Origin of the sequence: Thiomonas sp. FB-Cd (genome assembly GCF_000733775.1) — a bacterium.
Lineage (GTDB): Bacteria > Pseudomonadota > Gammaproteobacteria > Burkholderiales > Burkholderiaceae_C > Thiomonas_A.
Map to the genome: position 1 here is coordinate 1 of NZ_JPOE01000002.1, position 57,323 is coordinate 57,323.

Consider the following 57,323-nt stretch of genomic DNA (forward strand, 5'->3'; position numbering starts at 1 on the left):
TGTGCAGGTGCTGGTGCTCGCACGCGAGATGAAGCTGCTCAAACTCGGACACATTGCGCTGGACGGCACCAAGATCGACGCCAACGCCAGCAAGCACAAGGCGCTGTCGTGGGCGCATGCCAACAAGATTGAGGCGCAGTTGCGCGAGGAAGTCCAGGGCCTGCTGGCGCTGGCGGAGACGAGCGATCGCGCCAGCGCGCCCGACGGCATGGATGTGCCCGCCGAGATCGCCCGGCGGGAGGATCGCCTCAGAGCCATTGCGCAGGCCAAGGCCAAGATCGCGCAGCGCGCAGCCGAACGCTTCAAGACGGAGCAGCAGGAGTTCGAGGCCAAGCAGGCCAAGCGCCAGGCCCAGCGCGACGCGGGCAAGAAACCCCGCGGCAAGGACCCCGAGCCGCCCCAGGCGGGTCCCATGGACAGCGACCAAGTCAACCTCACGGATGAGGAGTCACGCATCATGCCCGTGTCGGGCGGGAGCTTCGAGCAGAGTTACAACGCCCAAGCCGGCGTGGACACCCAGACGATGATGGTGATCACCCGGCATGTGAGCCAGGCGCCCAACGACAAGCGCGAAGTCGTGCCCACGCTGGAGCAGATTGTGGCGTTGCCTGCGGTGCTGGGCGAGGTGCAGTCCCTGATTGCGGACAACGGCTACTGCAGCCAGGCCAACGTGATCGCCTGCGGCGATGCCGGGGTCGAGCCGCTGCTGGCGCTCAAGAGGCAGTCGCATCACACGCCCGTGATGGAGCGCTTCGCATCCGATGCGCCCGACCCTCAGACGACGGATGCGGTGGAGCGGATGGCGCACCGGCTGCGCACACAGGCTGGGCGAGCCCTCTACAGCTTGCGCAAGCAGACGGTGGAGCCGGTGTTCGGCATCATCAAGCGGGTGATGGGCTGGCGCCAGATGAGCCTGCGTGGGCTGGCCAAAGCGCAAGGCGAGTGGAGCTTGGTGACCATGGCCTGGAACATCAAGCGCATGTACGTGCTGCGCGCGGCGTGAGGGAAAATGCGCCCCAATCACGCTAAAACCGAGTCCTCAGGCGGCCTCATGCCCCCTCACTGCGCCGCCTGAACCCTCCAGAACACTCGATCAGCGCGCCGCCGTCCAAAAAAACGCGCCGCACTGATTATCCGGGTTCGCTCGAACTCAAGTCCGACAGACTCCTAGGGCCGCGCCAACAGAGCCGTACTCGGGAGCAGCAACGGATTCAAGCAATTTGAGATGTCAGGGGAAGGACCCTCGCGCATGGGACGATTGCGTTGGTACAGTGCATTACGTCAACGGTAACGTCTACGATGGAGAGTTTCGTCACGGGCTTCGTTCGGGGTACGGTGTTCTGGTAATCAATGCGATTGGCGCCTCTGATAGGGCAAACATCATGGCGCGAGTTCCGTCGATTTATATTGGGGAGTTCGAGCGTAATCGCTTGAATGGTGCGGGAATTATTTTTGAGAAGGCAACTCATATTGCGTATAGTGGTACTTTTGTAGACAATTTTCCGTTTGGCCCGTATGGGAAAATAAATTGTGACTCAACGGCGGCGCCGTCGACATGGAATGGTTGCTTCGGTGTTGTGCGTTATCCCAATGGAAATATTTATTTTGGCGAATTTAGAAACGGTGAGCGCTCGGGATTGGGACTGATAAAAATCATGGCGCGTGGCGTCACAACTGCGCAGAACATCGCTACACCGACGCCCGGCCTTTACGTTGGGCAGTTTCGCGGTGGCCTCATGAATGGGCAGGGCGTGTTGCTCACCCAAGACAGCGGAGTCTTTGGGCGTTTTGTGGATAATCGCTACGTAAGACAATGACGTCCGCCTAGCCTGCAGGCTGTCGTAAGCGGGGACAGCAAGGATGGAGCGCGTGACGTTCCAGGGGCGGGTCGACTAGGGATGGGAATCCTGGGTCGCCTTCACGAAGAAACGAACAGTCTTCGCTGGACGCGACGCCGTCCGCCCGCGGGCTCGTCTAGGTGATGGCCAATGGTGCCGTCGGGCCTGGTGTCCGAAATGGCGCGCTGGTCGATGGCGAAAGTGCCGCCCGTTGCCCGGCACGGTCGTCACAGTGATGCCACCTAGCGTGCACGCGTGGTGCTCGCATCGGTGCCACCCCGGGCATCCCGGCGATGCACAGGGAGCGCTAAGTCATGGCCTTCGAGGGAGCGCGAGGGCTGTTGCGCTCGTGCCAAGCCGCCACCGCGGGACGCATCCTCCAGCAGCCGACACAGGTTTGATGCACGAGCCTCCTGTATGAGTTCGCGGACCTGGTCTGCGGACATGCCACTGATGGCCGTGGCTACGCCGGGGCTCTCTTGGTCGCAGTAGCAGTAGGACTCGCTCATGTCTTTGCTCTCACTCGCAGGGGCTCCACCGTGGGCAAGGAGACGCCAGCAGGTCGGCGCATCCTCCGCAGCTGGCCTTGCGCATGAAGGCTCTTCGCGGTGGCAAGCATGCGGCCAAGCTCGCCTGCTTCATTGCGAGCAGGTCAGGGACGTCGCTCTCGCGGTCGCTTGAGGTCATTGCGCGCTCCATTGGCTTCGAGTGTGGGGTTGCGCATTTGACCGGTTCGAGGCCGAGATAGTGGCGAGTGAGTTGCCCAAGTGCCTGTGCATTCTTGGCGCGCTTGGCACAGGTCCGGCCGTCCAACTCGGTGACCTTGACACCATCATCGCTGGCGCCTTGAATCAAAAAATAGGTTTTTGGGATTCGGGTGCGTTCCTTGCGGAAGTCTTTCCAATACGAGAGCGCCAATACGACGACCGCGATGACGCTTTCCTCAGCGACCAGGACGTCGTAGATGTGGTGATTGAGGCTCTCAAACTCGCGCTTGGAGCGCTCGATATAGGGCTCTGGAAGCAAGTCCGCTTCGACTGCTCGGGTGAGGAGCGACTGAACTGCATTGCTCTCGTCAGCGGAAAGACAGGTTTGGAATTGAAGTCCGCCGTACTCGTTTCGGGTAACCGGTCGGGAGTTGGTGGTGAGGGAGTTGAGCAGGGTCATCGTGTCGTCCTTTCGTGAAGTGGGACGACGTGTAGACACGGGCTTTATTCCTTCGACAACTAAGGCACCGGCACGGGTATCAACGGCTGCATAACAGACGGTTGCAGCACTGCTTCCGGGCCTTCAGGCAAAATAGCACAACAAAACTCACTAGGCGCTGAAAAAGCGCAGGGCAGTCGCTCAAAAAATTGCGTCAAGGGTGGTGAGTCAGTCCGATTGGGTGACAAACTGTTGGCAACGACACCATATTGAGTCAGTTCAGGGCAATGGGTCGACTAGGTCATGAACCACCAGAATCGGCAGGAGTACTCCTAGTCACTTACCAGGCTTGGGTTGCAATCGATTTAGCACAAGGCTGGCAACGTAGCTCACGCCAGGCTCGGCACCAACACACAACTCCGGCCATTGTAAGAGACTACGAGTTCACTCAATGTTATAACAGTTGGCATAATTTATAACAACAAATTCAAAAAAATTATTCCAATAGCATTGTAGTTACGGAGCCAGAGGAATCGTTCAAAAGACGAATCTGCTAATTGAGCCGCAAATGGAAAACTTCAGATTGCTATTTTCATTGATTGCTGCGATTACAGCGCTCACTCTTTCGTCATGCGCAACGCGCCCTGCGAGAGACACGAGCGACCAAAATCAAGCACTTAACAATCCTTGCGACCAACCACCGAATTGGGCTGCGATTTCCGCCGCTTTTGCGGCGAGCCCCCCAGGTGGAGATTTCTTTACCGAACTCGGTGCGGCCAATCGAGAATTAGGTCGAGAGAGAGACGAGCGAGCGCAATGCCAAGTCGCTTTAGCGGAAGAGAGGAAGGCTGTCGCCGAGCGGTCCATTCAGGAGAGCGTTGACAAATCATACAAGGCAATGCAAACCACGCCTCAAGCGGCAAATGTACAAACAGGACCCGATAGAAAAAACTCGGATGTTCCAATGCAACAAAATCTGCCTAATCTACGCTGCCGAGGTGAAGCCCCAGGCACTTGGGACAACTGTGTGGGCACTGTGCGATACCACAACGGAAACGTCTACGATGGAGAGTTTCATCAGGGAGAGCGCTCAGGTTATGGCGTGTTAGTGATAAATGCCATAGGAAAGTCTAACGAGGACAATATTATGGCTGATGAGCCATCGGTTTACATTGGTCAGTTTAAAGACGGGAGATTGAACGGCCAAGGAATAGTATTCAACAAAGTCACACATCGAGCAATCGGCGGCCCCTTCAGAAATAATATATTTGAGGGTACATCGAATTCAGTAAGCTGCAAATCGCGCAGTCCCGCAGACTGGGATGGATGTTTTGGCGTTCAGAGTTACCCTAATGGCAATATCTATTTCGGCGAATTCAGCGGCGGACTTCGCTCGGGCTTGGGTCTTATAAAAATAATGGCGCGAGGACTTTCAAATCCGCAGAACATCGCAACATCATCGCCCGGTCTTTACGTCGGGCATTTCCTTCGCGGAAAAATTAATGGCCGCGGAATGTTACTCACATCCACAGGCGGTTATTTCGGATTTTTCATTAACAATGCATATGTTGGTCAAGATGCAATTCAGTATCGACGACTTGTTCATTAGGCCGTACTTGTAGACCCCATGGAAGGCCCCTTGAATAGAGGCCCGAGGGTAGCTGCATTCGATTGCTTGGCAAATTCAAGAAGCCGACGCACCCTCAAAAGGGACATTGGGACTGGTGACTACACAAGACATCACCTGTCACCAATGTCGTCACCATGCACCTCAAATTCCGCCGCAACCAGGCGCTTCTCTACCGCTCAACCTGGGTTCCAAAGGGAGCCCAGGGCAACACCCACGGCTACTCGCGCCAGTCATATCTCGGCAGCATCCCCCTCACCGCTGCAGCCATCCCGGACGCCCTGCAGTCAAAGCTAACTGCAGACGAACTCGCCTTTGTTGAATCCAAAATCTGCGGTCCCGCCAGGCAGCGTGCGGCGGAAGAACAACGGGCTGCCGAGCTATGTGAGCGTGACCCAGGGTGGCGGATAGAAGAAGCGCAGCGGCTGTTGGGTGAGGCAGCCGACCGCAGTGCTGGGCAACCCATTTGTGCCGCCATCCTGGACCGTGTGCACCGGAGTTCGACATCGGAACCCCCGAAAACCGGCTTTTTCGGGTGTGCCGTCTATAAGGATCAAGGACTTGCAAGCGTCTTTCGCGGGTCGCGTGTAATGGCAACGATGTAACCTTAATGTACGGGCAGCACTTGCTCCGCTGTGGTGTACACTTGTGCTGCGATGTTCCTCAAGTTCACCCAGTCCAAGGGGCGCCGATACGTGCAGCTCGTCGAGGCTTTCCGCGACGAGACCGGTCACCCGCGCCAACGCACGGTGGCCACGCTGGGGCGGCTCGACGAGGAAGGGGGCACGGTCGACGCCATGCTCAACCGCCTGGCGCAAGCCAAGGGTCGCCGGCTCGATGGGGCCGAGTCGGCCGCGCCGCAGGTGCAGTTCGAGTCGGCGCTGGCCCTGGGTGATGTCTGGGCACTGGATCAGCTCTGGCGCGAACTCGGCTTCACCGAGCTGGCCGCCGTGTTCCGACGCGCGCGCTTCACCGCGCCGGTGGAGGCGGCGATCCGCGCCATGGTGTTCAACCGGCTGTGCGATGCGGATTCGAAGCTCGGGGTGCTGCGGTGGCTGAAGACGGTGAGCATGCCCGGCCTCAGCGCCGATGACCTGAGCCACCAGCAACTGCTGCGCGCGATGGACGCCCTGATGGACCACCGTGACGCCGTCGACACCTGCGTGGCAGGTCTCTTGCGCCCACTGATTGACCAGGAGCTCTCCCTGGTGTTCTACGACCTCACCACCATCCGCACCGAGGGTCTGAGCGAGCAGGAGGGGGACGTGCGCCGGTTCGGCATGGCCAAGGAGGGCATCGTCGCGCGCCAGTTCATGCTGGGCGTGGTGCAGACGGCCGACGGCATGCCCATCCACCACGAGGTGTTCGAGGGCAACCAGGCCGAGGCGCCCACGCTGCTGCCCACACTCAAGAAGGTGCTGGCGCGCTACGGCTACATCCGCCGCCTGGTGGTCGTGGCCGACCGCGGCCTGCTGTCTCTGGACAACGTCGAGGAGCTGCGCCGCATCACCCTGCCCGACGGCCAGTCGCTGGAGTTCATCCTGGCCGTGCCGGGGCGTCGCTACGGAGAGTTCACCGAAATTCTGCAGGCATTCCAGGGCAAGGCCCGGGAGGCCAGCAGCGAGATCATCGACGAAGCCCGCTGGCACGACCTGCGCTTGGTCGTGGCGCATAACCCAGCCCAAGCCGCGGAGCAGACGCAGCGGAGGCGCGAGCGCGTCAAGGAACTGGAGACGCGCGCCATCCAACTGTCCGGCAAGCTCGACGGCCAGGACACCGGCGTCAAGAGCCGTGGGCGCCCCCTGTCCGACGGCGGCGCCACGGCGCGGTTCTATCACGAGGTCAGCGAGTCGCACCTGCTGCGCATCGTGCGCGTCGACCTCAAGAGCCCGCAGTTCGCCTACAGCCTCGACGAAGAGGCGCTGGCGCGCGCCGAGCTGATGGACGGCAAGCTGCTGCTGGTGACCAACGTGGCCGACCTCGCGCCCAAGGAGGTCGTGGCCAGCTACAAGGCCCTGGCCGACATCGAGCGCGGCTTCCGGGTCCTCAAATCCGAAATCGAGATCGCGCCGGTGTTCCACCGGCTGCCCGATCGTATCCGCGCCCACGCGATGCTGTGTTTCATCGCCCTGATCCTGTACCGGGTCATGCGCAGCCGTCTCAAGCTCGCAGGCGCCGAGGTCTCCCCGGAGCGCGCGCTCGAACAACTGCGCGCCATCCAGCGTCACCGCGTTCGCATCAACGACGCCGAGCCCATCGACGGCATCTCCACCATCGACGCCAACCAAGCGCATCTCTTTCAGGCCCTCAAACTGCCCAAGCCGACCCGCGACGCCCAGATGACCCTGCTGTAGTGGCAATTTTTTAGCTGCCATCAACAAAAACAACGGCTTGGCGCGGTTGGTGTTGAACTCGTGTAAAGATTCGGTGATGACGTCGGCAGCCGTTACCGAGTCGGCCCTGAAGAACCCCCGCAACCCGCATGAATACGGGGTTTCTGGGGTGATTGCCGATGGTGTGAACTCCCAGTCTGATTTCCAATAGGGGCTGTTTTCTGGGAGTTTTGCCGTGATGTTTGCCTGCCCTGCCACCGACGATTTTTTCCGCGCACGCATCGACCACATGATCGATCTGCGCCATCCGCTGGCCGTGCTGGCCTCGCGCATGCCCTGGCAGGAGATCGAAGCAAGGGTGGCGCAGACTTTTTCGCGCAAAGGTCGTGCAGGCGTGGCCATGCCCGACCTCGATCTCTTCGGCGAACAGGTGCAGCGCGCGGCTGTGCCCAGCAACGCCGGGCGGCCTCGCGTGGCGCTGCGCATCATGATTGCGCTGCTGTACCTCAAGCACGCTTTCAACGAGTCCGACGAGGGCGTCGTCGAGCGCTGGGGCGAAACGCCGACCTGGCAGTTCTTCTCGGGTCAGGCGTACTTTGAACACCACCAGCCTTGCGACGCCACCACCCTGATCAAGTTTCGCAAGCTGCTGGGTGAGGACGGCGTGGAAGAGCTGCTGGCGCAGACCCTCAACGTGGCTGTGGACCTCAAGCTGATCAAGCCGCAGGAATTCGCGCGGGTGATTGTGGACAGCACGGTGCAGCACAAGGCGATCGCCCACCCCACCGACAGCCGCCTGCTGGAGACGGCGCGCACCAAACTGGTCGAGGCGGCCAGGGATGCGGGGATTGCGCTCAAGCAGACCTTTGCCAAGGAAGGCAAGGAGCTCAGCCGCAAGGCCGGGCGCTATGCGCATGCCCGCCAGTTCAAACGCATGCGTCGGACCATCAAGCGCCAGCGCACCATCGTGGGCCGCTTGCAGCGCGAGATCGAGCGCAAGGGCAGCGCCATTGGCCAGGCGGTGCGAGAGGCACTGGGTGAGACCTTGCACAAGGCCCAGCGCATCAACGCCCAGAGCGGCCAGCGCAAGGCGGCGGATGGGCAACCCAAGCTTTACGCCTGGCATGCGCCGGAAGTGGCCTGCATCAGCAAAGGCAAGGCCCGAACGCCCTATGAGTTCGGGGTCAAGGTGGGCATCGCCAGCACGCTCAGGGGCAATCTGATCGTGGGCGCCCGGGCCTTCCACGGCAACCCGTACGACGGCCACACCCTGAGCGAGCAACTGGAGCAGGCCACGATCCTGATGCAGGACAGCAGGTCAAAGCCGGCAACCGCGTTCGTTGACCTGGGCTATCGGGGCGTGGATGCTGACAACCCGGATGTGCATATCGTGCACCGGGGCAAATCCAAACGCATCAGCAGCAAGGACAGAAAACAACTCAAGCGGCGCCAGGCCATCGAGCCCATCATCGGCCACCTCAAGAGCGATCACCGCATGGACCGTTGCCCCCTCAAGGGTGAGCAGGGCGACCGGTTGCACGCCGTGCTGTGCGCGGCAGGCTACAACATCAAATGGCTGCTGCGCATGATCGCCAGGAAGGGGGTGCCCTTTGTGCGTCGGCTTTATTTGCGCCTGTGTCAGGCTGCGTACTTACGCCCGAACTGGCATCAGATGCTGCGCGAACTCGCCTGCTATGCGCTCAACGGCCCAGCGCTGCGACTGGCCGCCGCTTGAAAATGAATAAATCAGGGCCGACTACCGACGCAGGATGGCTGCGTAGTCGGGACGCAGCGGGTACAGCCAGATGTCCTTGATGGGCAGCGCCTGTTGGTGCGAGAGGCTCTTTTTGCCGCGGCCGGTTGTTTTGCCCACGAGGACCCAGTTGGCGGCCTTGTAGCAGGTGCCTTTGTGCCTGGGGCTTTCGACGAAGGTCTCCAGCATCACGGGCGAGTAGCCGTAGCGCTGCTGCCAGTCTTTGGGCAGGCGACGCGCGGCGAGGGCCAGGATCTTCGAGGCAAGCCCTTTGGACTGCACCCACGGCAGGATCAGGAAGCGCGTGTTGTTGACGACGCGCTGCAGGTTGTTCTGCCGCTGCTCGTGATTCCAGCCGATGAATCGTTCGCGATCGGCCAGCTTCCAGGCGCTGGCGCCGAAGCTCAGCAAGGCAACGAGCCGGTCGCCAGCGTAGACGTTGTAACGGATCTGGCTGCCCGACATGGGCGTGTAGCCCAGGTAGTGGTAGCGGGCCACGTATTCGTTCCACAGCTTGGAGGCCGCGCCGACACCGGCGACGACCTCCAGGCGCAAGGCATCCAGAGCATGCACGGGCATGTCGATCGCACCTTGCGCATCGGTGGCTGGGGTGGGGTCGAACTGCGCCCGGCGCCGCGGGTGAGGCATCTGTGAGGGTGGCAGCGTGATCAAGCCGTCAGTCTGCATGCGCAGCATCGCCACGCGGCAACTCATGTCGCTGAGGCGTCCATCAGGGCGGCGCCAGTCCAGCATCTCGCACACCCTGCGCGACAGCGGCGCGCGCTTGAGCTGGGGGTTTTGCGCCATCAGCCAGGCGATGGCGTCAAGCTCCTCCTGCGTGAACACGCGCCCGCAGTACCGTTTGTTCATGAGCTGTCGATTGTTGCGCAGGCCACGCCGCGCATCGCGCTCAGCCGGGTTTCATCCATCCGCCAGGGCAGGAAGCGGTCGAGGTCCGCCGGCATGCAGCCGCCCGCGTGTGCGCAGGCATGCAGATACGCGCTCAGCCAGGTGCGCGGATTGAGCCCCCACAACTCCAGCGTGCCGAGCACACTGCGCATCGTGGCGGCCAGCTGCCCCGACCACTGGCTGCCCGAACCATAGAAGTTCTTGCGCCCGACCACCGCGGGCCGCAGCGCGCGTTCGGCGGCGTTATTGTCCAGGTCGATGGCGGGATGATCCAGGAACAGGATCAGTCCCGCCCAGTACGTGCGCAGGGTACGCAGCACCTTGTGCGCCGCGCCTGCCAGTGCCGTGTCGGCCAACTCATCCAGGCAGCGCTGCTCCATCGAGGCCACCAGCGCGCGCGTCTCGGCATCGCTGTCCTTGAAGGCAGCGTCGCCATCCGCCCATTGTTGCCGCCGCCGGGCGTGCAAGGCGTACAGCTCGCCGATGAGCCCGACCCAACCCATGGCCCAGTCCCACAGCGCCGGATGCTCGTTGGCCGCGCGCAGGAAGTCGCGCCGCTGGTGCGCCCAGCAGATCGACAGCTTCACCCCCGGGTTCAACCGGGCGAACTTGCGGTACGAGGCGTAGCGGTCGACACTGAGAATCCCCTCGTCCACATGGTTGAGTGCGGCCGCCGGCACCGAGGCCGAGCGTGAAGGATCGAGCACAAAGCACACCGCAGTGGCCGACTGAAACACCCACAGGTACCAGCGATGCCCGACCTTGCCGGGCTCCTCCTCGAACACCTCCCAGCGTGTCTCGTCGGCATGCCAGTGCGAGCCACGTCGCAGCTCATCCAGGCCAGCCTCGGCCACCGGCCCCAGCAACGGCCACAGCATGCGCAGGCCCTCGGTGAGCGTGCCCTGCGCGATGTGCAGCCCATGATCGTCCCAGTCCTGCAGCAGCCTGTGGCTGGGCTGCCCATAGAGAAACTTCGACAGCAGTGCCTCCACCCAGACCGACACGCCCAGCTTGCCCCGTGGGATGAGTTGCGCCGGCGGCGGCGCCGTCACGATGCCGGGAAGTGCGCCGCAGCAGCACAGCGGCCGGTAGCGGTGCCGACGGACGATGCGGCGGTACGCCTTGACCTCGATCTCCAGAATCTCGGCATCCTGCGTGCCGGGAAACGCGCTCAGCCCCAGGCCGCAGCGTGGGCACGTCGTCTGCAGCGTCACCTCCTCAACCCTGGCCGGCAATCCGCCCAGGCGCGTGCGGCCGTGACCACGCCGCCCACGTTGCTGGCCCCGCGGCCGTGGAGGGCCAGCGCTGACCTGGCACACCGCATTGATCGAGCGCGACTGTTCCGTCTTGGCGCCAAACACACGCAGGCGAAGGTCACGGATCTGCGCCTGCGCGGCCTCCAGCGCCGCCTTCAACTCGGCTTCACGCTGCGCAAATCGCGCCTTCTCGGCCTGATGCCGACGTTCCACGAACTCGATGCGTGCCACGGCTCGCGCATGCAGGGATCGGTATGCGTTTGCCCGCTGCACCAACTCGATGTGCTCGCGCCTGGTCAGCGTGACCAACTCCTGGTCATAGGGTTTCGGCGTCGGCCGTCTTGCGTCGGGCACCGTCCCGATCGCCGAGTCCAGGTCTGCGGCTGTGTCGTTCACAGCAAACAGGGTACGGCGAAAAAACTTCTGTGTCCAGCACGTTCTGCTCGCGACTCGGTCAGCCTACGTCATCACCGAATCTTTACGAACTCGTGTGTGCAGCAGGCAGTCAGCAGGCTGCAAGTGAAGGGCTCGGCCGTAACTGCGGTAACCACCAAACCCACCGACCCGCTGACCGACGCGCTCACGGCCATCCGCGCCGGGGCCCAGGCCGTCAGTGCAGGCCGATACGGCAAAGCACCTGCCGAAGGGGTGCGCAACACCCGCGCGTACAAGCTTTGGGCGCAGCTCTTTGACGCCATGCAGGGCGAAGCCGAGGGCTCGCTGTTGCGCGCCCTGCAGGCCAGTGGCTTCGTGAAAAAGCGGGGCGGATAGTGCCACCCCGCCGAGACCCGCCTATGCGGCCTTACGCAGAGTTGCCCGGTGGCGACGGATGGCGTGCAGCACAGCCAGCCGCACTTCGACCTGTGGGCGCCCCTGGAAGGCCGTGAGGATGTCGGCAAGAGGCGCTTCGCCCTCGTCATAGTCGAGGCCAACCGCTTCGCACCAGGAGCGGATGCCGTACTCGCAACTGCCGCTCTCGCGCGCGTCGTCAAGGTCAACCGTTACGTCATAGCGTCGGTAGCGCTGCACGAACGCGCCAATGTCAATGTCCAACGGCGACACACGCTGCCGCGGCGGCCGGCCGGCGGCTGTGACCTTGCGACGAATGCCCGCCACAGCTTGCTCCGCCGAGTCCGCATGGAAGGACAGCCCACCCGAGACGGCAATGAAACCGCGGTGGGTGGTCACGCTGTAACCGCGTGACTGCGCAGCCCACGTGGCCGCATAGAGCATGATTCCATCAGGACTCATCAGCCGGTGCGCGTCCAGCGTCATCATGCCGTCCAGGTCCGCGAGGCCATGGGCGAGTACACGTGCAGCCCAGTCGCGGGGCACCCAAATGCGGTGATGGTCCTCCGTGGCGCTCCAGCCCTTGAAGCTGCCGCGATAGGTGTCGCGGTTGGAGCCGATATCAACCTTGTAGCTGACCTCAGAGCTCCTTTCCACAAACCAAAGCTTGAAGGTCCCGCCACCGGCCGCGCCGTGGCGGAACAGTGACTTCGCAACCGGAAAAATTTTGGAGGCCTTGTATGTGCGCAGGCGCTGCGCCAAAGCGGGTTGCGTGCTGGGTTGGCGCCGAGCGGCCCTGGAGCGTCGCACATTGTCAATCGTGGCGCGGCGCTCAAGCAAAGTCTGCGCGGTCTCCCGGCGCGGCGCCACCCCGAGGGCGCGTATCGATTCGGTAGCCTCGCTGAGGGTTTGCTGCTGTAGCGCCAACGCCAGCTTCGTCCGCTCAATGGGCGTGAGCGGGCGAAAGCGCAAGCGCTGCTTGGCCGATTCTCCCACCTTCTCGGGGGCGGTGGCGTGGGAAGAAACGGTTGCGAAAGGTTGTGGTGAGTTCATCAGAGGCTCCTAGGGTTGATGGGAGCCTCGTGTAGTCAACGTATTTATTCGTGCCGCCATCTCCTGCCGTCTTTCGCCCCCTTCGTGCGGATTGATGGGCGCTCGCTATACGAAGTGCACGGTTTTCGTGCACTTCCAAGGACACCTATGACGACAGATATCGACGAAGCGCTTGCTGCGTTCGACCAGGCTGCAGAGCAATCCGAGTCCCCCGCGCAGCGCTTGCTCAGACTGCACCGACACCCCGCAGGGCCACTCGTGGCTTGGCTACTGGATGATGCCAAGCTACGGCTGCACGGCGGAGACAAGCTTGCCGAAGAGCTGGGTGTAACGGCCGAAGAACTGCAGCTGCTTTCGCATGGCCAGGCGCCGGAACTGCTCCGCGACCATTCGTTCGTCGCAAAGGCAGCTCGATACCTGGGCATCCCGCCCATCACCGTCCGCTTGCTCACGGGCGACATCACCATCAGGGATTTCGCAACCTGCGCGGAGCCAGAAGACGTGGTCGTCGAGAGAGAGTTCGCCCGCTTTTGCGCGAACCCGCAGCTGCGTGCACTCATCCCAGAAGCGTGTGACGAGCCGTCGCTTGACTTCAAGCGCTTCCTGCTCGACGTCCACGCTACCCACCGCGGACTCGACTGGCCAGAGCTCCCGCGCCTTCCGGAAATCCTTCGCTGGTTGCAGCGCGCCGCGGTCGTGCACAACGCCAATGAAGTCGTTGCGGCTGCCGGGGAGAGCGGTGAGACAGGCGGCGGAGGTGGTGATGACAGGTAGCGTGATGGCGTGGTGACGTGAGCGGGGCCATTGGCTTCACTCGCCGATGGTTGATTGATTGTTGATTGACGACGGGCCTGCGGGCCCGTCTTTCTTGCTTGGTGTGTCGGTGCCTACACGTGGAACCTATTGCTCCGGCCCTGTGAAGTATTAAGCTGCGTAGCGAACGCGCCGGTCCTGGAAGTAGCTCATCACACGCTGCGGGTTTTGTTCCAGCATCGCCATATGGTCGTTCGCAGCTTCGCGTAATTTGGCCTTGGTTCGCACCGGCACGCGTTTGCCCATTTCCTGTTTGAGATCGGCGTTGAGCCTCTCCTCAGGGTTGAGTTGGGGGCTGTAACTGGGCAGGTAAAACAGCTCGATCTGCGCGTTGTGCAAGGCGACCCACGCCTTCACCAACTTGCTGTGATGCACCCTCAGGTTGTCCAGAATCAGGAACACCTTCTTGCCTGCATCCTTGATCAACGCCTGCAAGAACTCGATCAGCTTGTCGGCGTCAAACGCCTCGTCGATGATCATCCAGCGGGTCTTGCCCTGGTTGGTGACCGTGGCGATCATCGAGAGCTTCTGGCGCGTCCCGCCCACCGCCATCGCCACGGGGGTTTTGCCCGCAGGGGCAAAGCTTCTGCCGCGCACGTCCGTGTTGACCAGCGCGGTTTCGTCTCCCCAGTGAATTTCCGCGCCCTCAACCCTGGCGCGCTGCTCGATGGCGGGGTATTCCCCCTCCAGCCAAGCCTGCACCGCCGCGGGGCTTTGCTCATAGGCTCGCTTGATGGGCTTTTGCGGCGTAAAGCCCCAGCGGGTGAGGTACTTTCCAACGCTGCGCACCTGCAGTTTGATGTCGAACTCTTGTTCAATGAGTTGCATCACCGCAGCGCGGCTCCACAGATGGAAGTCCATCTTGAGTTGCTCGGGACGTGTGTCAATGATCAGGCGCTGGATCGTCTCTTCTTGCGCTTGACTGAGCACCCGACCGTCGCCTCTGGCGCGTCCCCGCCGAGTCGGCCGGATGGCGCTCCAGCCGCCAGCCTCGTACAAGTCGATGGCCGCTCGAACCGGCGGGTAACTCAGCCCCGTCATGTCCACGATCTGCATGATCTTGACGCCCCGCTTGTGCAACCTCACGACTTGCTTGCGCCGCTCGTGAAGTTGCTCGAGTGTTTGCTTTCTTGCGTTTTCTTTTTCCATCATCAATGGATCAAAAAACTTGCTGAAAGTTCATATTTTATTGGGCCTTATCTATAGGTCACATCCACGTGGAGAAATTTGACATGACCAATGACGTTACGACGCACCGAGGGTTCGGTGTAGTTCTGGACCCGCTCCAATTTGCGGCAGAGCTCGCCTCGCTCAAGCAGCGTCCGCAGTACCAGGGGAGGGCGCTCTACGTGCAGCTGCCCGATGCTATCGCGCGTATTTTCGAGAGCCCGCTTGTTCCCATCCATCACTCACTGGCCATCTCAGGCGGGGCGGCGCTCCCAGTCGCGGTGGCGACCTTCCAGGCCGCAGGGACGCAGGTCGTCTGTCTGGTCCCTCTCGCGACCGAAGAGGCGCGCGATTGGCTGGTCGAGTCCGTTGACGAACAACGGCGCATCTACCTCGCAGCGACTGTCGATGAGCGCAAGCAGGTCGTCGTCATGCGGGCTGAGACGCCGGTACGCGATGTCCGCGACCCGACGTGGTTGGCGTTGAAGAAGCACCTTGGCGAGTGGCGCAGCCACGACCGGGCCGCGGAGGTGATGGACATGCTGGAGGTCTTGCGTTTCGTCGAGCATGCTGCGGAATCGGAGGTGGCGGGCTTCACGGTACAGGAGCGGTGGATTTTTGTCTGCGTGCCCCACCATCAGGATGGTGTCGGGGTGTGTGGCTCGGAGGGGGCTGGGGCTGCACAGGCCACGAGTAAGGGAGTGCCCGTCGTGCACTGAGGTGGGAAAGGGCGCCCTTGAAGCGTCCTTTGCAAGTTGTTCTTGGGCGACCTCCGGGTCGCCCGTATTCTTGGTGGTTTCTCCTATGAGGTGCTCCTTCGCAGCGAGGCGGCGGCCCTGATAGGTACCCCTTGCCAACGGCACTGACTTGTCACACAATCTGTCTCACAGACCTGTGCGGTACCGGCCGGAGGGCCGCGAAAACGCTAGGGTTCTTAAGTGGCCAATGGTCTCCCATCAGCCACCCCACCCCATGACAGAAGTGGGCACCCGAGCGGTGCCCACTTTTTTGCCCGCCGCCGGCGCGAGCAGCGCGGCGTGGCGGCCGCGGATGCGCACCACCTCGCCGTCGAAGATGATTTCGCTGCCCAGCCTTGCGGGTAGCGCTTGGGCAGGGTTCCGGAGGGGTCCAGCAGGCGATTGCGCACGACCCTGGCGAAGGTATCCATCATTGCCGGGCGGAGCATGCCCAGCTGCGTCTCGCCTACATGTTTCGCACCATTGATGTCTCAGCGACACGGTGCTGCGGCAATACTGGGCTTCGCACTGAAGTTGCGGCATCCCGAGAGCGGCTTCCCCAGCGGCCCGCGCTGTGCAGGACCATTCTGATCACGCAGGCGGGGGAAGTGGGGGCTCGTAGTCGCCGTCCGTCGCGATGATCGGCATCGGGTGCGACTTATCCGAGCCACACCCCGGCACACCACCCGGCGCGTGGGTCCGCACCGGGCGGGTCGCGAGCTTGAGGTCGGGACGTCAGGGGTTTCTGCGCAATCTATGCAGGGTTGGGTCACAGGAGCCAAAACGAAATTGGATACAGCACTGCGGCGGCGAGGAGCGCCAGCAGGCCGCTCCCGGAAACCAGGAATGCCGCTGTGGCCGCAGCCAGCATTACGGCGAACATTAATGTTCCTTTGGGCCCCATGCTTGATCTTTCACGTTCCTGCACGACCAGCCGAATCTCGAGGGCGTCATGCCTGCGCTCGCCACTGCTCTGCGCCTGTAGACTCTAAAGCGATTCCACCGCATTGCCCTGTTGGCATCGCCGCGTCGTGGCGCGAGTGCATTTGGCGTGGAGTACAACAAGCCTAGCATTCCCGGACGAGCACAAAGGAGCGGCCATATCCAGCGCCCGTGCGTTGTTCAGACGTCTGAAAGTCGTCGACGCCGCCCAGCGCCGGCTTAGGTTGACGTCTGACGATGCAGTCGGTCGAGCGCAGCGATCATGTCTGACTGCGTGATCATGCCCAGCACATGCCGCGTGTTGTCCACCACAGGCAGGTGGTGTACGCCGAAATCGGCAAACAGTTGCACCAACTCGGCAACTGGCCGGGTGCGGTGGGTGGTGAGCACTTGCCGGGTCATCACGTCGGCGACACAGATTGCCGTCGGCGCGGGATCGCCCGCCGGAGCACCGGCGCAGCCTCCGCGCACCAGCATGTCGTGCAGACTGACAATGCCCACGAGGCAGTCGTCGCCATCAACGACGGGCAGAGCCTTGATATGGTGCACATCAAGCATCTGCCGGGCTGCAGCCACGGGCGTGTCGGGGCCGACCCGCAGGACGTCGCGCGACATGATGTCGGCGGCCTGCAATCGGGCCTGCTGCCGTAAGGCAGCATGCCACTGCGCATCTCGCACCACGGCGAACAAATCGTCCTCATCAATGTCGAGCAACTGCGCATGGCGGCGTATTGCGGCTGTCAGATCGCCGCGTGAAATGCCGCCGCGCTCACTCGGTGGCGGGTCGATCGTCCCGTACGGGGACGGGGAGGGCGCATGCACATGGGGGTAGCGGCGTCGCAGAAGGTTGTTGAACGCCAGCGCCACGGCCAGCAACAGCGCCGAATTGAGCAGAACCGGCGACAGCACAAAGTGGTACCCCTCGCGCAGCACCGCCGGGCCGCCAAGGACAGCGGTGAGCGCCACAGCCCCGCTGGGTGGATGCAGGCAGCGCAGCGGCAGCATGAGAGCGATGGCAATCGCTGCAGCAAAGCTGGCGGCCAGAAGCGGGTCGGGGATGAAGCGCGCACAGCTCACACCCACCAAGGCTGCGACGAGATTGCCGCCCATGATGGACCACGGCTGCGCCAAAGGGCTTGCCGGCACCGCGAACAGCAAGACGGCCGACGCGCCCATCGGGGCAATGAACCAGGGGTTCAGATCGCCCAGCGCGTGCAGGCTCACCCAGGCACTGAACAGCAGGCCGAGAAAGGCTCCCAGGCCAGCGTATAGGTGCTCCAGCGGGCTGGCGTGCATGGGTGCGGGCCAGAAGCCGCGCAACCAGCGGCGCGCGGCAGGTAAGGAGGCCGATGTCTTGACGACGCTGACAGGGAGCATTGCGGGCAAAGGAGATCCCTAATGTGGTTGGATGGTCAATCTGACGCGGGATAGGCTGCAGGCGGGCAGGCAGGCATCAGCGCCCTCGCTGATGCTGATCAAGCAAGTGCTCGCGCCAGGCGGCCAACAGGTCGCTGCGGGTCAGCATGCCGACCAAGCGGCCTGAGCCGTCCTCTGCAGTCACGGGCAGGCGACCGATGTCATGCGCGGCAAGCTTGTGCATTGCCTCAGCCAAAGTGGCGTCCTCGCGTACGACTACGGCCGGTCGCCGCACCAGACTACCCATGGATTGCAAGGAGGCGACCCCCGCTCTGAACAAATCCTTGCGCGTGAGTACGCCCAGCAGCTCGCCCCTGCGGCGAGCACCGGAAAACCAAGATGGTTGCTTCCAGCTGCGTCGGAATCCAGCCAAGCGCGCACGTCGTCGACTCGCTGCGTGGCTTCTAGGACCACAGGGGCGCGGCTGGCATAGTCGCGAACGCGGGCTAGCGCCAGCGGGTCGGCTTGGTAAGTGTCGGGCACCTGCACGCCGCGGCGGATGATTTTTTCGGTCATGATGGTGCGGCGCATCAACAGACTGGACACCAGGAAAGCCGAACCGCAGCCAATGAGCAACGGCAGCAGGCCCGGCATCTGCCAGGTGGTCTCCAGCGCAAACGCCACCGACATGAACAGCGCCCGTGACGCGCCGGCGAAAATGGACGCCATGCCGATCAGCGCAGCCAGATTCGGGTCCAGTCCGAGTTGCGGAAAGAGGATGGCTGTGGCGTGGCCTAGCGCTGCGCCGAGGCAGGCGCCCACCGTCATCAGGGGCGCCAGTGTGCCGCCGGACGTGCCGCTGCCCAAGGCGACGGTCCATGACACAAGCTTGGCCAGGCCGAGCAGCCAAAGCGCCGGGCCAACGAGTCCGCCCGACAGGGCGTCAGTAATGTTGACGTAGCCAACCCCCAGGGTGCGCGGTTGCCACCAGCCGATCAGACCCACAGCGACGGCTCCGAGTGCCGGCCACCACATCCAATGGACAGGGAGGTGGTCGAATGCATCTTCTACCGCATACACGGCGCGGGTGACGAGCACCGCAGTCAGTCCCACCATCGCACCCAGCGGGACGCAGGCTAATAGAGCCAGCGCATGGGGCCAGGCCAGAGGCGCCATGGGAAAAAATGGCGCGAAGCCGAGAAACAGTGCGCGTATGGCGGCCGCCGTGGTGCACGCGGCCAGCACGGGCAGCAAGGAGGCGGGTCGAAACTCGAACAGCAGCAACTCAATTGCCAGCATCACCGCGGCCAGCGGCGTGCCGAAGACGGCAGCCATACCCGCCGCGGCTCCGGCCGCCAGCAGAGTCTTGCGCTCGCCAGGCGTGATGTGGACCCATTGTCCGACCACCGAACCGAGGGCGCCACCCGTGGCGATGATCGGTCCTTCCGCGCCAAACGGCCCACCGGTGCCGATGGAGATGGCGGCTGACAATGGCTTGAGTAAAAGCACGCGCAGCGGGATGCGGCTGCGGTTGGTGAGAATTTGTTCCATTGCTTCGGGAATACCATGGCCGCGGATCGCTGGCGAGCCGTAGCGCGCCATGGCGCCGACGATGAGCGCGCCGATCACTGGCACCGCGATCACCCAGGCGCCTAGCGCGTTATGTCCGGGGTCGGCTAGCGTCCAGCCGATGCGGCCCTGAAAACTGAGATGGGTGATCAGGGCGATGAGCGCGAGAAGCGCCCGTGCAACAAAAGCTGCAATCACACCGATGCCTACTGCCAGCAGACCGATGAACAGTGTGCGGGCGTTGACGCCGCCCGTGTCAGCCCCCATGGGCGCCGTCTGCAACAACGGGGCGAGCGAGGGAGCCAAAGGCAGAGATTGAATTTGCGAAGCCGGTGAGACGGGCATGGGGTGAAGATGATTGGGGTGGGCGATGGCCGATGGCCGATGGGCTGCTGGCAGCGGTTCAGCGGGCACTGATCGAGCCTTGGTTCTTGGGCATGCGTGCGATTGGATGCAGTGAACCCGATCTGCGCACCACAATGATGCACAGCATACGAAACACCTCAAAATGCTGATGTATCGGAATGCTGCGCCAGAGCATTGGCCCCTTACTGCCCAGGGTTGACTGGTCCAGATCAAATCAGGCTGGCACGGGGAGCTTTCCAGGCCGACGCAGGGGTGAGCGCCACCTGGCGTCACACGGGCGAAGGGCGTGTAGAGCCTTGTGTGCAATGACTGCTTGCAAGCAGGTGGCGACCACGGCAAAGGTTGATTGTCGAAGTCAACCTGCCCCAAGGGCCGAATCACCATGACCGCCGCACACAAGGGAACCCGTCTTCGGCCTCGATTGAATCCCTTTGGGGCCCGAACGGGGATTTGTTCAAGCGCCTGCTCAAGGAACCGTTGCAGGAAGCCCCTGAGGCCGAGATGGCCGAATAACTCATGCACCGGGGCGCTCTGTTCGCGAGTGGCATTTAGGGCTGTAAGGGCATAGGCGAGGCACGGGGGCAGCACAGCAACGGCGGCTGTTCCCAGCTGCATAAGGTGAGGTGCTTGGTTCCGCGGCATTCGGCAGCCGGAGGAACTCGATAAGATGCACGCATGCGCATCCTCCTTGCCAACGATGACGGTTATCTCGCCACGGGACTGCACGCCCTCTACGCAGGCTTGAGCCGGTTGGGGGAAGTGACGGTGGTGGCACCCGAGCAAAACGCCAGTGCCGCGTCTAATGCGCTTACGCTCAATCGCCCATTGTCGGTATTCAAGGCCGAAAACGGGTTTCTCTATGTGAACGGCACGCCGTCGGACTGTGTGCACATCGCGCTCACGGGCCTGCTTGATTTCCGCCCGGATTTGGTCGTGAGCGGCGTCAATAACGGTGCCAATCTCGGCGATGACACCATCTATTCCGGCACGGTTGCCGCCGCGACCGAGGGTTATCTTTTTGGGTTGCCCGCGTTGGCCGTCTCGCTGGTTCACAAGGGCTGGGCGCATCTGGATGCAGCGGTGCAGGTGGCCACCGAAGTGGCCTCGAATTTGCTGCGCGAGCCGCCTGCCAAGCCTGCGTTGTTCAATCTAAACGTACCGAATATGCCACGGGCTGAATTGCGTGGGCTGCGCGTAACGCGCTTGGGCAAGCGCCACCCAAGCCAGCCTGTCATCATGCAGCGCAATCCGCGCGATGAGCCGATCTACTGGATCGGCTCAGCCGGGGAGGCGCTGGACGATCAGCCTGGTACCGATTTTCACGCAATCGCGCAAGGTTACGCGGCAATTACACCGCTGCAGCTCGACCTAACGCATTACCAACTGCTGGAGACCTGCGAGACTCGATTCGCTGGCCTCATCAACGAGCGCAGCCTGTGAGCGCTGACTCCTCGCGCCCCCTGCGCGCGCGCTTCCCGGCGTACTTGCCTGTGGCAGGGGCGGCCGAAGGTAAGCCGGGCGCCACGGCGGCACGGCCTGCGCGCATGCCCGCCGTCGCGGCCAGAAAACCCACCCAGGGCGGACACCCAGTCAGCATGCCGACGGGCAACGGCTTGGACTCGCAGGCTGTTTGCGCGCGGATGGTGGAGCGATTGCGTGCAATGGGCGGGCTGGAGCAGACCGTATTGGAGGCCATGCTGTCAGTGCCGCGCCACCTGTTCCTGGAGCCCGGGCTCGGCGCCCAGGCCTATTCCGACAATGCGCTGCCCATTGGCCACGGGCAGACCATTTCCAAGCCATCGGTGGTTGCGCGCTGCGCCTCGGTGCTGTTGCAAAGTCTGGGGGCCCGACCCGAGCGCGTTCTGGAAATCGGCACGGGTTGCGGCTATCAGGCGGCCATTCTCAGCCGGATTGCCGGAGAGGTCTACAGCATCGAAAGAATTCGCGCCCTGCATGAACTCGCGCGCACCAACCTGCGTGCGCTGCGTCTTCCCAACCTGCGGTTGCTGCTCGGCGACGGTACAACTGGTGCTGCGTGTGGCGCGCCGTTCGACGCGGTGCTTAGCGCCGCCGCAAGCCCCGACGTTCCGGCGCAGTGGCTGCAGCAACTGCGCATTGGCGGCGTCGTGCTGGCCCCGGTGGGGCACCCACAGCGGCTCATGGCCTATCGCAAGCATGTGGGCGGCAAGATCGAATCGTGGTGTGTGGAGGATGCACATTTCGTCCCCCTAAAATCGGGCGTTCTCTGACGCCAAGGCCCGACCGACCATGCGACTCGTCCTGCCGCTGCTTTTGTTCACCTTGCCCCTGGCTGCTTGCTCGACCGTGTCGCTCAGCCCCGCACCAGTGGTCACCAAGAATTTCACTCCCGTGGGTGCGGCGCCGGCACAGTCGACCTCTGCGCCGTCCGCTGCCGCAGGGCCGAACGCGGCATTTGCAGGACAGCCTGGGTACTACACGGTGAGGCAGGGAGACACCGTGCGACGCATCGCCATGCAGGTTGGGCAAGACTGGCATGACCTCGTGCGCTGGAATGGCCTGAGCGACCCGAACGTGATTGAAGTCGGTCAGGTCCTGCGCGTCGCACCCCCAAAGAGCAGTGCTGTTGCCACAGCGACTCAGCCACTTGCTCCGAGTACGTCGCAGCCCGTCACCGGCGGGCCAATCGTACAGGCCTACCCACTCGCGCCGGTCGCATCGGCGCCTCCAGCAGCACCTGTGTCCCAGCCGTCATCTGGCGCGCCGAAAGTCAATGGGCCCATTGTTTCCCCCTCTTCCGCAAGTGTTGCGCCCACTGCCGCGACGACTGCGGCACCCGCTGCCTCGGCGTCTGCACCGAAGGCGCGCGCGGAAAACGGTGGTTTAACGTGGTCGTGGCCGGCGCTGGGCAAGGTCATTCAGGGCTACAACGGTAGTTCGAGCAAGGGCATCGACATCGCAGGCAATCTTGGCGAGCCCATATTCGCCGCGGCCAGCGGCCGGGTGGTCTACGCAGGCAATGAGCTGCGGGGCTTTGGAAACCTGGTCATCATCAAGCACAACAGCGACTACATCTCGGTCTACGCCCACAACGAGAAACTTTTGGTGAAGGATGGGCAGGCGGTGACGCGCGGCGAGCGCATCGCGCTGATGGGTTCTAGCGACGCGCCGCGCGTCGAGTTGCATCTGGAGGTTCGCTTGCGCGGCAAGCCGATCGACCCGTTGCAGGTATTGCCGGCGCGCTGACGCCGGCCATTTTGTCCTCGATCACGATCCCATGTCGCGCAACTCCAAGAAACCGCAGATCGCTTCCTCCTCAGTGCCCGAGCAGAGCACGCGCGACGGCGAGGCGGCTCAGGGTCCTGCGTTGGACGAGCAGACAGCGAGCGAACCGGCCACCAGGCTGGCCGAGGACGTGGATGCAGCCAGCCAGAGCGTCCTGCAGGCTTACCTCAACCAAATTCGCATCAAGCCTCTCCTTACGCCCCAACAGGAGTATGAAACGGCGACCCGTGCCCGCCAAGGCGACTTCGAAGCGCGCCAGGCCATGGTCGAGCATAACCTGCGCTTGGTCGTGAGCATCGCTAAGACCTATGCGGGGCGTGGCGTGGCCCTGGCCGACCTCATTGAAGAGGGCAATCTTGGGCTGATGCACGCCATCGAGAAGTTCGAGCCCGAGCGTGGCTTCCGCTTCTCCACTTATGCAAGTTGGTGGATCCGGCAGAACGTCGAGCGTGCCATCATGCAGCAGGCGCGTACCATCCGTCTCCCGGTCCACGTCATCCGGGAGCTCAATCAGGTCCTACGGGCGCGGCGCCATCTGGAAGATTCCAGCCCGAACGGCTCGGCATCCGTGGAAGACATCGCCAGCCTGACTGGCCGCACGGTCGACGAGGTGGCTGATCTATTGACCATGGGAGAGCTGCCGGCTTCGCTCGACCTAATGCACGAGAACAGCACGGGCGACAGCTATCAGGAGCAGTTTACCGACCGTGACGCGCCGGGTCCGGATGACACGACCCAAGCGCACCAGGTGACCCATTTGCTTGACACGTGGCTGCAAACACTGGGGGAGCGCGAGCGCGAGGTGATCGAGGCGCGTTTTGGCCTCTATGGGCGCGATACGGAAACCCTCGAAATGCTTGCTCGGCGGCTCGACCTCACCCGCGAGCGGGTACGACAGATTCAGCAAGAAGCACTGCTCAAGCTCCATCGGCGCCTGTCCAAGGGTGGCGTCGACAAGTCCTCCTTACTCTGAGACGCTGCTCGTGGCCGTGCCGGTCGTCGTATTCGACATTGAAACGATTCCTGATGCGCAAGCGGTGCGCGCGGCAGGCTTGGCTGATCCAGATCTGGACGACGCAGCGGCCATCACCCAGGCGCAAAATCGCCGCAAGGAGCAGACTGGCAGTGATTTCCTGCCCATCGTGTGCCAGCGTGTGGTCGTCGTTTCCTGCATCTTCCGCGACCCGGTCAAGGGACTAAAGGTTCATTCATTTGTCGACCGTGGCCAACAGGAAGGGGCCGTGGTGCAGGGTTTCTTTCGACTCATTGATAAATTTGAGCCGCAGCTCGTATCCTGGAATGGCGGTGGTTTTGATCTTCCCGTCCTTCACTACCGCGGCCTCGTGCACGGCGTGCAGGCATCCAAGTACTGGGACCTCGGCGAGGATGACCGCGAGTTCAAGTGGAACAACTACATTTCCCGCTACCACCACCGTCACCTTGATCTGATGGATTTGCTGGCGCTATACCAGCCGCGCGCGAACGCCGGCATGGACACCCTGGCCCAGCTTTGTGGTCTACCCGGCAAGCTGGGCATGGACGGCAGCCAAGTCTACGGGGCCTGGTTGCGGGGGGAAATTGATGCGGTGCGCCGCTACTGCGAAACAGATGTGCTCAATACATATCTGCTTTATTGCCGATTCCAGCTCATGCGTGGCGCCCTGAACGCGAACACATATGCCGGTGAAGTCCAATTGGTCCGCGCAAGCTTGGCCGAATGGGCGGCCGAGGAGTCGCATTGGGCTGAATACCTTCAGGCTTGGAGCAACCCCGGGCCGGCCAATCCGTGACCACGGTTTGCGGTGGTTCCACGCGCCCGGATCACTCTGGCCACACCTCAATGCCTGTGATGAAAGCGACCACGATTTCGGATGAATGGCTGCGCATCGACGCGCTGGATCTCGAGGCGCGTGGCGTGGCACGCAGGCAAGACGGAAAGGTTGTCTTCGCCGAGGGCGCGTTGCCTGGCGAGGAGGTACGCGTGCGCATCATGCGCAGCAAGGCCAAATGGGAGTCAGGGGAGGCCGTGCAGTGGCGTCGCACCGCCTTCACCCGCGTCGTGCCCCGCTGCGCACACTTCGGTGTCTGCGGTGGCTGCAGCATGCAGCATATTGACCCGCAGGCGCAACTTGCGTTCAAACAGCGCACGTTGGAAGATGATCTGTGGCATCTGGCACAAGTGCGGCCGCAAAGCTTGCTGCGCCCGTTGGCAGGGCCTGCTTGGGGTTACCGACATCGTGCACGCCTGACTGTTCGCTTCGTGCCAAAAAAAGGCGGCGTGTTGGTGGGCTTTCATGAGCGCGGCTCCAGCTATGTGGCTGACATGCGAAGTTGTGACGTCCTGCCTCCCCATGTGTCGACGCTTCTCCTCCCGCTGCGCGCACTGATCGGCGGATTGTCGTGTCCGGATCGGTTGCCGCAAATTGAGGTCGCTGTGGGTGACGCACAGACGGTGCTGGTGCTGCGTCATCTGCAGCCCCTCACGCTGGGCGATCGTGAACTGCTTTCGCACTTCGAGCGTGAGCATGGCATCCAATGGTGGCTGCAACCCGGGGGCCCGCAAACCGCTGCGCCGCTGAACCCGCAGACAAGGCCCTTGGACTATGCCATGCCCGAGTTCGGTCTGCGCATGCCTTTCACGCCAACTGATTTCACACAGGTCAACCACAGCATCAACCTTGCCCTGGTGTCCCGCGCTGTGCGCCTACTTGCCCCGCTCAAGCATGAGCACGTCGCAGATTGGTTCTGCGGATTGGGTAATTTCACCTTGCCGTTGGCCACGCGCTCGGAGCATGTTCTGGGCGTGGAAGGCAATGAAGGTTTGGTGCAACGAGCGCGCGACAATGCAGAGCAAAATGGCCTGGCGCGATGCACGCGCTTTGAGGCGCGCAATCTGTTCGAGATCGACGCAGATACATTGAAACGAATGGGTCAATTTGAAAAATGGTTGGTCGACCCACCGCGCGAAGGAGCGCTTGCACTTTGCAAGGCGTTGTGTGAGGCGGCAGCGTCAGGATATCCAGGGCCGACGCGCATCGTCTACGTGTCGTGTAATCCCGCGACCCTGGCGCGCGACGCCGGCCTGCTCGTCCATCAAGCCGCATATCGCCTGACGGCAGTCGGCGCGGTCAACATGTTTCCGCACACGTCGCACGTGGAGTCGATTGCCATATTTGAAAAGGCCTGAGAGCGCCAGGCGCCCCGGCAATCGATCGTCATGAAAGTGGCGTTGAGGCAAGGCAATGCGAAAGGGGCCCGGCCTGGGCGCTGAGCCGAAGTCAGCGACGCAATGGTGCGGTTCTGCGTATCCGACTTGGGCATGATGCCGCAGACGAGGAAGGGCATCGTGGGTACGGCGATCGACCGCCGGCCAATGGGGACGGCAAGCCGTGTCTCGCTGGCCAGATGATCACGCTCGGTTCCCGCTTGGACATCCATGGCCAGGTCCGCTTCGGGATTGGCAAGCGCTGAAGACATCGCACAAAGCCTTCGGGCCAGCGCGCAAGTCAAACAGCCCGGGGGAACCGGGCTGTTTGACTTGCAAAGAGAAGCGAATTAGCGACGACCACCGCCGCTGAAGATGCTCAACAATGAGAGCAAGTTCACAAAGACGTTGTAGAGGTCCAGATAAATCGCCAGGGTGGCGGAGATATAGTTGGTTTCGCCCCCATCGAGTACGCGCCTGACGTCGATCAGCATGAACGCCGAGAAGATGCCGATGGCCGCAACTGAGAACGCGATCATCAACGCTGGCATCTGCAGCCAGATGTTCGCAATGCCGGCGATGATCAGCATGATCACGCCCACGAACAGGAACTTGGATAGCCCGCTCAGATCACGTTTCACGACGGTGGCCAGCGAAGCCATGACCGCAAAAATCAGGGCAGTGCCGCCGAAAGCCATGCTGATGAGTTGCACGCCGTTGGCCAACCCAAGCACGAAGCTGAGCATCTGCGACAGCATCATGCCCATGAAGAACGTGAATGCCATGAGCCACGCGACACCAGCCCCGGAATTCTTGTTGCGTTCCACAACAAACATGAGACCAAACGCACCGCCGAGGAACAGAAGCATGCCCATGCCTGGATTCGTCAACATCCATTGCGCCAGACCCAAATGCAAGCCGGCCCAAGCGCCGAGCACGGTGGGCACCAGCGAGGCGGCAAGCAGCATGTAGGTGTTACGCAAAACACGGTTGCGTTCCACGCCAAGCTGGCCAGTACTCTGTCCGTAAAGCGAGGGTTGAGAATTGAAGCGATCGTCCATCTATTTCTCCCAGAACGCGAAGCGTTTTTCAAATATCAGACTTACCTTTGAGGCCCAAACGCTGAAGGAGTTCCAAACTCCAGCATGTCGTCAGACTCAAATGTTCCATGAAGTGTAGGCGCTTTGTCTGAATGCAAGCTGAAAGGCCGGGCGCAGGCGTGACTGCGCCCGGTCAAGAAGCCAACGAGAACCGAATCGGCACGATCACCCAGCCGGGCACAGGCTTGCCCGCGGCTTGGCCCGGTGTAAATGTCCATTGCTGAACAGCTTTCACGGCGGCTTTGTCGAGCGCTGCATAGCCGGAGGACTGCTGGATCCGGATGGTGTCAACGTGGCCGGAAGCCGACACCATCACCCGCAATTTGACGGTTCCTTCTTCGCCCATCCTCCGCGCCAAAGGGGGATATTCTGGTACGGGGTTATGCAAATAGGCTGCGCCGAATGCCGGGGGCGTCGATGGCGCTGGCTTTGCGGCGGCGTCTGTCTGCGTGGGTGCCGCCGGCGGCGCCACGGCTTGCGGCGCGGGATTCAGTGGTTGAGAGGTGGCAGTGGCTGGGTTGGAGCTGGTTCGCTCGGGCGCTTGCATGATGTTTGAAGGCGCGGTGGACGGTTGTGGCGCCACGGGCTCGGGTTGCGGCAAGGTGGGTTTGTGGGGCACGCGCGGTGTGGTCAGGGTGTTGTGTTGAAGCGGGCGCGGCTGCGCTTTGGCCACCGGTGGCGTGCGCATGGGTCTGCGGACGGCCGCCGGAGGGGGCGTAGGAGCGGCCGGCTTCATGGTGAGCGGTCGGGGGGCAGAACCTGGATGAACTCAAGCGCTCGGCGAGGCGCTGGGGGAATAAACGCGAAGTCGGCCTGCAGCGCCCACAACACCAGCACGTGCACGGCAACAACGCCGATACAAAGCGGCCAAAACACGCGCGGCGGGGGGCGAAGCGCGCCGCGCTAGGGCCAGGGATGGGGGGAACTGGTGCGGTCGACATGGGTGGTGGATGCTGGGAGCCGCACTGTGGAGGCTATAATTTCAGGGATTTGCGTCAAGCTCTAGCAGGGTTTGCGCATCCCAAAACAGCGTTTACCAACGCCGCAACACGCGTGCCCGGAGAATATCAATGTTGCCGTTGCAACCCAAAGCCATTTTGGCCCTTGCCGACGGTTCGGTCTTCCACGGGGTTTCCGTCGGGGCTCCCGGTGAGACCTCGGGTGAGGTGGTTTTCAATACCGCGATTACCGGCTACCAGGAGATCCTCACCGACCCCAGTTATTGTCGGCAAATCGTCCTGCTTACGTACCCACACATCGGCAATGTTGGTACCAATGCAGAGGACGTTGAAGCCGCCAAGGTTCATGCAGCAGGGCTCATCATCAGAGATCTTCCCGCACTGGATTCAAATTTTCGCAGAACCGAAGGATTGGGCGATTATCTGCGCCGCACCGATACGGTCGCCATCGCAGGTATCGATACGCGCAAGCTCACGCGCTTGCTGCGGAGCAAGGGGGCGCAAAGCGGCTGCGTGCTCGGGTTGAAACCCGGCGAGGTGGTGACTGCGGCCGTGGTCGAGCACGCGCTGGCTCGTGCGCGCGCGTTCCCGGGACTTGCCGGAATGGACCTGGCTCGCGTCGTGAGCACGAGGGAGTCATACCTCTGGTCGCAAACGGCTTGGGCCTTGGGCACGGGATATGGTGAGCAGCGTGAAGCACGCTTTCATGTTGTGGCCTATGACTTCGGCATTAAGTTCAACATCATGCGTTTGCTGGCCTCGCGTGGGTGTCGCGTCACGGTGGTTCCAGCACAGACTCCAGCCGAAGTCGTGCTCGCGATGCGCCCAGATGGCGTTTTCCTGTCCAACGGGCCGGGTGATCCCGAGCCCTGTGACTATGCGATTGCCGCGGTACGCACGATCATCGAACGAGGCGTACCCACGTTCGGGATTTGCCTGGGTCACCAGATCATGGCCTTGGCCGCTGGAGCTCGCACGTTCAAGATGAAATTTGGGCACCATGGCGCCAACCATCCCGTGAAGGATCTGGATACGGGGCGAGTGAGCATTACGAGCCAAAACCATGGGTTCGCGGTGGATGCCGACACGCTGCCGGCGGACGTGCGCCCGACCCATGTTTCGCTTTTCGATGGCACCCTGCAAGGTTTTGCCTTTCGTGACAAGCCTGCATTTTGCTTTCAAGGTCACCCCGAGGCCAGCCCGGGGCCACACGACATCCATAATCTTTTTGACCGCTTCGTGGGGCTGATGCAGGGGTCACGGGCGGCGGCATGGTAATCGGCGCTTGGCAGTCATGAACCACTTATTTGGCATCACCAATCTCGGGTTGTATGTACTTGGCGTGGTGTTTATCGTGTTGTTGCCGGGGCCGAATTCGCTCTACGTCCTGAGCGTGGCGGCGCAGCGCGGCGTGAGGGCTGGTTATCTCGGCGCGTGTGGCATCTTCCTTGGTGATACGGTGCTCATGGTGCTGGCCGCTGCGGGCTTGGCCAGCCTGCTCGAAGCGGTGGCCTGGCTGTTTATCCTCGTCAAACTGGCGGGAGCTGCCTATCTGGCGTGGATTGGGTTCAACATGCTGCGTGCAGCGTTGCGGCGCTACCGCCAGGCCGAGGCGCCGCTGGCGCCAGCAGTGCGGGTGGACGCTGCGCACCCCCTAGCCAAGGCTCTGCTCATCAGCCTGCTCAACCCTAAAGCCATTTTCTTTTTCATTTCCTTTTTCATTCAGTTCGTTGACCCCGCCTATCCTCATCCGGCACTGTCCTTTCTTGTGCTGGGTGGCATCGTGCAGTTTTTCAGCGCGCTGTATCTCTCCACGCTAATCTTTGCTGGGTCGCGCCTGGCTGATCTTTTCCGCGCACACCGCCGCATCGCAGCTTCGCTCACTGGATTGGTGGGCGCCGCTTTTATGGCTTTCAGCGCGCGACTCGCCACGGCGTCGCTCAAGTAATCGACCTCGAATTTTCCAAGCATTTCACCCGCAACGCTCCATGCCCAAGCGCACCGACATCCACAGCATCCTGATCATTGGCGCTGGCCCCATCGTCATTGGCCAGGCCTGCGAGTTTGACTATTCCGGGGCCCAAGCCTGCAAGGCGCTGCAGGAAGAGGGCTACAAAGTGATCCTGGTCAACAGCAATCCGGCCACGATCATGACGGATCCGGAAACAGCCGATGTCACCTACATCGAGCCGATTACCTGGCAGGTCATGGAAACCATCATCGCCAGAGAGCGGCCAGACGCTATTTTGCCAACGATGGGTGGGCAGACGGCCCTGAATTGCGCGCTGGACTTGCATCGCGAGGGTGTTCTCGACAGGTACAAGTGTGAGTTGATCGGCGCCAAGCCAGAGGCCATTGACAAGGCCGAAGACCGGCAGAAATTCAAGGAAGCGATGACTCGCATCGGCCTGGGTTCTGCTCGTTCGGGCATTGCGCACAGCATGGATGAAGCGTGGGCCGTGCAGAGATCCATTGGTTTTCCGACCATCATCCGACCGAGCTTCACACTGGGTGGAACGGGTGGTGGCATTGCGTACAACCCAGAAGAGTTTGAGGTGATCTGCAAGCGCGGCCTCGAGGCTTCACCGACCAGCGAGTTGTTGATCGAGGAGTCGCTCATCGGCTGGAAGGAATTCGAGATGGAGGTTGTGCGTGACAAGGCGGACAACTGCATCATCGTGTGCTCGATCGAGAATCTTGACCCGATGGGCGTGCACACCGGCGACTCCATTACCGTAGCGCCAGCGCAGACCCTAACCGACAAGGAATACCAGATCATGCGCGATGCGAGCATCGCCGTGCTGCGTGAGATTGGTGTGGACACGGGCGGGTCGAACGTGCAGTTTGCGATCAACCCGAAAGATGGGCGCATGATCGTGATCGAGATGAATCCACGGGTCTCGCGCTCCTCGGCGCTGGCGTCAAAGGCGACGGGATTTCCCATCGCCAAGGTGGCTGCAAAGTTGGCCGTGGGCTACACGATGGATGAGTTGCGCAACGAGATTACGGGTGGCGCGACTCCCGCCTCCTTCGAGCCGACAATTGATTATGTTGTCACCAAAGTGCCGCGCTTCGCGTTCGAGAAATTTCCCCAAGCCGATTCGCACCTGACCACGCAGATGAAATCAGTGGGAGAGGTCATGGCGATCGGCAGCACCTTTCAGGAGAGTTTCCAGAAAGCGCTGCGTGGCTTGGAAGTCGGTGTGGACGGATTGAATCAAAAGACGACCGATCGCGAGACCTTGGAACGCGAGCTCGGTGAGCCAGGTCCCGAGCGCATCTGGTACTTGGGTGATGCGCTCGCACAGGGGTTTAGTCTCGATGACGTGCATCAACTCACCCGTATTGACCCGTGGTTCCTTGCGCAAATCAAAGACATCGTCGACATCGAACTGCAACTAGACAACGAGCATTTGGATGCGATTGACGCTGAGACCATGCGCTGGCTAAAGCGCAAGGGCTTTTCCGACCGCCGTCTGGCGTATTTGCTCAAAAGTACGGAAAGCGGCGTACGCAAGCGCCGGCACGAACTGGGCATACGCCCGGTGTACAAGCGGGTGGACACCTGCGCCGCTGAATTTGCCACGCAGACGGCGTATCTCTACTCGACCTATGAGGACGAGTGCGAGGCGGAACCGACCACACGCAAAAAGATTATGGTGCTCGGCGGCGGGCCCAACCGTATCGGGCAAGGCATTGAATTCGACTACTGCTGCGTACACGCGGCACTGGCATTGCGCGAAGACGGCTTTGAGACCATCATGGTCAATTGCAATCCCGAGACCGTTTCCACGGATTACGACACCTCGGATCGCCTGTATTTCGAGCCACTTACACTTGAAGACGTGCTCGAAATCGTCGACAAGGAAGGGCCGACAGGGGTGATCGTGCAGTATGGTGGGCAAACGCCGCTCAAGCTCGCGCTCGCGCTGGAGGCGGCCGGCGTGCCAGTGATTGGAACGAGCCCCGACATGATTGATGCAGCGGAAGACAGGGAGCGTTTTCAGAAGCTCATCAATGATCTGGGGCTGCTTCAGCCACCGAACCGCACGGCACGCTCAGAGAGTGAAGCCATCACCCGAGCAGAGGAAATTGGCTACCCGCTGGTCGTACGGCCGAGCTATGTGCTGGGTGGGCGGGCGATGGAAATCGTGCATGAGCAGCGTGACTTGGAGCGCTACATGCGGGAGGCTGTGAAGGTGTCCCATGACTCTCCAGTGCTCCTCGATCGCTTCCTGAATGACGCGATTGAATGTGACGTGGATGCAATCTGCGACGGGCAGGATGTCTATGTCGCTGGGGTCATGGAACACATTGAACAAGCAGGCGTGCATTCGGGCGACTCGGCTTGTTCGCTGCCGCCTTATTCACTGTCGGCAGCGACTATCGCCGAGCTTGAGCGTCAGACCGTGGCCATGGCGCGTGGCTTGAGCGTCGTGGGTCTGATGAACGTCCAGTTTGCGATCCAGCAGGATGGAGAGGAGGACCGTATCTTCGTGCTGGAGGTTAACCCGCGCGCTTCGCGCACCGTGCCCTTCGTGTCGAAGGCAACAGGTCTGCAATTGGCCAAAGTCGCCGCACGCTGCATGGTGGGACAGACTTTACGGCAGCAGGCGATCCCGGCCCAAGTCATCCCCGGTTACTTCAGCGTCAAAGAGGCGGTCTTTCCCTTCGTCAAGTTTCCCGGCGTGGATCCGATCCTTGGCCCGGAAATGAAGTCGACCGGTGAGGTCATGGGTGTCGGCCGTAGCTTTGGCGAAGCCTTCGTCAAATCTCAAATTGCTGCCGGAACGCGTCTTCCCGATGCGGGCAAGATCGGCGGAGCCAAAGTATTTCTTTCGGTCAAAAATAACGACAAGGCGCGCATGGTTGAAGTTGCGCGTGATCTTCTGACGATGGGGTTCGCACTTACTGCGACGCGCGGTACCGCGGCAGCACTGGCGTCTGCGGGTCTGCCGGTTGAGGTTGTCAACAAGGTCACCGAGGGCCGCCCCAATGTCGTGGACATGATGAAAAATGGTGATATCGTCTTGGTCGTCAACACCGTCGAGGAGCGTCGCAATGCGATCGCGGACTCGCGTGCCATCCGCATTACGGCGCTTGCCAGTCGCGTCGCGACCTTCACAACCATTGCTGGCGCCGAGGCCGCCGTTGAAGGCATGAAATGCCTGAGCAGCTTGGAGGTCTACCCGCTGCAGGCTTTACACGAATCGCTGCATTTGGCACACTGAAAACCAAATCAGTCGAGCATCGCCGTGGCAGTGCGCTGCTGCGGCGTTTTTTTTTACATTGTTTTGTGGACACATGATTATGCCTACTCCCATGACTCGGCGCGGCGCCGAAAAGCTCCGGGCTGAACTGCAGCGCCTCAAGTCCGTCGATCGCCATGCGGTCATCCAGGCTATCGCGGAAGCACGCGCGCAGGGTGACTTGTCCGAAAATGCCGAATACGAAGCTGCAAAAGACCGCCAAGGTTTCATTGAAGGCCGCATCGCCGAAATTGAGAGCAAACTGTCGTCAGCGCAGGTGATCGACCCGGCCGAGTTGCACGCCGATGGTCGGGTGGTGTTTGGCGCCACCGTGGAACTGTCCGACGAGGAAACAGGTGAATCGGTGCTCTACCAGATCGTCGGCGACGACGAGGCCGACTTGAAGCACGGCATGATTTCAGTCAGTTCCCCCATCGCGCGTGCGCTGATTGGCAAGGAAGAGGGCGATATTGCGCAGGTTATGGCCCCCGGCGGTGTGCGGGGCTACGAGATTGTCAAGGTCCGATACGCATGAGCAATCTGCGCGCACGCTGGGTTCTCGCCGCACTATGGCTTGGCGGCTTGGCCGCGGTGGGCTTAATCGGCGCCCCCACGGCTTTCGCGGTGCTGCCGGACCGGATGCAGGGAGCGGCCGTTGCCAGTCGCATGTTCTATCTGATGACGCTGGCGGCACTGGTGCTCGGTTGCTTGCTGATGATTCTGGAGCGTCACCATGCGCAGCCGCTGGCGGCGTCGAAACCGTTCTTCCTGGTCCTCGGTGGTCTGTTCTTTGCCGTGCTGGGGGAGTTTGGGATCGTGCCTCGCCTCATTGCTGCTGCGGCAGCGCACGCACCTGATGCCGGGATATGGCATGCAATAGCCAGCTTGGTGTACCTGCTCCAAGCGGCCTGCGTGTTCGCATACGTCTGGATTCTGCCTGTCTCGGCAGCCCGGCTCGGGCGGTGATCGTAGCCTCAGCCCAACCGGATTTTCTTGATGCTTGACTGGCGCGGCTTGGCTCGCTTGACTTTGCCCGTGGCGGTAAGTCGCTCATTGCCAAGGACAGTGACGCGCTTGACGCGCGCGCGGTGCGTGGGGCTGGAGGAGGGGACAACCACTTTCACCTGTTTGGGCGCTGCCTTCTTGCCACCCTTGGCGACAGCAGGCGCATGCGCTTCGGCGGGTACAGGCCGAAATAACACGAGGATTTTTCCGATCGACTGCACCGGTGCTGCCTTCAGGTCGTGGCAAATGCGCTCCATCATGTCGGCGCGCATCTGTCGGTCGTCCGAAGCCACGCGAACCTTGATCAGACCATGGGCAGCGAGAGCGCGGTCGATTTCAGCGATCACCGCATCGGTGAGGCCCTGGTCGCCGATCAGCACGGTGGGCTTGAGCGGGTGCGCTTGCGCACGCTTGACGCTGCGGTCGGCGGGAGTAAGTAGTAAGGTAGTCATGGCCGAATTATCCGTCTTCTCGATGCGCGCCCTGCAGCGCGGCTAAACAGCATCTCCGACCGAGGCCTTCAGCACTGATGAAAAAGAACCGCTTCAAGAAAGCCTGGCTTAACGAGCACCTGCATGACCCTTTCGTCAAGCGGGCGCAAAAGGAGAACTATCGCTCCCGTGCGGTATACAAGCTGCAGGAGATCGACGAGATCCACAAGCTTCTGCGGCCCGGACAAATTATCGTGGATCTGGGCAGCGCCCCAGGTGCCTGGTCGCAGTACCTCAGCAGAAAACTGGGCGACGGCGAGGGGAGCCTCAGGGGCGAAGTCATCGCTCTTGACCTGCTGCCCATGGAGCCGGTGGGTGGTGTCCGGTTTATCCAGGGGGATTTCCGAGAGGCGGAGACACTGGCCCAGCTCGAAGCCGCACTCCAGGGGCGCGGGGTGGACGTAGTTCTCTCCGATATGGCGCCCAACCTATCGGGCATCGCTTCGGCCGATGCGGCACGCATTGAACATCTGGCTGACTTGTCGCTGGAATTCGCGCGAAAGTGGCTGAAGGACGATGGCGCATTGTTGATCAAGAGCTTCCACACGGGGTACTTCAGTCAAATCGTCAACCGCTTCAAGCTGCAATTCAAGACGGTCAAGACCATTAAACCGAAGGCCTCCCGGGATCGCTCGGCTGAGGTGTTCATTCTGGGGTTGGACCCCAAACCAACGGAAGTGAAGCCCGAATGAGCTATTGCATATAAAAAATCAATAGTTTTCGCCAATTATTTCCTTGGAGCATGTGTGCCTAATGCGCGAAATCAAGGCCTCAAGACTTGATTCGCCTAGAATCGGGCGCAGATTGAGGCTAGTGCAGCAATCGTATGCTCCACGCTGGAGTTCCAGGAGTCCGTCTTGAACAATCAATGGTTTTCCAAGGTCGCAATCTGGCTGGTGATCGGGCTTGTGCTCTTCACCGTGTTCAAGCAGTTCGACCGCACGGCGCCGACCGATTCGGTGAGTTACACCCAATTCATGCAAGAGGCCAAGCAGGGTCGCGTGAAAAAGGTCATCGTGCATCAGAGCGGCACATTGGATGTGACGACCACTGAAGGCCGGCGCTACACGCTCACATCTCCCGGCGACCTGTGGATGACGGGCGATCTGATCAAGGATGGTGTGCAGGTTGTAGGCGCTCCGCGCGAGGAGCAGTCCTTCCTGATGCAGATTCTGATTTCTTGGTTCCCCATGCTCCTGCTCATCGGCGTGTGGGTGTATTTCATGCGCCAGATGCAAGGTGGAGGCCGCGGCGGAGCATTCAGCTTTGGAAAGTCAAAGGCACGCCTGCTCGATGAATCCAGTAATACGGTGACCTTCGCTGATGTCGCTGGATGCGATGAGGCTAAGGAAGAGGTCAAGGAATTGGTGGACTTTCTGCGTGATCCGCAGAAATTCCAGAAACTGGGTGGCCGCATTCCCCGCGGTGTGCTGCTCGTCGGGCCGCCCGGTACGGGCAAGACCTTGCTTGCGAAAAGTGTGGCGGGCGAAGCCAAAGTACCGTTTTTCTCGATTTCGGGTTCGGACTTTGTCGAGATGTTCGTGGGCGTCGGTGCATCGCGCGTGCGCGACATGTTCGAGACTGCAAAGAAACACGCACCCTGCATCATCTTCATTGACGAGATCGACGCCGTGGGGCGCCATCGTGGTGCGGGCCTGGGCGGCGGCAACGATGAGCGCGAACAGACGCTCAACCAAATGCTCGTTGAGATGGACGGCTTTGACACCAACTTGGGTGTGATCGTGATCGCGGCAACCAATCGTCCGGACATTCTGGACCCCGCGTTGTTGCGCCCGGGCCGCTTTGATCGCCAGGTCTACGTGCAGTTGCCCGATATCCGCGGCCGCGAGCAGATCCTGATCGTCCACATGCGCAAGGCTCCAGTGGGGCCCGATGTGCGCGCCGACATCATTGCACGCGGCACGCCAGGGTTCTCAGGTGCCGATCTCGCAAATCTGGTGAACGAGGCATCGCTTTTCGCGGCGCGCCGCAATGGGCGCCTGGTGGAGATGGAAGATTTCGAGCGTGCCAAGGACAAGATCATGATGGGGGCTGAGCGCCGGTCCATGGTCATGCCTGAGGAGGAGCGCCGCAACACGGCCTATCACGAAGCTGGCCATGCGCTCGTCGCGCGCTTGATGCCGCAGACCGATCCGGTGCACAAGGTCACAATCATTCCGCGTGGCCGGGCGTTGGGTTTGACCATGCAGCTCCCCGAGATGGACCGCTACAGCATGGGCCGGGATCGGATCCTCAGCATGATCTCGGTGCTGTTCGGCGGGCGCATCGCGGAAGAAGTGTTCATGAATCAGATGACCACGGGTGCCTCCAATGACTTTGAGCGCGCCACCCAGTTGGCGCGCGACATGGTGACGCGCTATGGGATGTCCGATTCGCTCGGCCCGATGGTGTACGCGGAAAACGAAGGAGAGGTGTTCATCGGTCGGTCCATCACCAGGACCACGCATGTGTCTGAACAGACCATGCAAAAAGTTGATGCAGAAATTCGTCGCATCATTGATGAGCAGTACGCCTTGGCGCGCAAGCTCATTGAAGACAACAAGGACAAGATGCATGCGATGGCGAAGGCTTTGCTTGAATGGGAGACCATTGACGCCGAGCAGATCGATGACATTATGGCGGGTCGCCCGCCGCGCCCACCCCGTCCCCCCGGCGCGACGACGACAGGCCAACCACCCGCCACAGGTGGTCGCCCAAGCGGCTTGCCAGCGGACGCACCAACTGCTTCGGCTGCGTGATTTGCGCGCGACATCCTGCGAACGGCCCGGAAGCATCCGGGCCGTTTTCATGCGCCCCTGCCTGCGCACTTGACCTTTCGGATTGATGGCTCGCTTTTGGTCCGCTGGGCGTTTTAGACTGGCTTTGCAACGGCCGCTGGTCATGGGCATCGTCAACGTCACGCCGGATTCCTTCTCCGATGGCGGACGCTATGCCAATGCTGATGCAGCGATCGCCCACGCGCGTAGGCTCGTGGATGAAGGTGCTGACATTCTCGACATCGGTGGCGAGACAACTCGCCCCGGCTCTCATCCGCTGCCACAAGAGCAGGAATGGCAACGCATTGGGCCCGTGCTGCGCGAACTGGTGCGCTGGGGCGTGCCGATCTCGGTTGACACCTACAAGCCGCAAACCATGCGTTTGGCGCTTGAGCTTGGAGTCGACATCATCAATGACGTGTATGCCCTGCGCATGTCCGGGGCTGAGGCCGTTGTTGCGCCTTCAAATGCCGGCGTGTGTCTCATGCATATGCGCGGTGATCCTGCCACCATGCAAGAGTCGCCACACTACACGGATGTTGTCGCCGAGGTGCGTGAATTCTTGCTCGCACGGGCTGACGCGTTGCTGGCACAAGGTGTTGCCGCAGAGCGCATCTGCCTCGATCCGGGCTTTGGTTTCGGCAAGCGCCTTGAGCACAACATTGCGCTCGCGCGCAGTCTGGAGGCCATCACTGACAGTGCTTATCCGGTACTCGTCGGCATTTCGCGCAAGTCCATGATTGGCGGCACGTCGGGGCGCCCGATCCCGGAGCGGCTGCCCGGCAGCTTGGCCGCAGCCCTGGCGTGTGTGGCTGCGGGATCGGCGATCATACGCGTGCATGATGTGGCCGAGACGGTTGACGCCTTGAAGGTGTGGGCAGCGATGCGAGGCTGAGCCTGCCAAGTCAGTCGCTCGGTGCTGAAGCGGCAAGGTGTACGGTCAAAATACAGAACGAGTCACGAGGTGGAGAGCCTATGAGCAGACAGTATTTCGGAACGGACGGCGTGCGAGGGCGCGTGGGTACGAGCCCCATCGTTCCCGAGTTCGGCCTGCGCCTGGGGCATGCCGCAGGCAAAGTGCTGCGCCAGCGTGGCACCACGCGGCCGACTGTGCTGATCGGCAAGGACACACGGGTGTCGGGCTATATGTTCGAGGCGGCTCTGGAATGCGGTTTTGCAGCAGCTGGGTGCGACGTGGTCCTCGTGGGCCCGCTGCCTACTCCTGGTGTGGCATACCTGACGCGTGCGTTGCGCCTGGATCTGGGCGTCGTCATTAGCGCCTCTCACAACCCCTACGCTGACAATGGCATCAAGTTCTTCTCCGCCGCCGGCAGCAAGCTGCCCGACAGCTGGGAAGAGGAGGTCGAGGCCGCACTGCCCGAGGCCGAGGGGTGTGTACCGTCTGAGCAACTCGGCAAGGCGCGACGGCTCGATGACGCCGCTGGGCGATACATCGAGTTTTGCAAGAGCACATTTCCGAACCATCTCACGCTCAAGGGCCTTCGCTTGGTGGTGGACTGTGCGCACGGTGCCGGTTATCACATTGCCCCATCCGTGTTCCATGAGCTTGGGGCGGACGTGATTTCAATTGGCGTACAACCCGACGGGTTCAACATCAACAAGGACGTTGGGGCCACAGCGCCCGACGCCTTGATCCGCGCTACGCGGTCCAATCATGCGGATTACGGCATTGCGCTCGATGGCGACGCTGACCGGCTGCAACTGGTGGACAGCAGCGGTCGCCTGTTCAACGGCGACGAGCTGCTGTATCTCCTCGCAATGGACCGTCGGCCCGCCGGCGTCGTCGGTACGCTGATGACCAACCTTGCGGTGGAGCAGGCCATCAGGGCTCAGGGCATGGAGTTTGTGCGCGCGGCGGTGGGGGACCGGTACGTGCTTGAGGAGTTACTGACGCGCGGTTGGCAATTGGGCGGCGAGGGATCTGGCCATTTGCTGATGTTGGATCGTCATACAACTGGGGACGGCATCATCGCCGCGCTGCAGATCCTGGAGCTCGTGGTGCGAACCGGGAAGAGTCTTTCCAATCAGCTCGCTGCCGTGCGCCTGTATCCCCAGACTTTGCTGAACGTCAAGCTTCCACCGGGGCTGGATTGGAGGATGCATGATGGTTTTGCCCGCGCACGCTCTGAGGCAGAGAAGCGGATCAACGGCCGCGGCCGCGTCCTTGTCCGGCCTTCGGGCACCGAGCCGGTCCTGCGCATCATGGTCGAGCATCAAGAGGCCCATGTTGGGGAACGCACCGCGCGAGAGCTCGCCGAGTCCCTAAGCCTTTGACCTGAACCCGAAGGGCACGAGGGGCGCCGTAGCGGGAGTCTGGATCGCGCCAAGCGCGTCCTGGCCCCGAAAGACTGCGGTTGCGCCGGCCGCGCCCTACGCTGAGCGCGCGCACATGGGCGCCGCCCACGCAAAGGGCATGCGGGCATGCAACCAAAACCGATCGGGGCGCGGCAACCGGGCGTTGCGGGCGGGGCGTTATGTGCGGCCAGGCTTCGGCGATATGATTGTCATATGATTGTCACAATGCGTTCTTACGATGCCCGGTGTGGCTGAGAAAACCACGCCGTTTCCATCTTAGGAGAATGACATATGAAATTGAATCGTCGATCGTTTGCCAAAGCTGCCATCGCTGTCGCCGTGTCTGGCGCCGTCGGCGCGGGTGTGATGGCCACTGCCTTTGCAGGGGAAACTCTCACCGGTGCTGGCAGCACATGGGTGTATCCGCTGGTTGTCAAGTGGTCCGTGGCCTATGACAAAGAAACCGGTAACAAGGTGAACTACCAGGGGATTGGCTCAGGTGGTGGTATCGCCCAGATCAAGGCTGGCACCGTGGCGTTTGGCGCCAGTGACATGCCACTCAAGCCCGAAGAGCTGCAAAAGGATGGCTTGATCCAGTTTCCCACGGCCATCGCTGGCGAGGATCTCGTCTACAACTTGCCGGGCATCAAGCCGGGTGAGCTCATTCTGAGTGGCCCGGTGGTCGCCGACATTTACCTCGGCAAGATCAAAAAATGGAATGATCCGGCGATTGTCAAGCTCAACCCAGGTGTGAAGCTGCCTGACATGGCCGTCACGGTCGTGCACCGTTCCGACGGCTCCGGGACAACCTTCACGTTTGCTGACTACCTGTCCAAGGTCAGCCCCGAGTGGAAAGAGAAGATCGGCGCCAATACCTCGCTGAACTGGCCCGCAGGTGTCGGCGGCAAGGGTAACGAGGGCGTCGCAGCCTATGTGCAGCGCATTCCTGGGTCGATCGGCTATGTGGAATACGCCTACATTTTGGAAAACAAGCTCGCCTACGCTCGCATGTATAACCGCGACGGCAAGCTCGTGAGCCCCAGCTTGAAAGGCTTCCAGGCGGCTGCCGCTCACATTGACTTCACCAAGGCGAAGGATTTCTACGTGATTCTGACCGACCAGCAAGGTCCTGACACATGGCCCATTTCCGGTTGCACCTGGCAGATCCTGCGCAAGGCATCGCCCAAGGCGACCAATGAGGCCGTGACCAAGTTCTTCAGCTGGGGCTTCGAGAAGGGCCAATCCATGGCCGAATCCATTGCATTCGGACCGCTGCCGCCCAGCACCGTGGACGCGATCAAGGCCTACTGGAAACAGAATCTGGGTATCTGACTGCAATAGAAGACGCTCAATATGAATGGATCCGAAGTTGTGACAGGCGCCCAGGTCGAACTGAGTGCCGCTTCGGAGCAGAAATCCGCTGGAAAGTCTTCGGGCTTTCCAGCGGATTTTCTGTTCCGAAAATTTACCGGCTTCGTCGCTTTCATCGTGGCTGCCACCCTGGTTGCCATCATGATTTCCCTCATCATTGAGGGCTGGTCGGCATTGCACACCTTCGGATGGAAATTCCTGATCACCAGCACCTGGGATCCCGTCAGCAACGTTTACGGTGCACTGGTCTTCATCGTTGGCACGCTCTTGAGTTCCCTCATTGCCATGGTGATCGCGGTACCAGTGAGCTTCGGCATCGCATTGTTTATCTCTGAACTGTCGCCGCGCTGGTTGCGCGGTCCAATTTCTGCTGTTATCGAATTGTTGGCAGCGATCCCCAGCATCATTTACGGCATGTGGGGATTGCTGGTGTTTGCGCCCTGGTTTGGGAACATCGAGCCGTGGATCAATGATCACCTCGGCGTCATTCCAGGCATCGGCATGCTGTTTCAGGGCCCACCCATGGGCATCGGCATGTTGACCGCAGGTATCGTCCTTGCGATCATGGTCATCCCCTTTATCGCGTCGGTCATGCGTGACGTGTTCATGATTACGCCAGCGGCCTTGAAGGAGTCCGCCTATGCATTGGGGGCGACCACATGGGAGGTTGCGCGTCACGTGATCCTGCCCTTTACCCGCAGGGCCGTGACAGGCGGCATTTTCCTCGGTCTCGGGCGTGCATTGGGCGAGACCATGGCTGTGACCTTCATCATCGGCAACGCCAATAATCTGAGCGCCAGCTTGTTGATGCCTGGCGCTTCAATTGCCTCTGTCATTGCCAACGAATTCACCGAGGCGACGACGCCCCTCTACAAATCCTCGCTGTTGGCGCTCGGCTTGATCCTTTTCGTCATCACGGTGGTGGTTCTGGCGCTGGCCAAATTGCTTTTGTTGCGGCTGGACGCAAGCCTGGAAGGTAAGAAGGCATGATTTCGCTCTACACAAGGCGACAGCTGATCAACAAGATCAATCTGACGATCGCTGTCCTGATGACCGTCTTTGGTGTTTTTTGGGTCGTTTGGATTCTCTGGACCACCCTGCGCTATGGGCTCCCGGCGCTCAATTTGCAGCTGTTCACCCAGGACACGCCACCGCCAGGCGCCGATGGTGGGGGGTTGCGAAATGCCTTTGTCGGCAGCCTGCTTCTGCTCGGTGTGGCTGTTGCCATCGGCACGCCCATCGGTGTGCTTGCTGGCACGTGGCTGGGCGAATTTGCCGTCAAGCACAGGCTTGGTGCCGTTGTACGTTTCCTCAACGACATCCTTCTAAGCGCTCCGTCAATCGTCATTGGCCTGTTTGCATATGCCATCCTGGTCGATCCGTTGGGTCATTTCTCGGGATATTCCGGTGCCGTTGCCCTGGCCCTGATCCTCATTCCGGTGGTGGTGCGCACGACCGATGAGATGCTGCGCCTTGTCCCGGGTTCGCTGCGTGAGGCGGCGATTGCGCTCGGCACACCGCACTGGAAGATGGTCACCAAAATAACCTGGAAAGCTGCATCGACAGGCATCCTCACGGGGATCATCCTTGGTATCGCGCGAATCAGCGGCGAGACTGCGCCGCTGTTGTTCACGGCATTGAACAACCAGTATTTCAGCATGGACATGAATCACTCCATGGCCAACTTGCCGATCGTCATCTTCCAGTTTGCGCTCAGTCCCTATGCCAACTGGCAGAAGATGGCCTGGGCAGGTGCATTTGTCGCTGTGGGCTTCATCCTGGTGCTCAGTCTCAGCTCACGCTGGCTGCTCAGTCGCGGCACCAAGCTTTGAGCGCCCACCGATCCTTTTCATTTGCCAATCATGCAAACCCCCATTCCTATTGCCACGCCTGACGCTGTCTCGGATGGGCCGCGGCCAGTTCAGCGGATCAAGATAGAAACGCGTAACCTCAGTTTCTTTTACGGCAAGTTCCAGGCGATCAAGAACGTCAACCTCGATATCCCGGAGAACCAGGTAACCGCGTTTATCGGTCCCTCGGGTTGCGGGAAATCGACCTTGCTGCGCATGTTCAACCGGATGTATGAGCTCTATCCGGACCAGCGCGCCGATGGCGAAATCAATATCGACGGGGAAAACATTCTTACCTCGAAGAAAAATGTGTCGCTCATTCGCGCCAAGATCGGCATGGTGTTTCAAAAGCCCACGCCGTTTCCAATGTCAATCTACGAGAACATCGCGTTCGGGGTGCGCCTTTATGAAAAGCTCGGTCGTGCCGAAATGGACGAGCGTGTGGAGGCCAGCCTGACCCGCGCAGGCCTCTGGGGCGAAGTCAAGGACAAGCTTCAACAGGGCGGCATGAGCCTTTCAGGCGGGCAGCAGCAGCGACTATGCATCGCGCGCGGAATTGCAATCAAGCCTGAAGTCCTGCTGCTCGATGAGCCAACGTCCGCACTTGACCCGATCTCGACCGCGAAGGTTGAGGAACTGGTGACTGAGTTGAAGAAGGACTACACGGTGGTCATCGTCACCCACAACATGCAACAGGCGGCTCGAGTGTCGGATTACACGGCCTACATGTACCTGGGCGAGATGATCGAGTTCGGGGAGACCAACCAGATTTTCCTCAAGCCCAAAAGGCAAGAGACCGAGGATTACATCACCGGCCGTTTCGGCTGAACGGAGAACAAGCATGCTCGATAAACATATCTCCACGCAGTTCGATGCCGAGATCGGCGCTATTTCCACACGCGTGCTCGAAATGGGCGGTCTCGTCGAGTCGCAGATCGCGCAAGCGGTCTTTGCACTGCGCCACTTTGATGTCGAGGCTGCGCGTGGCGTGATGCTCAACGAAAAGCGCGTAAACCAGATGGAGGTGGAGATCGATGCTGATGTGACGCAGATCATCGCCAAGCGCCAGCCCACCGCGCGCGACTTGCGCCTGATGATGGCGATTTCAAAGACCATCACCAATTTGGAGCGCGTCGGCGATGAGGCAGACCGCATCGCGCGGATGGCGCGAGACCTGATTGAAGCGGGGTCCAAACTGGGAATTTCGTACAACGAGATTTCGCGCGAGTCTGACTTGGCCATTGCGCAGGTGCGCAAGGCTCTGGACGCTTTCGCGCGACTTGACGAAAAGGCCGCGGTGGAGATCGTCACCGGCGACACGGCGATCGACGAAGAGTTCGACTCCTTCATGCGGAAGCTCATTACTTACGTGATGGAGGATCCGCGCAACATCTCAGCCAGCTTGGATCTTGTGTTCATCGCCAAGGCGATCGAGCGCATTGGCGATCACGCGAAAAACATCGCCGAGTTCGTCATCTACGTCGTGCGCGGCACGGATGTGCGCCACAACAAGCAAGCGTTCAATGAGGTGGCCAGCACCCTTTGAACCATGGCCATGGCAACGAATATTCTCATCGTCGAAGACGAGCCAGCGATTGCCGAGCTGCTCGCGGTGAATCTGCGCCACGCTGGGCAGTGCCCGATCTTGGCAGCGAGCGCGGAGGACGCGCTGCGCATCATCCGTGACGTGCTGCCGGACGTGATGTTGATCGACTGGATGCTTCCCGGCATGTCTGGCTTGGCCCTTGCGCGCGAGTTGCGCCAAGGGGCCCGTACGCGCAGCATACCCCTGATTTTGCTCACTGCGCGCAGCGAGGAGGCCGATACGATCGCGGGACTTGACGCCGGCGCCGATGACTACATCACCAAACCGTTCTCGCCCAAGGAATTGCTGGCCCGCATCCGTGCCGTGCTGCGCAGGCGTGCGCCCCAACTCACGGATGAGCCGGTCCGAGCGGGCGGATTGGCGGTCGATCCCGCCACCCGGCGCGTGAGTTTCGCTGAAGGGGCACGTACGCAGGAGGTTCGCTTGGGCCCGACAGAGTTCAAGCTTTTGCACTACTTGATGACCCACCCGGAACGGGTCCATAGTCGTGGTGCTCTGCTCGACAAGGTGTGGGGCGACCATGTTTTTATCGAAGAACGCACTGTAGACGTGCACATCAAGCGATTGCGGGAAGCGCTGGCGCAGGTGCATTGCGCCGATCTGGTCGAGACGGTACGCGGGGCGGGCTACAGGTTTACGTTGCGGCAAGACCTGCATGTGCCGCAACCGTTGGCACCGAGCCATTGAGGTTGCCGCGATCAACCGCGCTTGTTTGGGAGTCTGCGCTCTCGGCGTGGGCTGAGTCGGGCTTTCAGCGCTGTTTGAGCATTTGTTCCTTGTCAGGCCATCCCTCACACACACCGTCATGCGCGCCGTCATCTTTCGCCTGACCGGCGTCATCGCCTTGATGCTGGCTGCTTCGGGAGTCGTTGCATGGCTGTTCGGGGCTCTGCCCGCTGCGCTCGTGGCTTGTGCTGTGGCCCTGGGGGTCATCGGATCCGATACCGCAGCCCAATTGCGTCTGCTGGCTTGGCTGAAGTCGCCGGAGAGTGCCCGCATTCCTCCCGCGCGTGGGGTCTGGGCGGAGGTGTTTTACCGCGCCGCGCGGCAGTTACGCCTGTGGGAAACACGGGTGCACGGTGAGGAAGACAAGCTCAGGCGTTTCATTGAAGCGTTGCAAGCTTCGCCCAACGGGCTGATCCTTATGGATGGTGCGGACCAGATCGACTGGTGCAATGACACGGCCGCCGCGCATTTCGGGCTGGATGCGCGGCGCGATCTGCGCCAACATGCGGTCCACCTGATCCGCAACCCCGAGTTCTTTGCCTACATGGCAGCCAAGCGGTTTGACACGCCGCTGCTCATGCGACGCACCACCAACCACGGCTCACTGTTGTTGAGTGTGCAGGTCATTCCCTACGGCGACGGCCAGAAGCTCATGCTGTCGCGCGATGTGACCCAGGTCGAGCGCACCGAGGCAATGCGGCGCGATTTCGTCGCCAACGTCTCGCATGAGATCAAGACCCCGCTCACGGTGATCGCCGGTTTCATCGAGTCTTTGCGTGGATTGGACTTTTCGGCCGAGGAGCGTGATCGCATCCTCGCGCTGATGCAGGAACAGTCCGATCGCATGCGCCACCTGGTCGAGGACCTTCTCACCCTGGCCCATCTTGAAGGCGATCCGCACCAGCCGGCCGAAGAGGTGCTGGATATGCGTCAGATGGTGGAACGACTTGGCGCGGACGCACGCGCGCTGTCGGGCGGGCACCACGACATTGAGCTCAGTGCGGACGTGGGCAACGTGCGCGGTGCGCGCACCGAACTCACCAGCGCATTCACGAATTTGGTGAGCAATGCCGTGCGCTACACCCCGCCAGGCGGCACGGTGCGCATCGCGTGGCGTGTGCGGCAGATTGATGCTGGCGGCCCTGTGGCCGAGTTCAGCGTGAGCGATTCGGGAATTGGTATTGCGCAGGAGCATATCCCTCGATTGACCGAGCGCTTCTATCGGGTCGACCGTGGCCGCTCACGCGAGTCTGGCGGAACGGGCCTAGGCCTTGCCATCGTCAAGCATGTGCTGCTGCGCCATCAAGCTGAATTGCGCATTAGCAGCCAACCCGGTCAGGGTAGCGTTTTCACCGTGCGTTTCCCAGTTCAGCGCTTGGTGATGCCGGCTGGGCCCGAAGCGCCTGAAGCCACTGCGGTGGATCGCGAGTCGATCAGTGCCTGATGGCTGCTGCAGCGGCTCTTCCAGCCGCGCGCACGGGTCCACTGTCCTTGGGCATTCATGTCCCAGGCGTTGGCTGGGCATTGCCAGTGGACTCTGAGACCCTCCGCAATCACCTTGGCGCGGGCCATGCGGTCGAGCACCGGGGTCGCAATTTCCACGCGGCGGAAGAGGTTGCGCTCCATCCAGTCAGCGGACGAAATCCAGACGTTTTCCTGTCCGGCATTGAAGAAGTAAAAGACGCGTGAATGCTCGAGGAATCGTCCGATGATCGAGCGCACGCGGATGTTCTCGGACAATCCCGGCACGCCTGGGCGCAGCATGCATGGGCCGCGGACCAGCAGACGGATCTCCACGCCAGCCTTGGAGGCCTTGTAGAGTTCTTCAATCACCGTGGGCTCGAGCAGTGCATTCACGCGTGCCCAGATACGTGCACGCTTGCCACTGCGCGCCAGCCTGGCTTCATTGCGGATGGCCTTGAGCAATTTGTCCAGAAGCGAGAAGGGCGATTGCCAGAGTCGTTTGAGTGGGGGAAATTGCGAGGAGCCGGTAATTTCGAGAAAGACCTGATTGACGTCGGCACAGATGGCCTCGTCAGCCGTCATCAGCCCGAAATCGGTGTAAAGGCTCGCGGTGCGGATGTGGTAGTTGCCGGTGCTGACGTGCACGTAGCGCCGCAACTGCGCAGCGCGCCGGCCGTGCTTTTCGCGGCGTACGACCATGAGCATTTTTGCGTGGCATTTGAATCCGACCACCCCATAGACGACGTGGGCACCCTCGGCTTCCAAGCGCGCTGCCCAGTTGATGTTGGTCTCCTCGTCCAATCGGGCCATCAGCTCCAGCACGACCGTCACTTCCTTGCCATTGCGAGCGGCTTCAATCAGCGCCTCCATCAGCGCTGAGTTGCTGCCGGCGCGGTAGATGGTTTGCTTGATGGCCAGCACTGCGGGGTCCCGCGCCGCGGCACGAACCATGTCAACCACAGGCGTGAAGGTGTCATAGGGGTGATGGAGCAGCACGTCGGCAGCCCGGATGCGTTCGAAAAGTTCAGGCTCCGGGCCCGGCCAGTTCGACAGAGGCGCCGGGGTGTGTGGCGCGTATTTCAGCTCCGGCTCGCCAACCATATCGATGATGGTCTGAAGGCGGACCAGGTTAACGGGGCCATCGGCCTTGAAGCAGTCGCCCTCACGCAGGCCGTTTTCCCGCATCAGGCGCTCAACCAGGTTTGTCGGACAGCCGGCGGTGACCTCGAGGCGCACGGCGTCGCCATAATGTCTGGCTCGCAGTTCACCTTGCAAGGCCGTACGAAGGTTCGTGATCTCGTCGTCGTCCACGAACAGTTCACTGTTGCGCGTCACGCGGAACTGGTGGATGCCAGCCACCTTGAGGCCCGGGAACAGATCACCGGCGAAGGCTTGCATCAACGATGAGAGCAGAACAAAACTGTAGCGATGCTCACCCAGATCCTGAGGCATGGCCAGCACACGAGGAAGTGAGCGAGGCGCCTGGATGATCCCAAGATCGACGTTGCGCCCGAACGCGTCGGTGCCCTCGAGCAGAACTGCGAAATTGAGGCTCTTGTTGAGGACCTTCGGGAACGGGTGTGCCGGGTCAAGCCCGATGGGCGTCAGCACGGGAAGCACCTCCCGCTCGAAGTATGTGCGTGCCCATTGCTGTTGCGCCGGTGTCCACTGACCGCTGGTGACAAAACGGATCCCCACGGAGTGGAGAAGCGGATAGATCTCCTGCTGCAGAACACGGTATTTTTCAGCTTCCAATGCATGCGATTCCTCGGCAACGAGTTGCAGGGCATCGTCTACGCGCAAGCCGTCGGGCGTCATGCTGTTGGCGTCGTGCTCCAAGAGGTCTTGCAGCTGCGCGACGCGTGTCTCGAAAAACTCGTCCATGTTCGACGACACGATGCACAGATAACGCAGACGCTCCAGCGGCGGGTTTGCCGGATCTTGGGCCTGGGCCAACACACGGCGGTTAAAGGCAAGGATGCCGAGTTCGCGATTGAGCAGGCGGGGTGATAGTTGATGCGGCATGTCGACGTGTGGGTTGTGCTCCACGGTGGTGTGGGGGCCGAGCCAAAGGCAGAAGAAAAAATGAAAGCTTACGATGTCATATCTACGTGAAAGCCCCGTGACAAATTCAAATTCTTGTCATCTATCGGCACTCTAATCTCTCCGATGTCCCTGAGTATCCAACATTTAGCCGCTGTCGACCTCGGCTCCAACAGTTTTCGCATGCTGGTGGGGAAAGCCTCTGAGGACAGGCATGGGGCGCAAATCTATCCGCTGGACTCTCTGCGCGAGCCCGTGCGCCTTGGCGCGGGATTGGACGCGAACAAGAATCTCACCGAGGAGTCGCAGCAGCGTGCGTTGGCGACGCTCAGCCGTTTCGGCGAGCGGCTGCGTCAGTTCCAGCCGGAGCGGGTGCGCGCGGTGGCCACCAATGCGGTCCGCGTGGCGAAGAATGCCCAAGCATTCCTGGAGCGCGCCCAAGCCGCCCTAGGTTTTCCGATCGAGGTGATCGCGGGTCGCGAGGAGGCGAGGCTGGTGTACATCGGGGCGGCGCACTCGGTGGCGCCGGCGGCGGGCAATCGGCTGGTGGTGGACATCGGTGGCGGCTCCACCGAATTCATCGTCGGCGCAGGTTTGGAACCGCGCATCATGGAGTCGCTGTACATCGGCTGCGTGTCCATGAGCCGCGACTTCTTTCCCGGGGGGTTTGTGGATGAGCAGCGTATGAAGTCGGCCGAACTGGCCGCGCAGCGCGAAATACAGATCATCGCCCGTGCCTTCCGCAAGGCTGGTTGGACCAATGCCGTGGGGTCTAGCGGAACGGCGCGGGCTCTGGCCGATATCCTCGTCGGCAACCAGCTCAACACCAGTGCACAGTCGCAGGGGATCACCCGCGCCGGCTTGCGCGAGCTGCGCAAGATCTATGTGCGCGCGGGCGATCTGAGCGCCCTCAAGATGGTAGGGCTGAAACATGACCGCCTGCCGGTGGCGGCAGGCGGTTTGGCCATCATGCTTGCGGTATTCGAGGAACTCGGTCTAAAGGACATGGAGGCAACGGATGCGGGCTTGCGGCTTGGCGTGCTTTATGACCTGCTGGGCCGGGAGCAGCATCAGGATATGCGCGCGCTGACGGTACAGCAATTTATGCAACGCTATGGTGTTGATGCCGGGCAAGCCTCGCGCGTCGAAGCGCTGGCGCTGGCGCTGTTGTTGCAGTTGTACCCCCAAGCCAGCTCTGCCGAGCAGCAAGCGGTACGTTGGGCGGCCGAGCTCCACGAGGTGGGGCTGTCGATCGCGCACAGCGCCTATCACAAGCATTCGGCCTATATTGTCGCCAACGCGGATATGCCCGGTTTTTCCCGCAGCGAGCAGGCCACCATCGCCGAGATGGTGCTGTGCCACGGTGGCAAGCTCAAAAAGCTGGGTGGCTTGGATACGCTCAACCTTGATCTGCGCGCGGTGCTTGCGCTGCGCCTCGCAGTTCTGCTGGCACGCAATAGGCATGATGTGGATATCAGTGGGCTGCGATTGGTGCCCGGCAGCAGCGGCGATGGTGTGCGGGGGGCTCGCCTTCAAGTCAGCTCACCCTGGTTGAAGGCCTCGCCGTTGACCCAGTACAGCCTGGAGCAGGAGGTCGCCGAATGGCGTCGCGCGGGCGTTGAGTTACGGCTTGAGGCCGTGCAGATTGCCTGAAAACGCGCGGCGCACTCAGCGAGCCGTGTTCAGAAAATGGCGCGCATAGCGCGAGCTGACGTCGCCTAGGCGCATCAGGATGGGGAAGTCTGCCGTATTGAAATCAGGGTCCCACGCCGGGGCGCCGCAAATGCGTGCGCCCACCCGAAGGTAGCCTTTGAGCAGGGGCGGCGGCTGGGCGGGCAGATCCTGCCGCAGATTCGCCACGGGTAACGGAAGACGCGGCTGCATATGGTCTTCAACCGGGGCCAGATGGGTCCTTCGCAGCGCGGCCCACAGGCTTGCCGCATAGTGTCCGCCGTCATGCATGGACAGGCTGGCGCAGCCGATCATGGCATCCAAAGCATGGCAACGCATGTAGTCGGCCAATCCCGCCCACAGCGCCATGATCACGGCCCCGCCACGAAAGTCGCGGTGGACGCAGGAGCGTCCCAGTTCGAGCAGGCGCGGGCGCAGGTGGATCAAGCGGGTAAGATCAAATTCAATCTCGGAATACAGCCCTCCAACACGCTGCGCCTGGTGTGGTGGCAACACGCGATACGTGCCCACCAATTGGCCCTCGGCGTTTCGCACCAGAAGATGGTCGCAGTAGGAATCAAAAATATCGATGTCGTGACCCGGCAACGGTGTGGCAATTCGTGCACCCAGTTCCTCTGCAAAGATCTTCCAGCGCAGGCGCTGCGCCTCGCGCACCTCGTGTTCATGCCGTGCCCAAGCGACGCTCAGGCCACGATAGTGCTCAGGAACGAGGGTGTCAGCCGAGTTTTTGCGCGCGATGTCGCGTCGCACACTGGTCAGTGCCCGCCCTTGTTCGTGGGACGCCAAGGCATTCAGGCTCGCTTCTTCGCATTCTTGCATCAATTTTCTCCTTCCGGGCTGAACGATACGGATGGATCATGACGATGCCGTGAAGGAAATATGACCGCTTGATGACTGGTTTTTCCCGCTCATTTCCTGGACTCGGGCGTGGTATGTCCGGTGCGGGGCTCCGGTGCGCAGCGCGGCCTGGACCGATTCACCATCCTCCTTGTGACGTTGTGTCAAAGGTTGCTGTGATCACTCCAATTCCATCCCTGAGGGCAACGCGGAGCGGATGACCAAGCGATGCGATCAAGGGACGTGCAGGTTGGCTGCGTGCGCCTGTTCGGCAGGGGCTGCCACGGTGCCGGCGGCACATCCATGTGTCGACCAGCCGGGAAACTGTCTCGCTTCTGGGTGCGGGAGCAAACGAATCAGTCCAACAGGTCCGGGCTGAGGCTGGCGCGAAGGATCCGGTTTGAAGCCCCTTCACGCTGGCGCTCTGCTACCCAGATGAGTCCGCCCTTGCGGATGCTGAGCGGCTGTTCACAGCCAGCTAGCCAGCGCAAGGCAGCGCTTCCCAGAGTGGGTTGGTGGCCACACAGGATCAAGGCGGTGTGGGTGTCTTGGTGGCTGGCAATCACAGTGAGTAATTCCTCAATGCTGCGCTCCGGAGCCAAGCGAGCGTCCTCGGCGGGATAGTCCACAAGAGTCATGGCCGTCTGGCGGGCACGCACTGCCGGGCTTGCACATACGACCCAGGGTTTGGGCACGTGAGCCTTGATCCATGCAGCCATACGGCTGGCATCGCGCCGGCCCTGGCGCGTCAATGCACGTTGCAGGTCCGCGTCGTTGCCGGGGCTGGCAACGTCTTCAGCTTCGGCGTGGCGCCAGAAAATGACATGGAGAGGGGTGCTCATAGGGCGGCTTTTGAGTTGGTGCTTCGGATCGCATGATTTCCACGGTAGCCTGCCGAATGTACACAAATCTCTTGACGCTGATTTGCTCAACCACGTGGTGGCTTGTGCGGGTAGCATCAGCGTTACCGAAAATCTGGAGCCAAACCATGTGGATGGATCACCACGATTTGCTGCGTGAGTTTCCCGAGTTCGCCCAGGCCATTGTCACGTTGCGTGCGCGTGATGGTCATTTTGACGCGATTTGCGCGCGCTTTGACGCAACAAGTGCCGAAATCGTGCGTATCGAGCGCGGCAAAGAGCCTTCTGGCGATGAACAGCTCAAGGCGCTTCGCGTGGCGCGCTTGAAAATCAAGGATGAAATTGTTGCACTTTTGCGCGCCGCCTGAGCGGGAACCAGCCTGGCGATTAGGGCAAGAAGGCGGCTATGGCGGAGACTTCTGCCAGCGACTGAGCCAACTTGGCAGCGCTGGCGTCTAGATCGACCGGGTGCAGATCCACGAGCTGCCGGGCCCGCTCGCGCAGGGTTGCGGCGGAGGGCGGCGCTGCCAGCCTGCTCGCGAGGGCGATGGTGTTTTCGCCGTCCTCGGCGAGGAGGGTGAGAACTGCGCCGTCGAAGCTGCATCGCAGCCGATCAATGATGGCTTCGCGCAGCGTGTCCTTTGCCCAAATGTTGGACACGAGTACACCACCAGGCTGCAGGGCTGCGGCGCAGTCATCAAAGAAAGACTGACTGCATAGCGCAGGCGGAAGCCCCTGCGCGTCAAACCCGTCGAGCATCAGCACGTCGCAGCTGGCGGGATTGTCACGTATCCACACTGCGCCGTCGGTGCAGACAATGCGTAGTCGCTCGTCGTCGGGTGGGATGGAAAAAAGCTCGCGCATGGCGATGACCTCGGGGCTGATTTCCAGCGCGGTGAAGCGCGTGTGCGGCAATTTGGCGTGACAGTACTTCGCCAGGGAGCCGCCCCCCAGACCAACCATGACAATATGCGCCGGCTCGGGTGCGAACAGCAAGAAGGCCATCATGCTGCGCGTATAGTCCAACACCAGCTTGTCGGGTGCGGCGACGCGCATGCGGCTTTGGACCGTGGCCATGGCAAAGTGCAGTGACACTTCACCGCGGTCCTGGCAGATGAAAGGCTGGCCGGGTTGGTGGCGTGGACGCTTCATGGGGGCAGGGCTTCGCGTTATTCGGCCAGGCGGCGCAGTGCAGGAAACAGGATCACGTCGCGGATGCTAGGGGCATCCGTTAAGAGCATGACGAGTCGGTCGATGCCGATGCCGCAGCCGCCCGCCGGGGGCATACCAACCTCCAGCGCGCGTATATAGTCGGCGTCAAAGTACATGGCCTCCTCGTCACCCGCGTCCTTGTTCGCCGCCTGGGCAGCGAAGCGTGCGGCTTGGTCTTCCGGATCGTTAAGCTCAGAAAAGCCGTTCGCGATTTCACGCCCTGTGGCAAACAGCTCGAAGCGCTCGGTGATACTTGGGTCGACGTCGCTGGCGCGCGCGAGCGGCGAGACTTCCACCGGGTAGTCGATTATGAACGTGGGCTGCCATAGATGTTCTTCAACGACCGCCTCAAACAGGCCGAACTGCAGCTCTGCCAGGCTCCAGTGTGCGGGGGCTTTTTCCCCGGCGGCCAGCAGACGTGCGCGCAGCACGGCCGCATCGACTGCCTGCGCGGGCGTGAGCCCGGCATGAGCCACGAGTGCGTCGTGCACGCTCAGGCGCGCAAACGGCGATTCCAAGTCAACCTCGCGGCCCTGGTAGCTCACGCGCGAGGAGCCGCAGGCACGGATGGCTGCTTGGCGAATGAGTTGTTCGGTGAAGTCCATGGCGTCGCGGTGGTTCCAATACGCCGCGTAAAACTCCATCATCGTGAACTCCGGATTGTGGCGCACCGAGATGCCTTCATTGCGGAAGTTGCGGTTAATCTCGAACACGCGCTCGAACCCCCCAACCACGAGTCGCTTGAGATAAAGCTCAGGTGCGATGCGCAGGAACATCTGCTGGTCCAGCGCATTGTGGTGGGTCACGAAGGGCTTGGCATTGGCTCCACCCGGGATGGGGTGCAGCATGGGAGTTTCAACTTCGACGAAGCCCGCTTCCTCCATCTCGTGGCGCAGCGCCGAGACGATGCGCCCGCGCTGCACGAAGCGCTGTCGCGATTCGGGCGTGACCACAAGATCCACATAACGCTGACGGTAGCGTGTCTCGACGTCTTCCAGGCCATGGAACTTGTCAGGAAGGGGTTGCAGGTTCTTGGCTAGCAGGCGCACGGCGGTAGCCTGTACGGTGAGTTCACCCGTCCGCGTCTTGAACAGCGTGCCCTCGCAGGCGAGGATGTCGCCCAGGTCGAAATGCTTGAACGCGGCATGGCCCACTTCCCCGGCGTGGTCATTGGTGACATAGATCTGCATGCGGCCGCTGCCATCCTGCAGCGTGCCGAAGCTGGCTTTTCCCATGACGCGTTTGAGCATGAGGCGTCCAGCGACCTTCACATGGTGGTTTGTCTCAAGCAGCGTGGTGGCGTCCATGGTGTCGAGCTGCGCATGCAAATCGGCAGCGTACGCGTCGGGCTTGAAGTCGTTGGGATACACAGGCCCGCTTGCGCGCATTGCAGCGAGTTTGGCGCGGCGCTGGGCCACAAGCGAGGTCGGGTCAACTTGAGGGCCGTCCTGCGGGCTTGCCTGAAAGTCGCCTGCGTGCTTGCTGGATTCGGTGGGGTTCATGCGTAGCGTTCTCGTAGGTAATTCAACGAAGCGGCAGTCTCGGCGCTCAAGCCCTGGCCATCCTGTGCCAAAAGGGCATATTCGATGCGCGCAGCCAAAGTCTTGCCCAGTTCCACGCCCCACTGATCGAAGGGATTGATGCCGTATAGCCAGCCTTCGACCACGGTACGGTGTTCATAAAGCGCAAGCAATGCGCCCAAGTGGTAAGCGGAGAGCTCATCCATCCAGATAAAGGTGGATGGGCGTCCGCCGGGGCAGGCACGGTGCCGCGCGGCGGGGGCGGCAGCCTCGGGCGTCATGCCTTGCCCAATGAGTTCGGTCTGCCAGCTCGACGCGTCCTTGCCGTTCCATAACGCATCGGCTTGGCCGAGCGCATTGGCCAGCAAGGCGAGATGTTCCGGAAGCCGCGCATGCCAGGGTCGGGCGACGGCCACGATTTCATGGAATACCGGTACCGCAGCTTGGTGTAGAAGCTGAAAATAGGTGTGCTGCACGGGAGTGCCCACACCACTGATCACCGCGGGACCACTGACATGCACCGGGAGCAGTCCGTCGGCGCTGGTGGACTTGCCCAGCGACTCCATCAGCAACTGTTGAAGGTAAAGGGGCATGTGCCCGAAGGCATCGCCATACAGGCCGATGGATAGCAGGGGAAGCCCGAAACGCACGCGGTAGGCGTGCGACAGTCCGGCCATTAGGCCAGGGGCGCTTGCATCGAGAGGCGTGGAGAGAAAGTGTTCGTCCATCGCGCGCGCTCCGGCGTGCAGTCGAGCCACCGTCTCGCGTCCAAAGGCGAGGAGGAGCACCAACCCGTGCACGCTCCAAACCGAAAAACGTCCGCCGATCTCCGGCAGGGCGCGAAACACCTGGGTGGCAGGCATACCAAACCGCTCCTGGGCGAGGTCGGCGTTTGCTGTAAGTGCCACCAGCCGGCGGCGAGCAGCCTCCGCACCGAGATGGCCCGAGAGCCAGCGTACAACCGCATCGGCATTGCGCATGACTTCCTGCGTGCGGAACGATTTGCTGTTGATCAGCACCCAGGTACGGGCCGGATCGGCTGCACGTAGCGCTGCATCGAGTGTGGCACCATCCAAATTGGCGACCCAGTGCACCGCGCACCGGGGACTCTGCAGCACCGAGAGCGCCGTGTGCAAAGCAAGCATCGGCGTCTCCGAGCCGCCTGCGCCGAGGTGAATGATGTGCAGTCCAGCGCCATCGGCATCCTGCACGGCACTCTCGGCCCAATCCGCCATGCGTGCGTGCTCGGCATGCAGGAATTCCGCGGCAGCCTGCGACGCCGCATCGAGCCCGCTCGCACCCAGCCGCGAGAGCGTGTGCCACGCTGGCCGGCCTTCACTGCCATTGAGCACGATATCGCTGATCAGGTCAGCGGGGCGATGGGGCAAAGCTGCCAAGGTCGTGCGCGCCGTGGCGAGCGCCTGTGCGCCGTGACGTGTGAATTCCAGGCGCAAGCCGGCGGTGTCAATGGTCGTGGGTGTTGGCATGGCGGAAGCGCGTTGCCGGGTTTCGGCGCCGCAATGGTCGTGGAACCGCAAGTGTCAGGCCGGTGTAGCGGATTCGCTGCGCCAGCTCGTGGTTGCCACGGACAAACCACCAATTGTATCGGCCGAGCCTGGGAAAACCGCGGGCTTGTTTTCGCTGCGGGACGCACAAAGCAGGCCCGTGCTGTTCAAAGCCATCCGCGTGCCAGCAGACCAGCCCAGAGCAGCGTCACTAACGCGGCCTGCGTGGCGGCGACTCGCCAGCTAAAAGGGCCGGCGCCACCGCCGAACGCAGCGAAGATCTTGCTCACCGCATTCGTGCTCACCGCCGCGACTATAGCGATCACCGCTTGGAGGGGGGAAAGCATGTTACTTGCGCAAAGCTGCGCCGCAGTGGCCGAGGCGGCATGCGCGTCTGCAAGACCTGCCAGGCCCAGACCGACAACCGTGCCGCGAGGCCCGAGCCAGTCGACGGCTTGATGCGCAAGCAACAGCATCACGGATAGAACCAACGCAAAGAACAGCGCACCACGCGCGTCAAATGGACGCTCACTGCTCAGACCATCTGCGCCAGCGTCGGCTCGCGGAATTTTCCATCCCAATGCCCAGAGTGCCGCAATTGTTGCACCGGCGCCATA

51 protein-coding genes and 1 pseudogene (1 of these 52 running past the window's edge) are annotated in these 57,323 nt (G+C 61.6%); 34 read left to right on the forward strand and 18 right to left on the reverse strand.

Annotated features, from left to right (window positions below; all coding sequences use genetic code 11):
- A partial coding sequence (locus tag CD04_RS0100035) for a transposase (RefSeq protein ID WP_031403790.1) occupies positions 1–1,003 on the forward strand: 1,003 nt, incomplete at its 5' end.
- A gap of 268 nt (positions 1,004–1,271) precedes the next feature.
- The gene (locus CD04_RS22850; protein WP_197032979.1) at positions 1,272–1,817 is read left to right on the forward strand and encodes a hypothetical protein; all 546 of its coding nucleotides are present in this window, start codon (positions 1,272–1,274) and stop codon (positions 1,815–1,817) included.
- Positions 1,818–2,357: 540 nt separating this feature from the next.
- On the opposite strand, the gene CD04_RS23995 is transcribed toward CD04_RS22850, so the two are convergent.
- The gene (locus CD04_RS23995; RefSeq protein ID WP_031403791.1) at positions 2,358–3,005 is read right to left on the reverse strand and encodes a hypothetical protein; all 648 of its coding nucleotides are present in this window, start codon (positions 3,003–3,005) and stop codon (positions 2,358–2,360) included.
- Positions 3,006–3,552: 547 nt separating this feature from the next.
- Between CD04_RS23995 and CD04_RS23470 the strand changes: the two genes are divergently transcribed.
- From CD04_RS23470 to CD04_RS0100065, 4 genes are all read left to right on the forward strand, one after another.
- Entirely contained in the window at positions 3,553–4,593 is a 1,041-nt protein-coding gene (locus CD04_RS23470) for a hypothetical protein (RefSeq protein ID WP_156029982.1), read from the forward strand.
- Between the two features lie 155 nt (positions 4,594–4,748).
- Entirely contained in the window at positions 4,749–5,216 is a 468-nt protein-coding gene (locus CD04_RS24000) for a hypothetical protein (RefSeq protein ID WP_197032980.1), read from the forward strand.
- Positions 5,217–5,267: 51 nt separating this feature from the next.
- On the forward strand, positions 5,268–6,965 hold the full coding sequence (locus CD04_RS0100060; RefSeq protein ID WP_031403794.1) for an IS1634 family transposase: 1,698 nt from the start codon (positions 5,268–5,270) through the stop codon (positions 6,963–6,965).
- A 217-nt stretch (positions 6,966–7,182) separates the two neighbouring features.
- Positions 7,183–8,679, forward strand: coding sequence for an IS5 family transposase (locus CD04_RS0100065; protein ID WP_231480588.1), 1,497 nt, complete (start codon positions 7,183–7,185; stop codon positions 8,677–8,679).
- Between the two features lie 21 nt (positions 8,680–8,700).
- On the opposite strand, the gene CD04_RS0100070 is transcribed toward CD04_RS0100065, so the two are convergent.
- Complete coding sequence (locus tag CD04_RS0100070) at positions 8,701–9,567, reverse strand: Druantia anti-phage system protein DruA (protein WP_031403796.1); 867 nt, start codon at positions 9,565–9,567, stop codon at positions 8,701–8,703.
- On the reverse strand, positions 9,564–11,258 hold the full coding sequence (locus CD04_RS0100075) for an IS66 family transposase (protein WP_031403797.1): 1,695 nt from the start codon (positions 11,256–11,258) through the stop codon (positions 9,564–9,566). Before CD04_RS0100075 ends, CD04_RS0100070 begins: the two co-directional genes overlap by 4 nt.
- Before the next feature lie 96 nt (positions 11,259–11,354).
- On the opposite strand from CD04_RS0100075, the gene CD04_RS0100080 reads away from it, so the two are divergent.
- Complete coding sequence (locus CD04_RS0100080) at positions 11,355–11,633, forward strand: hypothetical protein (protein WP_197032981.1); 279 nt, start codon at positions 11,355–11,357, stop codon at positions 11,631–11,633.
- A gap of 21 nt (positions 11,634–11,654) precedes the next feature.
- On the opposite strand, the gene CD04_RS0100085 is transcribed toward CD04_RS0100080, so the two are convergent.
- The gene (locus CD04_RS0100085; protein ID WP_031403799.1) at positions 11,655–12,704 is read right to left on the reverse strand and encodes a hypothetical protein; all 1,050 of its coding nucleotides are present in this window, start codon (positions 12,702–12,704) and stop codon (positions 11,655–11,657) included.
- A 147-nt stretch (positions 12,705–12,851) separates the two neighbouring features.
- On the opposite strand from CD04_RS0100085, the gene CD04_RS0100090 reads away from it, so the two are divergent.
- Positions 12,852–13,478, forward strand: coding sequence for a hypothetical protein (locus CD04_RS0100090; RefSeq protein ID WP_051848811.1), 627 nt, complete (start codon positions 12,852–12,854; stop codon positions 13,476–13,478).
- A gap of 150 nt (positions 13,479–13,628) precedes the next feature.
- On the opposite strand, the gene CD04_RS0100095 is transcribed toward CD04_RS0100090, so the two are convergent.
- Positions 13,629–14,666 carry an IS630 family transposase gene (locus tag CD04_RS0100095; protein ID WP_031403801.1) on the reverse strand — a complete coding sequence of 346 codons (1,038 nt, stop codon included), beginning with the start codon at positions 14,664–14,666 and terminating at the stop codon, positions 13,629–13,631.
- A gap of 83 nt (positions 14,667–14,749) precedes the next feature.
- On the opposite strand from CD04_RS0100095, the gene CD04_RS0100100 reads away from it, so the two are divergent.
- Positions 14,750–15,403, forward strand: coding sequence for a hypothetical protein (locus CD04_RS0100100; RefSeq protein WP_081857944.1), 654 nt, complete (start codon positions 14,750–14,752; stop codon positions 15,401–15,403).
- A 1,179-nt stretch (positions 15,404–16,582) separates the two neighbouring features.
- Here the strand turns inward: CD04_RS0100100 and CD04_RS0100110 are convergent.
- The 3 genes from CD04_RS0100110 to CD04_RS21215 form a co-directional block, all read right to left on the reverse strand.
- Positions 16,583–17,740 (reverse strand): HPP family protein, encoded by a 1,158-nt coding sequence (locus CD04_RS0100110; protein ID WP_031403803.1) that lies wholly within the window; start codon positions 17,738–17,740, stop codon positions 16,583–16,585.
- A 76-nt stretch (positions 17,741–17,816) separates the two neighbouring features.
- Entirely contained in the window at positions 17,817–17,963 is a 147-nt protein-coding gene (locus CD04_RS24005; RefSeq protein ID WP_231480404.1) for a CBS domain-containing protein, read from the reverse strand.
- A 32-nt stretch (positions 17,964–17,995) separates the two neighbouring features.
- The gene (locus tag CD04_RS21215; RefSeq protein ID WP_197032983.1) at positions 17,996–19,555 is read right to left on the reverse strand and encodes a chloride channel protein; all 1,560 of its coding nucleotides are present in this window, start codon (positions 19,553–19,555) and stop codon (positions 17,996–17,998) included.
- Positions 19,556–20,036: 481 nt separating this feature from the next.
- Between CD04_RS21215 and CD04_RS23475 the strand changes: the two are divergent.
- From CD04_RS23475 to rlmD, 7 genes and pseudogenes are all read left to right on the forward strand, one after another.
- Positions 20,037–20,164, forward strand: a pseudogene (locus CD04_RS23475) (IS256 family transposase); the annotation flags it as partial.
- 165 nt (positions 20,165–20,329) lie between these two features.
- Positions 20,330–21,094 carry a 5'/3'-nucleotidase SurE gene (surE, locus tag CD04_RS0100130; protein WP_031403804.1) on the forward strand — a complete coding sequence of 255 codons (765 nt, stop codon included), beginning with the start codon at positions 20,330–20,332 and terminating at the stop codon, positions 21,092–21,094.
- Positions 21,091–21,903 carry a protein-L-isoaspartate(D-aspartate) O-methyltransferase gene (locus CD04_RS0100135; RefSeq protein WP_081857727.1) on the forward strand — a complete coding sequence of 271 codons (813 nt, stop codon included), beginning with the start codon at positions 21,091–21,093 and terminating at the stop codon, positions 21,901–21,903. The genes surE and CD04_RS0100135 overlap by 4 nt, the downstream gene beginning before the upstream one ends.
- Before the next feature lie 19 nt (positions 21,904–21,922).
- On the forward strand, positions 21,923–22,879 hold the full coding sequence (locus CD04_RS0100140; RefSeq protein ID WP_031403806.1) for a peptidoglycan DD-metalloendopeptidase family protein: 957 nt from the start codon (positions 21,923–21,925) through the stop codon (positions 22,877–22,879).
- A gap of 31 nt (positions 22,880–22,910) precedes the next feature.
- Positions 22,911–23,891: an RNA polymerase sigma factor RpoS gene (gene rpoS / locus CD04_RS0100145; protein WP_081857728.1), complete on the forward strand. Its 981-nt coding sequence runs from the start codon at positions 22,911–22,913 to the stop codon at positions 23,889–23,891.
- Positions 23,892–23,901: 10 nt separating this feature from the next.
- Positions 23,902–24,708, forward strand: a complete 807-nt coding sequence (locus CD04_RS0100150; protein ID WP_031403808.1) for a 3'-5' exonuclease — start codon at positions 23,902–23,904, stop codon at positions 24,706–24,708.
- Positions 24,709–24,758: 50 nt separating this feature from the next.
- The gene (gene rlmD / locus CD04_RS0100155) at positions 24,759–26,105 is read left to right on the forward strand and encodes a 23S rRNA (uracil(1939)-C(5))-methyltransferase RlmD (protein WP_081857729.1); all 1,347 of its coding nucleotides are present in this window, start codon (positions 24,759–24,761) and stop codon (positions 26,103–26,105) included.
- A gap of 368 nt (positions 26,106–26,473) precedes the next feature.
- Here rlmD and CD04_RS0100160 read toward each other — a convergent pair whose 3' ends face one another.
- Positions 26,474–27,184 (reverse strand): Bax inhibitor-1/YccA family protein, encoded by a 711-nt coding sequence (locus CD04_RS0100160; protein ID WP_031403810.1) that lies wholly within the window; start codon positions 27,182–27,184, stop codon positions 26,474–26,476.
- 172 nt (positions 27,185–27,356) lie between these two features.
- The gene (locus CD04_RS24955; protein WP_255333623.1) at positions 27,357–27,770 is read right to left on the reverse strand and encodes an energy transducer TonB; all 414 of its coding nucleotides are present in this window, start codon (positions 27,768–27,770) and stop codon (positions 27,357–27,359) included.
- A 523-nt stretch (positions 27,771–28,293) separates the two neighbouring features.
- Here CD04_RS24955 and carA point away from each other — a divergent pair.
- From carA to CD04_RS0100195, 5 genes are all read left to right on the forward strand, one after another.
- On the forward strand, positions 28,294–29,460 hold the full coding sequence (gene carA, locus CD04_RS0100175) for a glutamine-hydrolyzing carbamoyl-phosphate synthase small subunit (RefSeq protein WP_031403812.1): 1,167 nt from the start codon (positions 28,294–28,296) through the stop codon (positions 29,458–29,460).
- A 16-nt stretch (positions 29,461–29,476) separates the two neighbouring features.
- Entirely contained in the window at positions 29,477–30,130 is a 654-nt protein-coding gene (gene leuE, locus CD04_RS0100180) for a leucine efflux protein LeuE (protein WP_031403813.1), read from the forward strand.
- 40 nt (positions 30,131–30,170) lie between these two features.
- On the forward strand, positions 30,171–33,413 hold the full coding sequence (gene carB, locus CD04_RS0100185; protein ID WP_031403814.1) for a carbamoyl-phosphate synthase large subunit: 3,243 nt from the start codon (positions 30,171–30,173) through the stop codon (positions 33,411–33,413).
- 91 nt (positions 33,414–33,504) lie between these two features.
- Positions 33,505–33,966 (forward strand): transcription elongation factor GreA, encoded by a 462-nt coding sequence (gene greA, locus CD04_RS0100190; RefSeq protein ID WP_231480405.1) that lies wholly within the window; start codon positions 33,505–33,507, stop codon positions 33,964–33,966.
- Complete coding sequence (locus CD04_RS0100195; protein ID WP_031403816.1) at positions 33,963–34,397, forward strand: DUF4149 domain-containing protein; 435 nt, start codon at positions 33,963–33,965, stop codon at positions 34,395–34,397. The genes greA and CD04_RS0100195 overlap by 4 nt, the downstream gene beginning before the upstream one ends.
- A gap of 8 nt (positions 34,398–34,405) precedes the next feature.
- Here CD04_RS0100195 and yhbY read toward each other — a convergent pair whose 3' ends face one another.
- Positions 34,406–34,888, reverse strand: coding sequence for a ribosome assembly RNA-binding protein YhbY (gene yhbY / locus CD04_RS0100200; protein WP_031403817.1), 483 nt, complete (start codon positions 34,886–34,888; stop codon positions 34,406–34,408).
- Positions 34,889–34,965: 77 nt separating this feature from the next.
- Between yhbY and CD04_RS0100205 the strand changes: the two genes are divergently transcribed.
- The 11 genes from CD04_RS0100205 to phoR all read left to right on the forward strand — a co-directional run bounded on the left by CD04_RS0100205 (position 34,966) and on the right by phoR (position 47,017).
- Complete coding sequence (locus CD04_RS0100205; protein WP_031403818.1) at positions 34,966–35,619, forward strand: RlmE family RNA methyltransferase; 654 nt, start codon at positions 34,966–34,968, stop codon at positions 35,617–35,619.
- Between the two features lie 165 nt (positions 35,620–35,784).
- On the forward strand, positions 35,785–37,686 hold the full coding sequence (ftsH, locus tag CD04_RS0100210) for an ATP-dependent zinc metalloprotease FtsH (protein WP_031403819.1): 1,902 nt from the start codon (positions 35,785–35,787) through the stop codon (positions 37,684–37,686).
- An 85-nt stretch (positions 37,687–37,771) separates the two neighbouring features.
- Positions 37,772–38,599, forward strand: a complete 828-nt coding sequence (gene folP / locus CD04_RS0100215) for a dihydropteroate synthase (protein WP_031403820.1) — start codon at positions 37,772–37,774, stop codon at positions 38,597–38,599.
- A gap of 80 nt (positions 38,600–38,679) precedes the next feature.
- Positions 38,680–39,999, forward strand: coding sequence for a phosphoglucosamine mutase (gene glmM / locus CD04_RS0100220; protein ID WP_031403821.1), 1,320 nt, complete (start codon positions 38,680–38,682; stop codon positions 39,997–39,999).
- 312 nt (positions 40,000–40,311) lie between these two features.
- Positions 40,312–41,352 (forward strand): phosphate ABC transporter substrate-binding protein PstS, encoded by a 1,041-nt coding sequence (pstS, locus tag CD04_RS0100225; protein WP_031403822.1) that lies wholly within the window; start codon positions 40,312–40,314, stop codon positions 41,350–41,352.
- Positions 41,353–41,373: 21 nt separating this feature from the next.
- Complete coding sequence (gene pstC / locus CD04_RS0100230; protein ID WP_031403823.1) at positions 41,374–42,381, forward strand: phosphate ABC transporter permease subunit PstC; 1,008 nt, start codon at positions 41,374–41,376, stop codon at positions 42,379–42,381.
- Positions 42,378–43,223: a phosphate ABC transporter permease PstA gene (pstA, locus tag CD04_RS0100235; protein WP_031403824.1), complete on the forward strand. Its 846-nt coding sequence runs from the start codon at positions 42,378–42,380 to the stop codon at positions 43,221–43,223. The genes pstC and pstA overlap by 4 nt, the downstream gene beginning before the upstream one ends.
- 30 nt (positions 43,224–43,253) lie before the next feature.
- The gene (gene pstB, locus CD04_RS0100240) at positions 43,254–44,069 is read left to right on the forward strand and encodes a phosphate ABC transporter ATP-binding protein PstB (protein WP_031403825.1); all 816 of its coding nucleotides are present in this window, start codon (positions 43,254–43,256) and stop codon (positions 44,067–44,069) included.
- A gap of 13 nt (positions 44,070–44,082) precedes the next feature.
- Positions 44,083–44,787 (forward strand): phosphate signaling complex protein PhoU, encoded by a 705-nt coding sequence (phoU, locus tag CD04_RS0100245; protein WP_031403826.1) that lies wholly within the window; start codon positions 44,083–44,085, stop codon positions 44,785–44,787.
- Positions 44,788–44,796: 9 nt separating this feature from the next.
- On the forward strand, positions 44,797–45,534 hold the full coding sequence (phoB, locus tag CD04_RS0100250) for a phosphate regulon transcriptional regulator PhoB (RefSeq protein ID WP_197032985.1): 738 nt from the start codon (positions 44,797–44,799) through the stop codon (positions 45,532–45,534).
- A gap of 118 nt (positions 45,535–45,652) precedes the next feature.
- Entirely contained in the window at positions 45,653–47,017 is a 1,365-nt protein-coding gene (phoR, locus tag CD04_RS0100255) for a phosphate regulon sensor histidine kinase PhoR (RefSeq protein WP_038167352.1), read from the forward strand.
- Here phoR and ppk1 read toward each other — a convergent pair.
- Positions 46,942–49,062 carry a polyphosphate kinase 1 gene (gene ppk1 / locus CD04_RS0100260; RefSeq protein WP_038167837.1) on the reverse strand — a complete coding sequence of 707 codons (2,121 nt, stop codon included), beginning with the start codon at positions 49,060–49,062 and terminating at the stop codon, positions 46,942–46,944. The genes phoR and ppk1 overlap by 76 nt on opposite strands.
- Positions 49,063–49,206: 144 nt before the next feature.
- Here ppk1 and ppx point away from each other — a divergent pair, with 144 nt between their 5' ends.
- On the forward strand, positions 49,207–50,733 hold the full coding sequence (gene ppx / locus CD04_RS0100265) for an exopolyphosphatase (protein ID WP_031403830.1): 1,527 nt from the start codon (positions 49,207–49,209) through the stop codon (positions 50,731–50,733).
- Between the two features lie 15 nt (positions 50,734–50,748).
- On the opposite strand, the gene CD04_RS0100270 is transcribed toward ppx, so the two are convergent.
- Together CD04_RS0100270 and CD04_RS0100275 are read right to left on the reverse strand one after the other, a co-directional pair.
- Positions 50,749–51,591 (reverse strand): GNAT family N-acetyltransferase, encoded by an 843-nt coding sequence (locus CD04_RS0100270; protein ID WP_081857731.1) that lies wholly within the window; start codon positions 51,589–51,591, stop codon positions 50,749–50,751.
- Between the two features lie 374 nt (positions 51,592–51,965).
- Positions 51,966–52,451, reverse strand: a complete 486-nt coding sequence (locus CD04_RS0100275) for a histidine phosphatase family protein (RefSeq protein ID WP_031403832.1) — start codon at positions 52,449–52,451, stop codon at positions 51,966–51,968.
- A 146-nt stretch (positions 52,452–52,597) separates the two neighbouring features.
- Between CD04_RS0100275 and CD04_RS0100280 the strand changes: the two genes are divergently transcribed.
- Complete coding sequence (locus tag CD04_RS0100280; RefSeq protein ID WP_031403833.1) at positions 52,598–52,837, forward strand: YdcH family protein; 240 nt, start codon at positions 52,598–52,600, stop codon at positions 52,835–52,837.
- 19 nt (positions 52,838–52,856) lie between these two features.
- On the opposite strand, the gene CD04_RS0100285 is transcribed toward CD04_RS0100280, so the two are convergent.
- The 4 genes from CD04_RS0100285 to CD04_RS0100300 form a co-directional block, all read right to left on the reverse strand.
- Positions 52,857–53,621, reverse strand: coding sequence for a hypothetical protein (locus tag CD04_RS0100285; protein WP_051848814.1), 765 nt, complete (start codon positions 53,619–53,621; stop codon positions 52,857–52,859).
- Positions 53,622–53,638: 17 nt separating this feature from the next.
- Complete coding sequence (gene lysS / locus CD04_RS0100290; RefSeq protein WP_081857733.1) at positions 53,639–55,183, reverse strand: lysine--tRNA ligase; 1,545 nt, start codon at positions 55,181–55,183, stop codon at positions 53,639–53,641.
- Positions 55,180–56,688, reverse strand: coding sequence for a phosphoheptose isomerase (locus CD04_RS0100295; protein WP_031403836.1), 1,509 nt, complete (start codon positions 56,686–56,688; stop codon positions 55,180–55,182). The genes lysS and CD04_RS0100295 overlap by 4 nt, the downstream gene beginning before the upstream one ends.
- Positions 56,689–56,873: 185 nt before the next feature.
- Positions 56,874–57,323, reverse strand: partial view of a DUF4010 domain-containing protein gene (locus CD04_RS0100300; protein ID WP_031403837.1) — the end only. 801 nt of this gene lie beyond the right edge of the window; only the last 450 of its 1,251 coding nucleotides appear in the window; its start codon lies beyond the right edge, outside the window; the stop codon is at positions 56,874–56,876.

What these genes read in the sequence shown, in the direction of transcription:
- CD04_RS23995 (WP_031403791.1), bottom strand. Translation starts at nt 3,005, where the DNA reads ATGACCCTGCTCAACTCCCTCACCACCAACTCCCGACCGGTTACCCGA.
- CD04_RS23470 (WP_156029982.1), top strand. Translation starts at nt 3,553, where the DNA reads ATGGAAAACTTCAGATTGCTATTTTCATTGATTGCTGCGATTACAGCG.
- CD04_RS24000 (WP_197032980.1), top strand. Translation starts at nt 4,749, where the DNA reads ATGCACCTCAAATTCCGCCGCAACCAGGCGCTTCTCTACCGCTCAACC.
- CD04_RS0100060 (WP_031403794.1), top strand. Translation starts at nt 5,268, where the DNA reads ATGTTCCTCAAGTTCACCCAGTCCAAGGGGCGCCGATACGTGCAGCTC.
- CD04_RS0100065 (WP_231480588.1), top strand. Translation starts at nt 7,183, where the DNA reads ATGTTTGCCTGCCCTGCCACCGACGATTTTTTCCGCGCACGCATCGAC.
- CD04_RS0100070 (WP_031403796.1), bottom strand. Translation starts at nt 9,567, where the DNA reads ATGAACAAACGGTACTGCGGGCGCGTGTTCACGCAGGAGGAGCTTGAC.
- CD04_RS0100085 (WP_031403799.1), bottom strand. Translation starts at nt 12,704, where the DNA reads ATGAACTCACCACAACCTTTCGCAACCGTTTCTTCCCACGCCACCGCC.
- CD04_RS0100090 (WP_051848811.1), top strand. Translation starts at nt 12,852, where the DNA reads ATGACGACAGATATCGACGAAGCGCTTGCTGCGTTCGACCAGGCTGCA.
- CD04_RS0100095 (WP_031403801.1), bottom strand. Translation starts at nt 14,666, where the DNA reads ATGGAAAAAGAAAACGCAAGAAAGCAAACACTCGAGCAACTTCACGAG.
- CD04_RS0100100 (WP_081857944.1), top strand. Translation starts at nt 14,750, where the DNA reads ATGACCAATGACGTTACGACGCACCGAGGGTTCGGTGTAGTTCTGGAC.
- CD04_RS0100110 (WP_031403803.1), bottom strand. Translation starts at nt 17,740, where the DNA reads ATGCTCCCTGTCAGCGTCGTCAAGACATCGGCCTCCTTACCTGCCGCG.
- CD04_RS24005 (WP_231480404.1), bottom strand. Translation starts at nt 17,963, where the DNA reads ATGCACAAGCTTGCCGCGCATGACATCGGTCGCCTGCCCGTGACTGCA.
- CD04_RS21215 (WP_197032983.1), bottom strand. Translation starts at nt 19,555, where the DNA reads ATGGGGGCTGACACGGGCGGCGTCAACGCCCGCACACTGTTCATCGGT.
- surE (WP_031403804.1), top strand. Translation starts at nt 20,330, where the DNA reads ATGCGCATCCTCCTTGCCAACGATGACGGTTATCTCGCCACGGGACTG.
- CD04_RS0100140 (WP_031403806.1), top strand. Translation starts at nt 21,923, where the DNA reads ATGCGACTCGTCCTGCCGCTGCTTTTGTTCACCTTGCCCCTGGCTGCT.
- rpoS (WP_081857728.1), top strand. Translation starts at nt 22,911, where the DNA reads ATGTCGCGCAACTCCAAGAAACCGCAGATCGCTTCCTCCTCAGTGCCC.
- rlmD (WP_081857729.1), top strand. Translation starts at nt 24,759, where the DNA reads ATGCCTGTGATGAAAGCGACCACGATTTCGGATGAATGGCTGCGCATC.
- CD04_RS0100160 (WP_031403810.1), bottom strand. Translation starts at nt 27,184, where the DNA reads ATGGACGATCGCTTCAATTCTCAACCCTCGCTTTACGGACAGAGTACT.
- CD04_RS24955 (WP_255333623.1), bottom strand. Translation starts at nt 27,770, where the DNA reads ATGCAAGCGCCCGAGCGAACCAGCTCCAACCCAGCCACTGCCACCTCT.
- carA (WP_031403812.1), top strand. Translation starts at nt 28,294, where the DNA reads ATGTTGCCGTTGCAACCCAAAGCCATTTTGGCCCTTGCCGACGGTTCG.
- leuE (WP_031403813.1), top strand. Translation starts at nt 29,477, where the DNA reads ATGAACCACTTATTTGGCATCACCAATCTCGGGTTGTATGTACTTGGC.
- carB (WP_031403814.1), top strand. Translation starts at nt 30,171, where the DNA reads ATGCCCAAGCGCACCGACATCCACAGCATCCTGATCATTGGCGCTGGC.
- greA (WP_231480405.1), top strand. Translation starts at nt 33,505, where the DNA reads ATGACTCGGCGCGGCGCCGAAAAGCTCCGGGCTGAACTGCAGCGCCTC.
- CD04_RS0100195 (WP_031403816.1), top strand. Translation starts at nt 33,963, where the DNA reads ATGAGCAATCTGCGCGCACGCTGGGTTCTCGCCGCACTATGGCTTGGC.
- yhbY (WP_031403817.1), bottom strand. Translation starts at nt 34,888, where the DNA reads ATGACTACCTTACTACTTACTCCCGCCGACCGCAGCGTCAAGCGTGCG.
- CD04_RS0100205 (WP_031403818.1), top strand. Translation starts at nt 34,966, where the DNA reads ATGAAAAAGAACCGCTTCAAGAAAGCCTGGCTTAACGAGCACCTGCAT.
- folP (WP_031403820.1), top strand. Translation starts at nt 37,772, where the DNA reads ATGGCTCGCTTTTGGTCCGCTGGGCGTTTTAGACTGGCTTTGCAACGG.
- glmM (WP_031403821.1), top strand. Translation starts at nt 38,680, where the DNA reads ATGAGCAGACAGTATTTCGGAACGGACGGCGTGCGAGGGCGCGTGGGT.
- pstS (WP_031403822.1), top strand. Translation starts at nt 40,312, where the DNA reads ATGAAATTGAATCGTCGATCGTTTGCCAAAGCTGCCATCGCTGTCGCC.
- pstC (WP_031403823.1), top strand. Translation starts at nt 41,374, where the DNA reads ATGAATGGATCCGAAGTTGTGACAGGCGCCCAGGTCGAACTGAGTGCC.
- pstA (WP_031403824.1), top strand. Translation starts at nt 42,378, where the DNA reads ATGATTTCGCTCTACACAAGGCGACAGCTGATCAACAAGATCAATCTG.
- pstB (WP_031403825.1), top strand. Translation starts at nt 43,254, where the DNA reads ATGCAAACCCCCATTCCTATTGCCACGCCTGACGCTGTCTCGGATGGG.
- phoU (WP_031403826.1), top strand. Translation starts at nt 44,083, where the DNA reads ATGCTCGATAAACATATCTCCACGCAGTTCGATGCCGAGATCGGCGCT.
- phoB (WP_197032985.1), top strand. Translation starts at nt 44,797, where the DNA reads ATGGCAACGAATATTCTCATCGTCGAAGACGAGCCAGCGATTGCCGAG.
- phoR (WP_038167352.1), top strand. Translation starts at nt 45,653, where the DNA reads ATGCGCGCCGTCATCTTTCGCCTGACCGGCGTCATCGCCTTGATGCTG.
- ppk1 (WP_038167837.1), bottom strand. Translation starts at nt 49,062, where the DNA reads ATGCCGCATCAACTATCACCCCGCCTGCTCAATCGCGAACTCGGCATC.
- ppx (WP_031403830.1), top strand. Translation starts at nt 49,207, where the DNA reads ATGTCCCTGAGTATCCAACATTTAGCCGCTGTCGACCTCGGCTCCAAC.
- CD04_RS0100270 (WP_081857731.1), bottom strand. Translation starts at nt 51,591, where the DNA reads ATGCAAGAATGCGAAGAAGCGAGCCTGAATGCCTTGGCGTCCCACGAA.
- CD04_RS0100275 (WP_031403832.1), bottom strand. Translation starts at nt 52,451, where the DNA reads ATGAGCACCCCTCTCCATGTCATTTTCTGGCGCCACGCCGAAGCTGAA.
- CD04_RS0100280 (WP_031403833.1), top strand. Translation starts at nt 52,598, where the DNA reads ATGTGGATGGATCACCACGATTTGCTGCGTGAGTTTCCCGAGTTCGCC.
- CD04_RS0100285 (WP_051848814.1), bottom strand. Translation starts at nt 53,621, where the DNA reads ATGAAGCGTCCACGCCACCAACCCGGCCAGCCTTTCATCTGCCAGGAC.
- lysS (WP_081857733.1), bottom strand. Translation starts at nt 55,183, where the DNA reads ATGAACCCCACCGAATCCAGCAAGCACGCAGGCGACTTTCAGGCAAGC.
- CD04_RS0100295 (WP_031403836.1), bottom strand. Translation starts at nt 56,688, where the DNA reads ATGCCAACACCCACGACCATTGACACCGCCGGCTTGCGCCTGGAATTC.